Genomic DNA, 53,603 nt, shown 5'->3' with positions numbered 1-53,603 from the left:
TGGAGCGTGCAGCGGGAATCGAACCCGCATCATCAGCTTGGAAGGCTGAGGTAATAGCCATTATACGATGCACGCACATCGTCTTAACGAGTTTGATAATGCCACATCTAACTGAAAACGAAACCTTTTTCTTTCATTTTTATTCTAAGTGCTCGCATAACCACCACTCCGCTAGTTTTTCCATCATGTTCGGCATTTTCAGAGTGAATAAAGTGTGACTAAACTCTCGTTAAACAGAGGGCGAGAAATAGCAGAACATGCTCCGCTATTTTTGAGACAAATTTGGGTTGATTTATAAACCTGATTGGCGTCACTAGCCTGTAATAAAATCCGTGCAAATTAAGGAATTTGAAGTGTTAACATAAACTGCTTTTTATTCGTGTTTTGGCGTTCACTAATAACAATCTGAATGCATAAATTTAACTTATCAGCCGGTCAAAACATTCAGTAAACTAATCCCAAATGAGTAGAGTTATAGGCACTTCTAAGCCTTTGCAGAAAAAAGTAACGAGTTTAGTTGATAATTCACGCAAAAGTCTCGTCATTCCGTCTATCGTTTGGTACATTTGCCGCACATTTTGTCTCCCCTAAAATACCCATGCCTTCTCAGTTCCGAATTAACAAAATTGTTGAAATTGGTGACACTCTTCACCGCAGTGGCTGTGCTCCTTACAAGCTAGAGAAATACACCCAATTCTATGCGAAAAAGCATGGTGTGGACGTGATGATCCAAGCAACGCCAACGGCGATTAACTATCAATTTCCAGACGATAACAACGCCGTTATTCTTAAGCGTCTAAAGCCTGCGTCAATTAACCTGAGTTTGTTGGCCAATACGATCATTCGTATTAATCAGCCAAGCAGTGAACCTGTCCCTGAGCCTGTCGGTTATTCTAAATTTGTGACTGCTCTTGCTAATATGGGTATACCGCCTGCGTATTTAATGCTGGTGGGCAGTACGTTGGAAGCGGTTGGCTTTTCTGCGTTATTGGGTTTGATGGTTTGGGTATGTCAGCAAGTTCTTCATTCACGTCGCGCTATCGCGGTTGAATTCATTTCGGCACTGCTAACGGGTATCTTTGTGGCATTTTTGGCAAGCACAGGGTTGCCGATTCCGGTGTGGGCATTGTGTATCGCCTCGATAGTCTTGTTCGTCCCCGGATTATCCATAGCCAACGCACTAGAATGTTTGGCGTTTAATGATCTCGTCTCTGGTACCAGCTTGCTAGGGCAGAGCGCCTTAACCCTGATTAAGCTGTTTGTTGGGATAATCATGGGGCTCAATATTGGTGAAGCAATATGGGGACAAGCGGTCTCCATCGACTATACCAATGCGGTACCGATGTGGATGCATATATCTGGCTTGGTGCTGATCTCTGTATCTATCGGTGTGATGTTCAACGCACGCCCTAAAGACATCTTGCTTGGCTTACCAGTTGCGGTTCTCGGTATGTGGGGACCGTTCTATCTAGGTTTTGATAGTGGTTGGGTTGTAGGCACTTGGGTAACCACAGTTCTTATCACTTTATACGGTACTTGGATTGCCAAGAAGATGGAGCTCACGGGCTCTATTTATATCGTGCAAGGGATCATCATCTTGGTTCCGGGTAGCCGAGTATTAGTGAGTGCTAGCCAGTCAGTGTTTGAACAATCGATTTTGCCTATTCCAAGTATTGGTTTGTCTGCGTTATTCATGTTCTCGGCAATCGTGGCAGGGCAAATCACCGCTTACTCCATTTACTCCCCAAAAGTTGAACGCTAAGCTGTTCTGCTTCTCAAACCTTTAAACAAACACAGCTTAGCGGCTGTGTTTGTTCGTTTTGGGTGCTTAAGATAATGAACTCTCAAGGAAACTTGTTAGATTTATGCTCGCTAAGCCTAACAAGAGTCATTAAAATGGAACAAATTCTATTTAAATGAAGTATTAACGTATGTCTTTACCTCCTTGCCCGCAATGCCAATCTGAATATGTCTATCAAGACCAAAATCACTTAATCTGCCCTGAGTGTGCCTACGAATGGAACCCAGAAGAAGAGCGTCTAGAAAGAGAAGCCGCGCGCGTTAAGGACGTTAACGGTGCAGTGTTAGATACCGGCGATAAAGTTACTTTCATTAAAGATCTAAAAGTGAAAGGCAGTTCTAGCGTATTGAAAATCGGTACTAAAGCAGTGATTCGTCGCATCAATGAAGGTAAGGACCACCAGTTAGATTGCAAGCTTGATGGTGGTGGTGAAATGCTCGTTACGGCGAAGTACGTTAAGAAGCAATAACCATTATTTCAAATAATTGTCGTAAACCTTCAATAAGTTTAAGTGGCTTCTCGGCCATACTGATTAGCATATTAAACCGCAATAATTTCAGAGAATTAAAATGATCAGAGAATACCGCCCAGCCGATATTGAATCCGTTTTAGACATTTGGTTAACCGCCTCGATCAAGGCGCATGATTTTGTGGCTCCTGAGTTCTGGGAGTCCCAGGTTGGTAATATGCGCGACCTATATATTCCTGCATCACAAACCTATGTGTACCAAGTCAATGGTGAGGTTCGTGGCTTCTATTCACTTTACGAAGAGATACTAGCGGCGATCTTTGTCAGTACAGAACATCAAGGCAGTGGTATTGGTAAGCAACTAATCCAACACGCAAAGCTTGAATGTCCGAACTTGTCTTTAAATGTATATAAAGAAAACCAGGCGACGATTCAGTTCTATTTGTCCCAAGGTTTTTCTATTGTGAGCGAACAATCTGATGAGCATACCGGACACCAAGAATACACCATGCACTTAGTTTAAGCTTGATAGCTAACCCCGGAAGAAAAGTAACTAGGAATCAACATTATATGGACATGGTTAAAGCTGCTCTTTCACATTCAACTGCCTTTCATCACTATGTGAATGCCTGTACTGAAGATGGGTTAGATATTTACACGGGTATTTCTGATGGCAGTGATGCCTATTTGGAAAGACGAATTGCTTATTCAAAAGGTGAGGGATTGCCAGAAGGGTGGACGCCTGCTTCTACTTATTTTTGTTTCGAGTCTGGACGTATTCTTGGAGTGATAAGAGTTCGTCATGGCACCAGTCCGTACATTCACGATGTCATAGGACATATCGGCTACGAGACTTTGCCACAAGCGAGAGGGCGGGGTATCGCAAGTCATATGTTGTCTTGGGTTCAACAGCACGTATTGTCCGAAAGCGCTATTATTACGTGTGAGAGGGGCAATATAGCTTCGCAAAAGGTGATTGAGAAGTGCGGTGGACAATTCCTGAATACCTTTTACTCGGAGCAAGATAAACACGAAGTCTTACGTTACCAACTAGAACGAAAATGAACATTTAAGCGTGGCATTTTTGGGTTTTATCGGGGTTACTATGTCCCGGTTTAAACGAAAATGAGGCCATAACCAATTATTGTTGGAGGTATTTTGAAGTATTCAACAAGACCTGCTCAGTTATCAGATTATGAATTTCTGTTCGAGCTTAAGAAGGCCGCTGAGTTTGAGGCAATCAAGGCCGTATTTGGCTGGGATGAGCAAACTCAACGAGATATACACGCCGAAGAGTGGGCAGAAGAACGGCCTGAAATCATCGAATATCAAGGTAAAGCGATTGGTAGTGTGTTGTTGCAAGACAAAGGCGGACACTTCTATTTTTGCCGCTTCTTCTTACTGCCTGAGTATCATGGCAAGGGCATTGGTAGCCAAGTATTGAAAGATTGTTTAACTAAGGCTGACAGCCTCAATAAACCCGTCGAACTTTGTTACCTACAAGGTAATCGAGTTGGGGAGTTGTACTTGAGATTTGGCTTTGAAATTACCTCGCAGAACGAACAGTTTGTTTATATGTGGCGCAAATAGACATTCCCCCAAAAAGATCACACCATCTCCGTAACTTGATAGGCACCTGACACCCATCTAACGTAAAACCTTGTAAAGCTCCCTATGGAACTAGGTGGGTGGGCCACTCACGCCAATCAGGGTGGTGTAAATGGAAGGTTGAGCAACCAACTTAAAACTCTGGATGCAGGATTAAGCCCAAAGGATCTGTATCAAGGGCGAGATCTCAAACCAACGACTGATATGCGAGGTGTAATTAAAGGTGTCCTTGGTCAACACCTATCTATAAAAACGAAGCAGCTAGACACCATCTTCCCTGATAGTGAAATGGTAAAGCCACTGGATATCATCTAGTAGGGCGCTTCTATCAACAATTAATGTAACTTGGGAGCAGATTTAATGTCGTTTAACCTTGAAATGAGCTGTTCTTCAGTTTGCTTGAGCCAATCATAGCGTTTTGTGTACAAGCGACGTTTGGTCTTTTTCAATGTGTCAGTGTCTTTACGAAGAGGCTTAATGGGCAAGGAAAACCAATGTTTATCGACCAAAGAGGCGCCATTTTCAGTCCACAACGTGTCGTAATCAAATGTTATAGCACTACGTTTAGAACCGATATAGCGCATCGCTTGATAGATATGACCTTTATTCGAAACGGTTAAAATCTCATTAACTTTCATGTAATTAGCAAACATAGTTGCGAGTTCAACCATAAGTGACTTTGGTCTTAGCCCGTGTAACGAACGCGTCAGTTCTTTGATTTTGTCTTGGCTGCTGGTGATTCGCTTGTTTGTACCCTGTAGGCAGCCTATGTGCATGGTGCGACGCCCATTATTATCAGATATATTGAAGGTGACCGAGTAAATAGTCAGCCCGGTATTGGCCTCGACGAGTCGGATCCCCAAGGAACCTTCACGAGATTCCCCCGAGAAAGTCTCAATCCTGAACTCATTTCCATTTCGGTCAGCAAAGGTCAAAAGCTCAAAGTTAGAAAGGTGCAGATGCACTGTATTTGGACCAAATGTTCGTTCTAAGAGTTCGAAGTGAGAATGCAGTAACGAAGCACGTGTTTTAGGTTTGATGCCAATACAGATGAATGGTTTGAGTGGCTTTTCAAAGATTTTAGGATTCTGCTCAAGAAGGTTTGAGAGATTGCTTTTCTCTTTAAGCTGATGCACTTTGCGAATGACCTTAGGATTCATAACGCCCCATAGTGTAAAGCGCAGATTTTTCTTGATTCGGGTTAAACCTTTGGTGTTTGGGTGCACAGCATTGGAAAGCTCAACGATTTGACGAAAATTTTGCACGTTTACCTCAACTTAGAAAACAAAAAAGCATCGTTGAAAATAAAAAACGATGCTCCATAAAATGATAAGTAGGTGTTAGTGAAAAAATCGTGAAACTTGAATAAGTTGGTTTCTATCAACCACGAAAGTTAAACGCGATTAGGGAGAGCTTGCTTGGAGGGAACGTTAAATAAGAGAATTGTTAGTATCCCTATAAAATAATGCCAACCATATCAATATTTTATGAATTCACGTTTTCGGTTTGATTTTTTAATGATAGGGTCGCCGGATAATTATATTGATAAGAATAAAGGCTTTATATGAATAAGTTTCTGATTGTTGCATTCGCTGCAGCTGTAAGTATTTCGGGCTGCAAAAGTATCCCTACTTCGGCTACCGACACCTTGTCAGAACCAAAAGGTAACGGCGCATTAGCTATCGCGACCAACATCTCTAAGTACGATTCAACTTACCCATGCGTAACGTTTTCGTTTGATATACAAGAAAAAGTCGATGGTAAATTAGTTGATTCTGAACCACAAACCTTACGTGTATTTGTGTATGAAGACACGAAGTACGCACTGTTTGATGGTATCAAACCGGGCAACTATGTATTAACTCAGTTTCGATGCAATATGCGTCGTGGCCTTGTTGCTAACGATGGTAGGTCGTACCTCAGTCTTGACCTAGAAACTGAACATACCATCAAGGCGAACACAATAACGATGTCTTCAAATTTTATTCACGCGACTCAAGATGAAGATCGGTCTTTTGCATTAAACGTTGGTATTTGGCAATCGCAAGATGTTGTGCATTTCCAGAATCTACTAACGAACGAAGTGAGTAATAAATGGGAAGTGGGAGGCTTTGAAGGCTAATTAAGTTCATCACTATGGCAGCTTTTATTGCTGCCATAGTTTGACTCATCGGGTTATTTTAATGCTAGCGCTAAGCCAAAAGATACCAATCCAACTCCACACGCTTGATTGAGCCTTTTCTTGGCTTTCAACAAGTGTTTTTGCAAAGTCGTTGAAGTAAACAACATTGCGACAATTCCAAACCACAATCCATGAAGAACTATCATGTACAACCCATAACCGAGAGCGACATGCTGGTTCTCAGCTTCGGGTGAGATGACTTGGCTGAAAATGCTTAAGAAGAACAACATGGTTTTTGGATTCAGCACGTTACACAAAAATCCTTGTGCTAAATAGCGCCAAACACTGGTGCTTCGCCTTGTTCCTTCCAAAGGTGCAAGCTTGTTGTCCGCACTCAAGATACCTTTTAGTCCTAGATAAATAAGGTAGGCTGCACCTGCGTATCTGATTATGTCAAACAGCTGCTCATTCTGTGAGATTAAGTAACTGATCCCAAGCATTGAATAACTGATGTGAACACAAATCGCTAAACTCACACCTATTGCAGTCCAAATTCCTGCTTGTCGTCCTTGATTGATACTGTTTTTCAAAACTAAAACAAAATCCGCGCCTGGGCTTATAACAATTAATAGTCCCAATACTGCTAGGCTTAACCACTCCATAATGACTCCAACTCTTTATATTTGATGAGCTAGCATTGTATGGTTTTTTATTGCTGTCTATAATCGAAATGAATTCCACCTATCTGTGAGAAAAAATCACACATGAGACATTTGAAAGCATTTCATATTTTCCATGTAGCAGCGCATTCGAGCAGTTACAGTGAAGCGGCGAATAAACTCAATATTACCCATGGTGCGGTGAGTAAGCAGATCAAGGTATTGGAAAATCACTTATCCCAAGTTTTGTTCTACAAACAGGGCAGGAATGTGTGTCTCACCAAAGAAGGGGAATTACTCAAAGGTTACACATTGCAAGCGTTCCAAGCCTTGGAGACAGGAGTCCATAAACTTAATCAGCTGAATCATCAAGCGTTGGAAGTTTCATGTGAACCCACATTGACCATGCGTTGGTTAATGCCTCGACTCGGTGATTTCTATAACGAATCCGGAATTGATGTTCGCTTGTCTACGGCGGGTGGGCCTGTGACGTTAGGTGAAACTGGATTAGATATGGCAATTCGCCGAGACGACTTTAACGTAACCGAGTACTACAAACAGATTCCGCTAGTCGAAGAATGGGTTGGCCCTGTATTCTCGCCTGGCTATTGGCAACAAGTTAAAGACAAGTTAGCCGATGTGAAATTACTGCACAGCAGCACACGACCAAACGCTTGGAACCATTGGGTATCCATCACCAAAGGTAGTGAATTTGATAGCCGAATGGTGTCGCAAGCTCGTTCAAACCAGACCTTTGCACACTTCTATTTTTGCTTTCAAGCGGCCGTTGATGGGCTAGGAGCCGCTCTAGGGTCTTATCCACTTGTAGCCGACGATATTGAAAGAGGTAACTTGATCGCGCCGTTTGGCTTTGTGCCTTCAGGTCATCAGTACATACTGCTCACACAAGATAGCAACCATGATGAGCCAGAAAGCCCGTTTGTTGTTTGGCTGAAGAATGAGTTATCGCAGTGTGTTCCAACTTTATAGGAACGACATCCGACCTAGAGGTTTGCTTGTCTTATGTCAGACTCTAGTTCATTATTGTGGGAATCACTCAATAGGCAAAGACAGCACGCCACCATTGAGTTCGATTTGGTTCAGCCATTCTGTTGGAATCGCGCCATCTTCTTCGTAGAAACACGCCGCTAAGACTGCTCCAATCACAATCGCACGACCGCAGCTATCACCGCCACATAAGATATTGTCGCGAATGCCTTGTTTATAACTCTGAGCACCCGCGATGATGCGAATCAGTAGTGGGAACGCAGCACTCAATTCACAATGTAATCCGAACTTCTTCGCGGCATCTGTAATCGAAAGCTCCGGCTCAGCCAGTGCTTCGTCGATTTGATCGTGTATAAATTTGCTACAAGTTTGTCGCACCATTTCTACCGACTGCAGTGGCGAGTTGCCTTGAATTGCCGCTTGAACCAATAAGGTGATGGCTTGTGCCCATTCCACGGCTTTGTCGTTGTTGTTGGTGACTCGCACCGCACTCTCTACCATCGCGGGTAAGGTGTGAGAGGTATAAGTACATGCCACTAATGGAATGATCTTTGAGACTGCGGGAAGTTGTGTATCATCTGCGCCACACGCAGTAATCGAGGCGTTCTCTAGTTCTAATTGATGGATGTTCAACAAGCTCATACGCGTTGCTTTATCAATGTAGCCTCGCCAACTGCCACCAAAATCAAACCAGAAGCGGAAGTGTTTGATGTAACTTGCTTCATCGTAGTGTTGATTGTCGACTAGGCTATCGACCATCGCCAATAACTGAGCACCGTATTGCGATTGGTCGCCAGCGGTTTTTCCTTGGTGGGCAAAGTAGCCTTTGTCTTGATAATCGAACTGGTTTGGTGAACGAAATTCTGGTTCAAAACCAGCCACGTGTAAGATCCTCTCTTGGTCATACAACCAGTGCAGCCCCATGGAAGCGGCGTCTCCAACCAATGCGCCAACGACGGCGTAAAAAGCCCTTTCTTTATGATTGTCCATGTTGAGCGATGTCCTTGAGATGAATCAACGTAGTTCGATACTTTAAGTATAGCGATTGGATAAGTATTTTGCTGTGTTTCGAAGAAGAAATTGGAGGGGATTAATCCTGATTGATCAATGGCTTAAACCAATCAGGTGGAATTGATAAGGGTGATGAATAATCTGGTGAATCAATGTATTCAGTTGGTGGTGTTACTCGTTCTATTATTGATGATTAAGGTAGGCACTAGAACGTTGTTCAATCACTTTGAACAGACGTGAAAGTGCAAAGCACAAAGCAAAATATACGAAGCCTACAATCAACCAGATCTCGAAGATCAAACCGGAAGAGTTCGCCATTTCAGTACCAACAAACGTCATTTCTTGAATCGAAATCAGCGACACAATCGAGGTGTCTTTGACCAGCGAAATTGCCTGACCAGCCAAAGGTGGCGTAATTGCTGTTAATACCTGTGGGCCAACCACAAATCGATACTTAGTCAATGCAGATAAGCCAAGCGAATCGGCCGCTTCCCATTGGCCTTTAGGAATACCTTCTAAACCCGCTCGAATCACTTCCGCAATATAAGCCGAAGAGAGCAAACCAATACAAATAACACCAGACGCTAAGTTTTCCCAAAGGTTAGCAGGGCCAAATAAGAAGGCTTGAAGTTGATTAATCTCACCATTATGTTCACGTAAAAGACTTTCTAAGCCAAGCAGAGGGATCAGCTGGTTAGAAACAAAGAAATAAAAGATAAACACGAACACCAGTGGAGGAATATTTCGAACCAATTGGATGAAAATCAGTGCCGGTGTTTTGAAGAAAGTGATCTTAGAGTGTCTTGCTACCCCTAACAGTGTGCCGAAAGAGAGCGCTAATACCATGCTCCATAAGCTCAAACGCAATGTTGCAACCAAACCTTGAAAGAAATAAGGAATACTGCCTTGAGAAGGTGGAATAAAGATTAACGTGAACGCGTCTTCCCAGCGCCACTGATAGTTAATACCGACAGAAGAACGATAATAAAGCCAACCTGCGAACGCACAAATGATGGCAAACAACACACCATCTAAGAGATTAAGGCGTTGATACCAAGGCTTCATGTGAAGGTTGGGCTTGGGCGTTGATAATGCGCTAGTACTACTCACGTCATTCCTGTTTAAACATTAATTATTATTGGATTGTTGCTTGGATCTAAAACGAATCAAATAAAGCTACTTAAAAAAGGCTACTTAAATCGTCAATGAGAAGGCAGTGCAAACAGTGCACCGCCTTGATTTAGATTCGACAGATTAGCTCATATTAAAAAGTGAGCTCAACTTCAGATTACTGACCTTGAGCAATCTGGTCTTGCCAATCTAAAGTAGAGAACCAGTACTCGTAACGCTCTTTCAACCAACCGTCTTCAGTACGTGCTTTGATCCATTCGTTGAAAAATTCTGCCTTGTCAGTTTCACCTAGGCGAACTGCAAATGCTTCGTTACCTTTGGATAGACGCTCTTCAAATGGAATAAATAGCGTGTCTGCGTTTTTGATCGTTTCGTGTTCTGGTTTCGGGCTAGACGCGATAACCGCGTGTGCGTTGCCGTTCAATACTTCTTGGAATGCTTGAGCATCGTCATCGAACTGCAGAACTTTCGCTTTAGGGAAGGTTTCACGAGCCACTTGAACCGTGAATGCTCCACGACGTGCTGCAATTTTTACGCGGCGAGAATCAAAATCAGAGATTTGAGTAAAACCTTCCGCTAGCTCTTTGTTAGCAGCCAGTTGAACACCAGAGTGCGAGTATGGTTCAGTGAACAGTACGCTTTTAGCACGAGCTTCAGTAATAGACATACCGCCGATGATCACATCAAACTTCTTCGATAATAGAGAAGGGATAATGCCATCCCATGCCGTAGGTACAAATTCGACTTTCCAACCTGAATCTTCGGCAAGGCGTTTCGCCACGTCGATTTCAAAGCCAACGAGATCGCCTTGTTTGTTACGCATCGCCCAAGGAACAAATGTCGACATACCAACGCGCAGTGAGCCACGTTCGTTGATTTTATCGAGGTTAGGCGTTTCAGAAGCAAGTGCAGGCAAACTGACGGCAAGCGCAAGTAGGGCTGTAATCGCGGTTTTAAATAGCTTCATGCTGATAAATCCTTATTGTGTTCGCCAGTTAGCTCCGAGCTTATGCTCAAGCCAAGCAGCAACGGCAGAAAGTGAAAGTGTAAGAGCAAGATAAATGATCGCCACAGAGAACCAGATCTCAAATGGCATCGCGGTTTCAGAAACAATGTTTCTGGCTTCGGTTGTCAGGTCGAAAATAGCCATGACACTCACAATCGAAGAGTTTTTAATTAGAGAGATCACTTCATTGGTCAAAGGTGGCAAAGTACGTTGCACCACCTGAGGAAGAATCACATCCCAGTAAGTATAGGTCTTTGATAAGCCCAGGGATTGAGCTGCTTCAAATTGTCCTCTCGCAATTCCATTTAAACCGGCACGAAATATCTCGGCGGTGTAAGCACCTTGGAACAGTGCCAAGGCTAAAACGGCAGTGCTAAATCGATCCAGCCCTAATACAGGGCCAAATACAAAATAGAGCAAATAAATTTGTACCAATAACGGCGTGTTACGAATCAACTCAACATAGCTGGTGGCTAAGGTGCGTCCAACTACAGAGTTTGAGTTTCTCAATAGTGCTGTCGTTAAACCAATGATCAGCGTAGCAACCAAAGAAATCAAAGAGATATTGATGGTAACCAATAGCCCTTCAACCAGCTCTGCAGGCCACCATTCACCATCTTCATAGAAAGCAATATAGTCTGGCACGCGCTCCCATTGCCAGCTGTATCCCATGGTTTGTGCGCCAGAATCGAGGATCCAGACAACCGCAGCCACGAGCACAATAATTTGTACCAAAGCGGATAGGGCGGGTTTAATAATTCGAATCAACATCAATAAGTCAGGATCTGATTTAGGAACGCTTGAGTACGTTCATGTTGCGGGTTTTCAAAAAGCGCTTGAGGCGTATTGGATTCCACAATTTGTCCTTCATCCATAAAGATAACGCGGTCGGCCACTTGTTTCGCAAAGCCCATTTCATGTGTCACACACACCATGGTGATGCCTTCGCTTGCCAGTTCAACCATCACATCGAGCACTTCGTTGATCATCTCCGGATCAAGCGCTGATGTTGGTTCATCAAACAGCAGTAATTCAGGTTTCATACAAAGAGAGCGAGCAATCGCAACACGTTGTTGTTGGCCCCCAGAAAGCTGAGCGGGGTACTTATTCGCTTGCTCGGCAATGTGCACACATTCGAGATAGTGCATCGCGGTTTTCTCTGCTTCTTCTTTGCTTTTTTTGAGCGTACGAATCGGAGACAAAGTCAGGTTTTCAAGCACAGTAAGATGGGGGAATAAATGGAAGTGCTGAAACACCATTCCGACTTGGCCCGGTGTGTTGAACTTACACGGGAGTGTTTGTTCTAGCACGGAAAGCTCGCCACTTTCGAAGGGTTCTAGCTGATTGATACAGCGGATTAAGGTTGATTTACCCGAACCTGATGGCCCGCAAATCACCACTATTTCTCCCTGTTCAATATTTAAATCGATATCCTTTAGGGCATGAAAATCACCATACCACTTGTTAAGTGACTTAAACTTAACCATTTCCTTGAGATTGTTCAAATCGTTGTTCATACCTAGTAAAGAGACAGGTTTACCTTACCAATATAGAAATCTGAATGCACATAAAATTAAGGACTTATGAGAATTTAATGGCATCTTGTAGGGCAAATTAAAAAGCAGCGCCTGATTTGGACGCTGCTTGAGGTTATACGCAAGGGCAAAGAATTTGGTTCAGTTTCACGGAATAAATTTTTAGATTATGGTGATTTTCTTTAGAACCCTGTTTTCCTTGCTCTAATTTTGATCGCTATTGAATCGCAGACTCTAGAATCTCGCGTGTTTTCTCAGGTGTGATTGCTTGGTTTTCGCCTAGTTGCAGGTAGCCATGTGATTCAAGTTGAGCGACAACATTGTCGATCGCAGTTGCTTTGTTTGTTTCGTAACCGTCGAACATCGTTGGAACGTCTAGGCTGTGATAGAAAGCTTCGATTGCAGCAATAGTGCGCTCTGCCAAGTCAGCACCCGCTTCTAGGCCAAATACGTTACGACCCATTTGCTCTAGCTTGCCACGCTTCGCTTCGATTTGATTACGAAGTAGCGAAGGTTGAACAATCGCAAGAGAACGTGCGTGGTCTACGTGCCATAGTGCTGTGAACTCGTGGCCAATCATATGTGTTGCCCAGTCTTGAGGAACGCCAGTACCAATCAGGCCGTTAAGCGCTTGGTTTGCTGTCCACATTAGGTTTGCACGCCATGCGTCGTTGTCACGCTCGTCGTATTGCTTACCCAGTACAAGTAGGTTTTTAAGTAGTGTTTCTGCGTAACCGTCTTGAACCATCGCGTCTGTTGGCATTGTGATGTATTGCTCACACACGTGAACCCATGCATCAACTAGACCGTTGATCAATTGACGCTCTGGAAGAGACTTCATTACGTCTGGATCCATAACCGCGAACTTAGGTTGTACAGCAGGGTTCATGAACGCCAGTTTCTCTTGAGTCTCTTTACGAGTGATTACAGCACCCATGTTAGATTCAGAACCTGTTGCAGGAAGTGTCAGTACTGCACCAATAGGAGTAGCTTCAGTTACTTGGTGTTTGCCCGCTAGGATATCCCAACCGTCGCCGTCGTATTTAGCCGCTGCAGCAACGTATTTAGAACCGTCGATTACCGAACCACCACCAACAGCGATAATGAATTCTACGTCTTCTTCTTTAACAAGAGCGACTGCTTTATCTAGCGTCTCTTTCGTTGGGTTAGCTTCAACACCAGAAAACTCAATCCAAGCGTGATCTTTAAGAGATTCGACAACTTGGTCGTAAACACCGTTGCTTTTGATTGAACCGCCACCGTAGATGACTAGCACTTTCTTAGAAGTATCAACTGCTTGGCTGATAGCATTGATTTGGCCTTGGCCGAAGTGGATTACAGTAGGGTTAACATAAGTAAATTGCATTGTAGGTTCCTTGTGTAAAGCTAGATTTTTTATTCTGATGTGTTGCTTAATTTCTATATTTGCATATTAGTACAGGAATCTAGGGTGGTGAAGGCCAGTTCCTACAAATTAATTGCCTATTTCTACAAAATTGATATTCTTCCTTTGCTTTAACTTACTTACTCTTAGCACTTAGAATGGAAAGTCGCCACTTATGCAAACACTCGCGCAGTTATTACAGTCTTATGTAGAACACAAAGGTTGGGATGATCTTGAAGGGATCAGAGAAACTGAAATTGGCGGTGTGTGGTTGTATAGAAGCAGTGGCGGCAACCAGCGTCAGCCATTCACTTATCAGTCGGGTATTATCATGCTCGGGCAGGGCAAAAAGAACATCTACATTGGCGACAGACCCGTTACTTACGCTGCAGGTGATTATCTTGTGGTAGGCGTGCCAATGCCATTGGAGTGTGAAGCGTTGCCTGTTAATGGCGAACCATTACTTGGTTTATCTATCAACATTGACTCTCAACGTTTGCACAGCTTGGTAAAAAAGTTAGAAGACCAAGGTTTTCTTGAGAGCTATTGCAATAAGCACAAACAGAATTCTAGCGGCTTAGAATCGACACCGATGGAAGAGCAAATGCTAGAAAGTTTTACTCGATTGGTGAAAATGCTGCATTGCGACATCGAAGCCAACATATTGGGTGATGCCATGGTCAGCGAAATTGTCTACCGCGCCTTAACCGGTTCAGAAGGGCGAGTGCTGTTTGATTTGGCGCATCATGATGGCCATTACGCACGTGTCGCGAAAGCACTATCTAAAGTGCATGAAGAGTACGACCAAACCATTACTGTTCAATCGCTTGCTGACGAAGCAAACATGAGTGTGTCTGCTTTTCATAATGCTTTTCGCAACGTGACGTTTGAGTCACCACTTCAATATTTGAAGAAGGTAAGGCTCAACAAAGCCAAGGAGCTGATCCAGTTAGAAGGCCTGCGTATTAGTGATGCCGCACGCCGAGTTGGCTATTCTAGTCCATCCCAATTCAGTCGCGAATTTAAGCGTCATTTCAACACAACCCCAAGAGCGGTTTAGTTCTTTATATTGTAGGCTGACGAGAGGAAGTAGAAGGCTTCACTGCACTTCGATACGAGTTAATATCATTTCCTGATAGTAAACATTGAAGCCAAAGACCTCACCGCTACAAAGAGTTTGTTTAGTTTAGCCCCATAAGAATCAATCTCTAGAAAGCCACACCAATAGATACGTTAAACGTGTCCTCATCAATGTCATAAGGTAGCTCCTCACCCTCTGACTCGCCGCTGTCCACTTGGTAGTTTCTCCATTCCATTTTGAGCTCTGCAAATTTCCATTTAGTAGATACACCGAGGGCGTTGAAATAGGTTGCGTCAGGGTTGGCCGCGTTATCAACCTCGTCGCTGACCTGAGCGCCACCGATGCCGAAATTATAATAAGGGCGAACTGTGATACGTTTAAGCGGGAAGCTGTAACCAGCGCCTACCTTTAAAAATGCCATGCCGTCACTGATCGCGTCTTGGTCGTAGTCTTCTAGCTTATCATCACGCTTTCTGTGCTGGTATTCACCGCCAATCTCCAATATGTCACCACGAAACATCAGGTCGATGTATTGAGATGAGAGTTTATCTCCCTCCTGATACCCCAAGCCGAACGCAATATCAGCCATAGAGGGAGCAGAAAATCCTGCTAATAGAGCAGCTAACATTCTTTTTTTAATGAACTTTGTCATTGCCGAATCTCCTTAGTTCAGGGCGTTGTATTTCTTATCAATCATGCAGTTTCTCAACACTGTCGCATACATCGCTTTGTTATCTTCTTCAGCCTGAGCCCCTGCTCGTCGGCCGCTAACTCTACCGGAGACTACACCAATCGCCGCGCCAGTCTTGGCAGCGTCAGAGCCTGAGCCACCAGAGATAGCGCCAACAGCAGCGCCAGCGGCCGCCCCTTTAGCTGCGCCTTTTACGCCGCTTCCTTTCTTGGTTTCAGTGGGGGCTGTCAGTGTTGATTCAGCAACACCTTGACACGTTGCGAGCTCTTTCTGAGCAACCTCAAGGGTCACGTTGTCGTAATTGAATGAAATGTGAGTTGTTGGGTCTGTAATGTAGCCACCACCAGCAAGGGCTGAGAGGGAGGTTATAGCTAAGCTCAGGCCTAACAGTTTCGTTCTTTTGTTCACTTTCTAATCCTCAAGTTGATTAAACTAATTAGTTTAATCATTGATATTGAACTTTCTTCTAGGTCGACAAATAGATTTAGACTTAATGAAGCTATAGGTGGTCTTCATGTTGGGGGCATACTATCTTGGCAGGCACATGTTGGATAATGACCTTGAAACATAAGAGTTATTTGTCTTACGCATATCATGGTTCATTTATGGATTGGCCGTTGTGAGTGGTTATGAGAGAGGTTGAATTTAAAAAGAGAGAGTTTGAACGATCACAACCTCCTTGTTAAGTAAGATGAGTAAATGTATCTAATGGTGGGCAATGTTAGTGTTCTGGTATTCGATTGTGGAATATATTATTAACGTATTTATATAATTAAATGGCTCTAAAATAATTACTTATCTGGGCTAATAGTTTATGCATAAATCTAAGAGTGTGTTCTTCACAATTCATCTAGTAAGTGATTTTTCAGGGCTTTAATGTGAACAACCTATCAAATGTTTTCTAAATTTTAAAAGTTATCTATATCTTTATCTGAGTGGGTATTCATGATTGTTGAATATATCAAAAGATAAAGGGGGCTTATTACTCGGTTCGCCATCTTATTTGCGGATAATTAGGCGTTTGATGACTAATTATTCTATAAATCACTGATTTATAGTCAGGTAATAGTCTGATGGATATCACGTTTACCCTAAAACAATTCACTTAACATGGCGCTACTTTAATCATTCTTCCCAATACGATTGTTAAATATAAATACGTATATATTTATTATTAAAAGGATAATTCCGATGAGTAGCGATATCATTAAAATTTCAAGAAATACTGAAAATGCACCAATAAACTCTGTATCTACACAAACGGTCGCTTTTTCTCATTATAATAATTTTTCAGCTCAATTACCTATTGAACCTAAAACAGGTGAAGTCGTGATTGGCGATATTAAAGACCAAGCAGCACAATGCTTAAATAATATTAAAACCATTGTTGAAAGCATCGACCATGTTATGGATGATGTCGTGAAGATTAATGTTTTCGTTAAGAATATTTCTGATATCGATGCTATTGATGAAGTCTACAAAAGCTTCTTCCACAAAACTCTTCCTACGCGTACAGTCGTGGGCGTAACTGCGCTACCGCATAGTGACGCTTTAGTTCAAATGGATGCTCTTATTTCAAACGGTGAAGGCACTAAACCACAAGCACCTTGCGCGCTAGTTAAGGTATCAAGAAATACGGATAATGCGCCTCAAAGTACTGTATCGACTCAGACAGCGGCTTTCTCTCACTACAACAATCTTTCAGCTCAGTTACCGATAGATGTAACCACAGGTGAGTTGGTTGATGGTGGTATCGAGGCGCAAACAGCACAATGTCTATCAAACATTAAAGCTATTCTAGAAAGCATCGGTCATGTAATGAATGATGTGGTTAAAACCACTATTTACCTTAAAAATGTTGAAGATGCAGGCAAGGTAAATGAAGTTTGTGCTAAGTTCTTCCCAAGTTACGTACCAGCGCGAACGGTTGTTAATGCCGCTGAACTGCCAATGGGCGCTTTAATTCAAATCGATACGTCCGTTTCACATGGCGACGGTACACCGCCGCAATTACCAGAAGATACGCGCCTACTGGTTATTGAAGCTAATAATACTGTTGCTGCACCATTCATGCCTTATTCGCACACCGTTGCTTTCTCTCACTATAACCATATTTCAGGTCAACTACCTGTAGATCCGAAAACCAATGCAGTGATTGCTGGTGGTATAAAAGAGCAAACTGAACAGTGTCTTAAGAATATTAAGGCGATCATTGAAAGTGTTGATCATAGCATGGACGATACGGTGAAAATTAATATTCAACTTAAAGATATTTCAGATATTGATGCGGTGAACGAGGTCTACACTACGTTCTTTAATGCTGACTTACCGGCAAGAACGGTGGTGGGGGTTTCAGAGATTCCTATGAATGCACTGATTCAAATTGATGCTGTCGTTTCTAACTGCGAAGGCACACCTCCACAAGACGTTGTTGCTTAATTCACTGAACCCAATTCGATAATCTCGATCTAATGTCGGCTTTAGCTTCTGAACAAGGAGCTAGAGCCGATTCTCTGATTAACGAACCCATCTCAAGACGTAACTCCTTCGTTAAGCCTCACTACATAACTTACTCTAAACAAGCTTCTGCCCGACATATGGTGTTTATTGATGTGAAGTGTTTTAATATGAAAAACAGACGCTTAACGTAAGAAAACCAGTTTATGCAATTTCGAGTTATTTTAATGTTGTGCTTAGCTATGATGGGGTGTTCATCCAATCAAAAGTTAACTCCAGACCCAACAACCATCACGCTATTTTATGGTGATACATCCATCTCCGCGGGTGTTTTAGAAGATAAAACATTTAATTCTGTACTCGCGGATAGGGTTGAAAGTGTTACTTTTTCAGGCTTAATACGAAAGCAATACTCTGGCTACTTGGTCGATCTGCTCGTGATTCGAGAAACGAAAGAGCCACGCTCAACTCGACAATTAAACACTTCACTTCATATGGAAACTGGAGAATTAGTGGATGTGGGTGGCGTGAATAATGATGTATTTAGGGTCATTCTTGAATAATCGTTATAAGACGATAGGTGAGGGAAAGGTTATGCAGCAGAACATTATCACAGAACGATTAATCTTAAGGCCATTTAGGTTGAGTGATAGCGAGCGCGTCGCTGATCTCGCGGGTGAGAAAGTGATAGCGGATATGACAGCTGCTATTCCTCATCCATACAAACCAACGATGGCGGTTGAATGGATTAACTCGCACGAGTCTTTCTTTAATGAAGAAAAGGGTGTGATTTACGCGATAACTATTAAAGCTAACGATGAAATCATTGGTGCGGTCAGCTTCCCTAGTTTAGTCGATGGCGTTGGTACTCTTGGCTATTGGCTTGGTGTTCCGTTTTGGGGGCAGGGCATCGCGTTTGAAGCTTCTTCTGCGCTAGTCGAATACGGTAAAGCTCATTTGGGACTCACTGAGTTGGAAGTGATGCACTTGTCTGAAAATAAACGCTCAGAGTCTGTTATCCGAAAACTCGGTGTTGAGTTCGTTGAGAAACAGGTACGCAAAATTCATGGTGAAGATCGTGAGTTGTGTGTGTACCGATCTCTGCTCTAGTCTTCTTGTCTGTCGTTTACATTCCTACACTTACAAACATTAAAAGGTCGAGCGAAATAAAGTGTTCAATTAATTTGAATTTTTGCTTTACCTCAACCTAGCTTCAAGTCCTAAGCTTCTCTTAATCATAGAAAAGGAGCTTATTATGCAAAATAACTACGTAAAAGAACTCGCCGTCAAAACTTATCAAGAAGAGCTTCAGATAGAGTACGTAAAATCTAAAGCTCGCCCATTTCATGCGCCGAGTTTTATCGGTGGTGTACTGTTGTCCGTCGTGCTGGTTGGAGTGTTTTAGTTATCAGACTCATGGAATCTTTGATCCACTACCAACTCTCTTTCTTACAATTTGCTTGTACTTAATTGCTTACGGCACAATTGTTTAGATTGATATATGGTGTTGATCTTAGAGGAAGCATGGCAAGCCCTAGAGTTTTAAAAGCACAGATTACTGATATTACCTGTGGTGAGAATGTCACTATCATCGAGCCAAGCAACGTTTATGGCTGTGAGCTTAAAGATGATGTATTCATTGGCCCCTTTGTTGAGATTCAAAAGAACTCGGTGATAGGCGCGAGAAGTAAGATTCAATCTCACACTTTTATTTGCGAGTATGTGACTATTGGCAGTGACTGCTTTGTTGGCCACGGAGTCATGTTTGCCAACGACTTATTCAAAGAGGGCAAACCAGATCCCAATCCTGAAAGCTGGGGTCGTACCTGGATAGCTGACAACGTCACGATTGGTTCTAACGCCACGGTTCTGCCTGTGAACATTTGTGAAGGTGCAGTAATCGGCGCGGGCAGTGTGGTCACCAAAGACATCACTGAGAAAGGTATCTATGCAGGTAACCCAGCTAAGAAGTTAAGAGACTTACCTTAGTTTCGAGAAGACAAAGTTATCGTTTATGATTCATGATATATGGCATCAATAGTGATTGTTAGAAAGAGAGTTGTTTATGAACATTGTGACAGTCTATAGCGGTAATCAACAGGTATACGCGAATTTGTATCAGGGGTATGCGGCCGAGTTTTCAAAGATCATTGGAGATAAACCAGACGAGTACGGCTTGTTTGAGATCTATCCGACGCTTGGTGATAGCGTTACGGGTTACTTACTCTACATTGATGGAGTTCCTGCCGCATTGACAGCCATTGAAACCAAAGCGCCAAACGAGTTTGAGATTTGCGACTTCTATGTAGTGCCTTATTTTCGAAAAAATAAAGTAGGAAAACAGTTTATTTCTGAACTGTTTGAACACCTAAAGGGCAGTTGGGAGATCAAGCAAGTACTAGGTGCAGAGCATGCTGTTAAATTCTGGAGAGAGGTGGTCAATGACTACACTTCAGGCAACTACGTTGAAGACCAGTATCAGGACGAAAAATGGGGCTTAGTAACGAGACAGTGCTTTAATCACGATGGTATTGCCAAGTAAAACCTTATACATCAGAAGCTGGCAGCGTCCTTCTAGCCAGCTTCGAGCCTTTTTATTTAAAGGTTTACGTTACGGTTACTTCTGAGGTTTGTTACGTTCGATTACGCTAATAGCGATCGCCAAAAATAGAATATCTTTCACTAGGAAGAAGTTAGTGACTAAGATGCCATCTGATACTTTCCAAGCATTTGGCGTTGTAATCAGGAAGCTGAGTGTCACAACAAAGATAGCCGCTGCTGCAATGCCTGAGTAGAAGGCAACTGTCGGTTTCTTAAATCCAACGATCAGTCCAATCGCTACAATGATCTCCGCGCCACCCACCATGTTAGACACAGCTTGTACCGAGAACAGACTGTAAAGCCAGTTCATTGCAGGATGATTTGCGATTAGCGGTTCTATAAGCATCGCTTCAGTAGGCGTAAACTTGTAAATTCCAATCCAAGCTAACACTAATGTTACGCCAATCACGCCTAGGTTGTATCCAATGTTGCTTTGCTTTAAATCATAGGTTTGAACATGCATAAAAGTACTCCATTTAATAAAATCCCTGAATATGACCGCAAGAGTTCAGATTAAATTTCGCGTTGAGAATAATAATTAATATATTTATCTAGAGATTTAACAGGTGGCGACTAATTGTCTCGATATGAACCGAAAGACTAGTGGTGTTGAGAACTGAAGTAATAGGTAGGCGAGCGTGCTGTTCAAAAGGAGCTACGAGTTTTCCAATTTTTGTTTTCAATATTTGCGATTTGGATTAAATTACGCTGATGTTCCCCCTAATTATAAGAAGAGTATAACCAGTGAAAATTCATAGAATTAACCCGACCAAGCGTTGGTCAGATGTGACTGTTTTCAACGGTATCGCAAGTTTTGTGGAAGTTGCTGAAGCGGATACAACGGCAGGTATCAAAAGTCAGGTTCAGCAAATTTTTGGTCAAGCTGAAGAAATGATGAGCTTAGTAGGCAGTGACAAATCTCGCGTGTTGTCCGTAACGATTTACCTAACGGATTTCGCTAACTTTGATGCACTAAATGAAGTTTGGGAAGCGTGGTTCCCTGAAGGCTGCGCGCCAAGCCGAGCATGCGTGAAAGCAGAACTTGCTAATCCTGAGCTATTGGTTGAAATGTCATTCATGGTTGCTGCGGGTGAACAGTTTCAATAAACCGAACTATCGGTAGAAATAAGCTTCGTCGATACATTTAACGACCAGATAAAACAAAGCCACTCAGGTGAATCACTTGAGTGGCTTTATTGTTTACACGCTACCCGACACTAAATCGGACTAGGTATTAAACGAGACCTTGGTCTCTTGCCATTTGCTTCGCGATCTTCGGTGCGTGCCATAGACACGGCAGCAAGATGAACGAAACCGGAACGGCTGTGATCACAATGAACGACTGTAGAGCGGAGATGCCGCCTGAGCCCATCGAGATAAGTGCAATAGCTACCGCACCCATAATGATACCCCAGAAAGTACGTACCGCTGCGTTCGGCTCTGTCGTGCCTGTCATTACTACACTGATGGTGTAAGTCATCGAGTCACCTGTTGTCACGATGAACGTGGTCGTTAGGATCAGGAACAGAATCGCAATCAAAGTCGGGAACGGCAGTTGAGCGGTAATGGCCAGTAGCACAGCAGGAAGGTTAAAGCCTTCGAACGCGTTAGAAATGACACCAGGGTTCTCTAGTTCAAACGCTAAACCACTGCCACCAACGATGCTGAACCAGAAACACGTTACAAGCGGTGCAACGATGCTGATAGAAACGATCATTTGGCGAATAGTACGGCCGCGTGAGATGCGAGCAATGAAGATAGCCATCATTGGACCATAACCTAAGAACCAACCCCAGAAGAACACAGTCCAGCCACCTAGCCACGCTGTATCTTGGCGGTATAGCGCCATTGGGATGAAGTTATCAACCATTTCACCCATACCTTGCAGGTAGCCATCAACAATGAAGCTCGTTGGGCCAACAAGAAGGATGTAGCCGATTAGACACACAGACAAGATGATGTTGTAACGGCTTACCAGTTGGATACCTTTGTTCACGCCGCTCAAAGCCGAAAGCGTATACATAGCGATAGCAAAGATAATAACAACACTTTGCGTTGCGAATGTATCTGAAATGCCAAACAGTTCGCTCAGCGCGTAGCTGATTTGTAGGCCAAGGAAACCAATCGGGCCGATAGTACCTGCAGCCACTGCCACAATACTACATGCATCGACTACATTGCCAACCCAGCTGTTAATCGCTTTGTCGCCAAGTACTGGGTAAAGCAGAGTGCGGGGCTTAAGAGGAAGGCCTTTGTCGTAATGCAGGTGCATTAACACGATGGAAGATAAACCACCTAAGATTGCCCATGCAAGGAAACCCCAGTGCATGAAAGATTGTGATAGGGCGTTGAATGCCATCGCTTGAGGATCTGCGTTGCCATACAGTGGCGGAGCTGAAACGAAGTGAGCAATAGGCTCTGCAGCTGCCCAGAATACACCGCCACCCGCTAGCAGCGTACATAGGACGATAGACATCCATTTAAAGGTGGTCATTTCTGGTAGGGCAAGTGTTCCTAAGCGAACATGGCCTGTACGACCTAGTGCAAGCACTAAACCGATAATGAAGTTGAGAAGTAGTAGGACTTGCCAGAAAGCACCGAACCACTTAGTTGAATAACTAAAGCCGATGTTAACAAGTTCGGACAACACGGAGGTGTTGGTGAAAGCGAGGATGACAAAGAGGGTTAAAAAACTGCCACTAAGCCAAAAGACTGGGTTTCCGAGTTCCAGTTTTTCACCCAAAGATTGAGCTTTATTGAAATCGATAGAAGTAGATTCTGCGTTGATGTTTTCGTTGGCGACTTGCGTCAAGTTGGACATTATTTCTTCGCTATATTTGGCTCTTTCAAGCCTATGTATTTCTCCCACACTTGCATAGAAATGTGAGGTTCGTCAAAAAAGCCGCCGATACTAACACATTTGTTATCAAAAAGTGGGCGAATTCCCAAATGAATCCCAAATCGCCTTTAAATCACTACTTTTTGGCTAGTTTTGATACGAATTTTTTTCTCGAATCCAAATCACATTTCTGATTTTTGAGACGTTATTTTTTAGCTTTCCGAAATAAATTAATATTAGTTGTTGGTGCAAAATAAGTGTCGACTCATTGCATGCTATAAACAAATTAATGCGAGTCATTTTATAAATACTGAATATTTTAGGTGTTAAATTAGCGCTGTTACCTACAGTTGTTTTGCGAAGAGATTTAAGTGGCGAGGAAAATCCCATTTAAATTAAACATCTTGAAACAACAACTTAAGGGACAGCTAACATGCACCTAAACCAAGGAAGAGTGGCTAAGAAGGTTTTTACACTCAGTACGCTCACCGCGTCATGCTTAATGGCGTTCAACAGCTATGCGGCTGTGGATTGCTCAACGTTAGAAACGTGGGATTCTGCCACTGTATACACCGGAGGTGATCAGGTTTCACATGACGGCAGTGCTTATACGGCAAATTACTGGAATCAAAATAACAACCCAAGCCAATTTGAAGGCGACTACGCACAATGGAAGAAAGTCGATGTGTGTAGCGGCGACGGAGGTGGTGGTACGCCTAATGAAGTACCAACAGCTTCATTAACGGCACCCTCTGCTTCTGACGTGATTACTGAAGGCGACAATATTGTATTGAGTGCAACAGCACTAGACGCTGATGGCAGTGTGGCTTCGGTTGAGTTCTTTGTTGATGGCGTATCTGTTGCGGTAGTCACAGCAGCACCTTTCGAAGCGACTTGGGCTGCAACGTCGGGTAATCATCAGGTTTCTGTTGTTGCAATGGATAATGAAGGCGCAGCAAGTGTTACAAGTGCGGTTTCTGTCTCTGTCGATTCCGTTACACCTGGAAATGAAGCACCGACAGTTTCGGTTGCGCTTTCAGCAGCTTCGGTCGATGTTGGTGATGTGGTAACACTTACCGCAACAGCAACAGACAGCGATGGCACTGTCGATAAGGTTGATTTCTACGTGGCTGGTGCTCTTGTCGGCACAGCTGCAACTAGCCCGTACACGTTAGATTACACAACGACTCAAGCAGGTTCTTTAGCGGTTTACGCGAGAGCAACAGACGACCAAGGTGCGACGGCAGATTCAGCATTGGCTTCTTTAACTGTGAATGGCGCTCCAACAGTGAACACATGTCGCCCTGATGGCTTATACCAAACTCAAGGTGTCGATGTTCCTTACTGTACGATTTACGATGATGAAGGTCGTGAGAAAATGGGCGCGGATCATCCACGTCGTGTCATTGGTTACTTCACAAGTTGGCGTGCTGGGGATGACCCACAAGCTGCTTACTTAGTCAATGATATTCCTTGGGAACAACTGACACATATTAACTACGCGTTCGTGAGCATCGGTTCAGACGGTAAAGTAAACGTTGGTGATGTGAACGATCCGAACAACGCAGCGGTTGGTAAAGAGTGGCCGGGCGTGGAAGTTGACCCTGCATTAGGCTTCAAAGGTCATTTCGGTGCATTAGCGACAGCGAAGAAAAAACATGGAGTGAAAACGCTAATCTCAATCGGTGGTTGGGCGGAAACCGGTGGTCACTTCGCGACCGATGGCAGCCGAGTTGCTGACGGTGGTTTCTACACCATGACGACAAATGCTGATGGTTCTATCAACCATCAAGGTATCGAAACCTTCGCGACTTCAGCGGTTGAAATGCTTCGTAAATACCAGTTCGATGGTCTAGATATCGATTACGAATACCCAACCTCAATGGCAGGCGCTGGTAACCCATACGACAAAGATTTCATGGAACCACGTCGTCAGTACCTATGGGCTTCGTACCAAGTGTTGATGAAAGTGCTACGTGAGAAGCTCGATGCTGCGTCTGCGCAAGATGGCAATCACTACATGTTAACGATCGCAGCGCCTTCTTCTGGCTACCTATTGCGCGGTATGGAAACATTTGATGTAACCAAGTATCTCGATTACGTGAACATCATGTCTTACGATCTTCACGGTGCGTGGAACGATCACGTTGGTCATAACGCTGCCTTGTTTGATACAGGTAAAGATTCTGAGTTAGCACAGTGGAATGTTTACGACACGGCGGCTTACGGCGGTATCGGTTATTTGAACACGGATTGGGCTTACCATTACTTCCGTGGTTCAATGCCAGCAGGTCGTATTAACATCGGTGTGCCTTACTACACGCGTGGTTGGCAAGGTGTAACTGGTGGCGAAAATGGTCTTTGGGGGCGAGCTGCGCTACCAAATCAATCTGAATGTGCGGCGGGTACAGGCGAAGGCGAGAAGAACAACTGTGGTCATGGCGCTATTGGTATCGACAACATGTGGCACGATACCGATCCGAAAGGCAACGAGATGGGTGCGGGTTCAAACCCAATGTGGCACGCGAAGAACCTAGAAAAAGGAATTTGGGGCTCATATGCAGAAGCTTACAAGCTTGATCCTATGAATGATCCTTCAGATGTTCTAACGGGAACTTACACGCGTAACTACGACAGTGTGGCAGTTGCCCCTTGGCTGTGGAATGCAGAGAAGGGCGTATTCCTTTCAACGGAAGATAAACAGTCTATCGACGTGAAAGCTGACTACGTTATCGACAAAGAGATCGGCGGCATCATGTTCTGGGAACTTGCAGGGGATTACAACTGTTATGTACTCGATGCGAATGGCAACCGAACGTCTATCGATACGACTGAACAAGCGTGTAATAGTGGTAACGGTGAGTTCCATATGGGTAACACCATGACTAAAGCTATCTACGATAAGTTTAAGTCTGCGACGCCATACGGAAACAAAGTAGCGACGGGTGCTACTCCAACAGAAGCATTAGATATCGCGGTATCGGTTGGTGGCTTCAAAGTCGGCGACCAAAACTACCCAATCAATCCTAAGATCACGTTCACAAACAACACAGGGCAAGCACTTCCGGGTGGAACCGAGTTCCAATTCGATATTCCAGTATCAGCTCCTGATAACGCGAAAGATCAATCGGGCGGTGGTTTGACTGTGATTGCTTCGGGTCATACTCGTGCGGATAACATCGGCGGATTAGACGGTACTATGCACCGCGTAGCGTTCACGTTACCTGCATGGGAAGATCTTCCTGCTGGTGGTGTGTATGAGCTAGATATGGTGTATTACTTACCAATTTCAGGCCCTGCAAACTATGCGGTGAGTGTGAATGGCGTCGACTATGCCTTTAGCTTTGAGCAACCGGATCTACCATTAGGTGATATCAGTTCTGGTGGTGGTAACCCTGGCGATGGTGGTACAAACCCTGGTACGTGTGATACTGCAGGTTTAACTGTTTACCCAGATCTACCTCAGAAAGATTGGGCAGGTAATCCAAGCCATGCAAACACGGGTGACCAAGTCGTTCACAACGGTAGTATTTACCAAGCTAACTGGTGGACAAGTTCTGAGCCGGGCAGTGACGGTAGCTGGACCAAATTGTGTTCATAGTATTGATTTGTTGATAGAGGTGAGAGCTTTCTATCCCCACCTCCTTAAACAAACCACTTAACGTAGAGTCAAACGCCGAACTCAATCCTGTTCGGCGTTTTTTATTCATGGTCTTACTATGTTTTACGCCCGCTATGTCCGAACGGTGAAAAAGTAGAAGGTAGTGAGCGTGTAGAGGAATAACAGATAGAAAAAAGCCCAAATAGATCACTTTATTTGGGCTTTTTCAGAATTATTTGAAATGCTAATCGCTAATTTAAGCTTTCGCTGCTTTCATCGCTTCCGTTTTTTTTTCCTTTTGCATTTTTGCAAGAAAGTAGATGTTTACACAAGCGATGAAACCGTTGGTCGCGACAACTGGCCATGCGTCAATCATAACGCCGTATGCTGTAAAGAGTGTACAGCCAATAAAGTTAAGGACACGCAGGCGAACGATATCTTTCATTGTTAATGAAATTGCGACCATAATAGACGCAGCGTAACCTAAAATTTCAACCATATTGAATTCCATTGTTTGACCCTCTTAAATTTGCCGATACTTTGTCGGTACCAATTCTTCTCTTCATGAGATGATTGAGGAAGCTCCGTGCCTCGAATGGTCTGGTTTTGTTTAACGGGGTAAACAATACCAACTCTGTTTTTGTGATAAAACCCCCAAAATGGACAGAAGTGAAGGTTAGCGATTACGCAAACGTTTAATGACCTTTCTATTAACATAATTACTATTTATGTTGGAGGTTGAATTGATAGTTATTCTTATATGGGTAAGGGAGTCACGAATGATAAAACGATCCATTTGTGCAACAAAAAGCATAAAAAAAGTAGCACTGTTGGCTTTGATGGCTATTGGGCTGACCGCATGTACTACGCAAGAAATACCACCCACGCATAATTATGGTGTGGTCACTAGCGGTGATTTTGATTTCATGAAACACGGCGTGCTGACGTATTCATGGCATCCTGAGTCAGAACAGGTTTACCTTTCTCAAAAATACGATGAAACCGTGGTTACTGATCTGGTGCGTGACGCGATTCAAGAACAGCTCTCTAGTAAAGGTTATCAGTTAAAACAGGATGGTGTCGGCGATGTTGTTGTAGGCTTTGGATTAGCGGAAGAATCGGAACTGAACGATGAGTCTATCTTCGATGCGATTAAGCTATCTACTGGTGTGCCATTTTACGATGGTGAAGGTAAAGTAGCGGAGAAAGGGTCTTTGTACATTGCCTTTTTCGTTCCTGAATCTGAAGTCGTATTGTGGCAAGCTCTAGCTCAGTCTGGTATCCAGCCTGACTTAGAGCCAAGCGAAAGCAAACAGCGCATTACTGGCTTTATAGATATGCTATTTAGACGTATGCCCGAACGCTAGAATTAAGCGATGTACACATTCATTGAATCAATATTTTCTGTTGAAAAAATGGTCAGATCGCAGATTCTGCTTTTTTATTTGTAACGAACGGTACAAATACGTAAAGCAACGTAAAGTTCGCGCTTCTTTTGCTAGCATTTGTCTATACTGCACAAAACGTTAACTTAGGTTTGATTCAATGAAACTGTTCTCCAAATACTCTCTCCCTCTATTAAGTATATTCATTGTAAGTAACGCAGCGATGGTCAGTAATGCAGCTATCGCAGCACCTTCTATTGTACCAAGCCCGCCTAGCCTAGGCGCAAAAGGCTATGTGTTAATTGATTTTAATTCTGGTGATGTGCTGGTAGAAAAAAACGCACACACTAAGTTAAACCCAGCGAGTCTGACCAAGTTGATGACCAGCTATGTGGCTGGACAAGAGATGAAGCGAGGCAACATCTCTGCTGACGATCAAGTACGAATCAGCGAAAATGCGTGGGCGAAGAACTTCCCTGACTCTTCAAAAATGTTTATCGAAGTAAACACTGATGTAGCCATGATGGACCTTTATCGAGGTTTGATTATTCAATCAGGTAACGATGCAAGCGTTGCGATTGCAGAACACGTTGCAGGTTCACAAGATGCATTCGTCGATCTTATGAACTCTTGGGCTACATCTCTGAAGCTAGAAAATACCCATTTTGCCAATGCACATGGTTTAGACGCTGATGATCTCTATTCGACTCCTTATGATATTGCGCTACTCGGTCGTGCCATTATTCGTGATTTACCGGATGTGTATGGTTTATACAGCGAGCGTTCTTTCAGTTATAACGGCATTACACAACACAACCGTAATGGCTTGTTGCGTGATAGAAGCTTAACGGTTGATGGTATGAAAACGGGCTACACATCTGGCGCAGGCTACAGTTTAGCGAGTTCAGCGACACAAGGTGAGATGAGACTTATCGCGGTTGTGATGGGCGCATCAAGTGTTAAGAGCCGTGAGTCAGACAGCAAGCAGTTGTTGAGCTATGGTTTCCGTTTCTTCGATACACTAAACCCGCACCAAGGCGGCGATCAAGTGGCTGAAGAGAAGGTGTGGTTTGGTGATCAAGACACATTGAAGTTAGGTGTTGCAGAAGACACGTTTATTACGCTGCCTAAGTCAGACAGTAAAAAGCTGACTGCATCTATCGAGCTTAACTCTGAACTGAAAGCCCCAATTGCAGAAGGTCAAACGTTAGGGGTGGTTCATTACACCGTTGATGGTGAAGATGTGCAAACCCAGCCGTTAATTGCGCTGGAAGCGGTTGAACAGGGCGGTTTGTTCAAACGTTTAATGGACTATGTTAAGTTGTTCTTCGCGAGCCTATTCTAAATAGAGCTTGTGGCGATAAGTCGCAATGAAAAGTAGAAATATATGGGCGTTGTGAGTGAATCACAGCGCCCATTGTTATTTTTACATCAATGAAAACACCGCTTCGTACCATCTTTATTAGCCGTAGCGGGCGGTTTCGATTACTATACGCAAAATTTAGCAGTGTAGTCACTTATGACGATAGAGATAAAGAACGTAACCGAGCCCGAAGTAACATGTGCCAATTGTCAGGCATGCTGTTGTCGTTTAGAGGTTATGATCATCACAGATACCGGCGTTCCTGAAGAGCATATTGCGTATGACGAGTGGGGTGGCGAAACCATGTTGAGATTAGACGACGGTTGGTGTTCTGCGGTAGATAGAGAAACACTGATGTGTACTATTTACGAAAACCGACCTTGGATCTGCCGTGAGTTCGAAATGGGCTCTTACGAGTGTGTGGAACAACGCACTGATGTTATGGGTTAGGCCTCTGCAACATTGAAGTTAGTAACGAAAGTACGCTACCGGCCTGTGATAAGCACATAAAAAATTAAACTTCAGGGTTCTATATCTCAAGCAGATTTAGAACCCTGACGCGTTTAATGAGATAAAAAATCTAACGAAACAAGAACTTAAGCGAAGTGAGAGCTTTAGCGAGAAAAAGTTTTAATGGAACAAAAATTTTAGCGCGGTAATAGTTTCATCGCTGTAATAGTTTTAGCACGATAAGAACAGCTTAAAACTCAGAAGGCACTTCGAACTCCATCCATTCACCTGTTGTCGGGTGAATCAACTTTAGGTAGCCAGCGTGCAGGTGTAAGCGCTCGCGTTTGTATCCGTATAAGTCGTCACCACGAATTGGTACGCCAAGTCCTTGTGGGTGAGCGCAGTGTATGCGTAGCTGGTGGGTACGGCCTGTTTTTGGATACAAGTGCACCTTGGTTTTTCCGTTATTGGTGCTGACTGCTTGCCAGTGCGTTTCTGCGTTGCGCCCATGTTCATGACAAACGAGCTGTCTTGGTCTGTCGGTGATGTCGCCACGCAAAGGCAGGCTGATATCGCCAGATTCACCCGTTATTTCACCATCTAACAAAGCGGTGTAGCGCTTCTCGACGGTTCTATCGATGAACTGTTTTTGAATGTGTTTGTTTGACTCGGCCGTGAGCGCCAAGATCAACAAGCCAGATGTCGACATGTCCAATCTATGGATGATCAAAGGACCAGTAGCGTCCGGGTAACGCGCTTTTATGCGAGTATAAACAGAATCTTCGATAAACTTACCTGGAACCGACAAGAACTCCTCTGGTTTATTCACCACCACGATATCTTCGTCTTCATAAACAATATCAAACGACTTACCCACCGCAGGGTTTACGATAAGCGGGTTATCTTCCAACTCAATGTCGCTTAGCTGGTGGTCGAGAATCTCGAAGCTTTTACTCTGGCAAACAGGGTAAAGGTTTCCATGTTGTCGAATGATATCTGTTGGTGGTAATCCCCACCAAAACTCGGCTAAAGCTAACGGTTTAAGACTGTGTTCAAAGGCAAAGTTAAGTAGCTTTGGTAGGCAGCAATCTCCGGAGCCTTCAAGGGCGTCTTTCCCTTCTAACAACTCAAGTAAATGCTTTGGTTCAGCTGCTTGATTGATAAAGCGATAGTGAGAGAGACGTTGAGTTTCCAACTGTTCTGAAACTGCCTGGTGATCTTGCTTACGGTTTTTCAGTTCGTTTTCAATCAAATCAACGTGTGATTGACGTTCTGCGATCTTCTGTTTCCATTCAATACGAAGCGCTTTTAGGTCACGTTTCTCTTGGCTACTTTGATTGCCCAGTTGTTTGAGCAAATTCGCCGCTGACTCTAGATTCCCTAATGCTTTTTCTTGATTGGCTTGTTCTCTGAGTTCGTTACGTTGGGCTTTGTTCGCGGTCATTGCTAACTGAAAGGTATCGATAGCTTGAGCTGATTTGATTTTTAACTCTTCAAGCTCAGCCAATAATGCATCTAGGTTGTGCGACTGTTGTAGCTTCTTTATGTCATTCGCTAGTTGCATTTGGCGAGCAAGGTTGGCACTGTTTTGAGATTGAAACTGTTTTGAATCGAAGGCTGGTGGAACAAAGTGGATGTTGTTTAACTGAGAGACCAAAGCCGGATCTAACTGCAAGCCTGAAAATGCAGAAAGGTAGCCTAATTCTTGTGTAGTTGGGTTCTGAACAAGAAGCACTGCGTAGAGATTACCTTGCGAGGTTTCATTAATACCATATTCGACAAGTGACTGCTGAAGTTGCAGCATAGCTAATTCACACACAGGGTGCGGCGTATAGTAATACGGGAACGTAAAGCGAGTCGGTAGCGCTAAATCTACATTCGTGTTTGCTAGGTGCAGAGGTGTGTATTGAGCGAGGTTTGCTGGCATTAAGATCAAACTCTATGGCTGTTCAGTTAGAGTTCGGTATTGTTGTCGAAATGAAGACAAATGAGAAGCCACAGCAGAAGATAAATCGGCTTTGGCTTCATTTAGTTTCTTGTATTACCCTAGAAAGCACGCGTTTGAGTGAAACTCGATCAGTTCGAGTGTTCTAGCTCTACTTGCTCTGCTTTTTGGTAAGCAGGGTGGCTCGTTAAAAGCTCACCGTATTTAGCAATGTTCGGGTAAAGCGCAGTTGCACCAAAGTTACCAACGATTTCTACGATGAACGACATCATAAAGTCGGCACCTGTTAGTGTGTCTGCAACCAAGTAGGTTTTACCTTCAAGTGCACTATTCACGTAAGTTAAGATCTTTTGGTTCTCGTCGTCTGCATAACCGCCTAGGAAGTTAGTTTCACAGCCGTCTTTCATCACAAAGATCTTAAGCAACATTGGTAAAATACCTGAACTCTCAGCGAAGTGAAGCCATTGCGAATATTCCACGTAGTCTGCTGTGCCGCGTGTAGGTGCGAACTTACCCTGACCGTATTTGTCGATTAGGTATTCCGTGATCGCACCAGATTCAGTGATCACGACGCCATCGTCTTCAATGACAGGAGATTTACCCAATGGGTGAATGGATTTAAGTTCTGGTGGCGCAAGAAAAGTGACACTGTCTCTTTGGTATGGTTTGATTTGGTAATCTACCCCAAGCTCTTCCAACAACCAGATGATACGCTTTGAGCGTGATTTATTCAGGTGATGCAAAGTAATCATGATTCTACCTAGTTAACGGGTTCAATTTATTGAATTTATTTAGCTTCGTTCGTTTTGATAACGAGCTTACCGAAGTTCTGACCTTCTAATAGGCCCATGAATGCTTGCGGCGCATTCTCTAAACCTTCAACCAGGTGCTCACGATAGTGCATCTTGCCTTGAGACAACCATTCCGTCATTTGAACAACAAACTCGTTGTAACGGTGTGCGTAGTCATCAAAGATGATGAAACCTTGCATCTTAATTCGTTTAACCAGCAGCATACCCATCAGGCTAGACATACGATCTGGTCCTTCAGGCAGTGAAGTCGCATTGTATTGAGAGATAAGGCCACACACAGGAATACGAGCACCTGTGTTAAGCAGAGGCATTACTGCATCGAATACCTTGCCACCAACGTTTTCAAAGTAAACGTCGATGCCGTTATCACACGATTTAGCCAGTTGCTCTGCGAAGTCGTCAGCTTTGTGGTCGATACATTCATCAAAGCCAAGTACATCTTTCGCGTACAGACACTTCTCTTGACCGCCTGCAACGCCGATAACACGACAGCCTTTTAGTTTGCCGATTTGTCCAACGGTTGCGCCTACAGCACCTGTTGCTGCCGCAACGACTAGCGTGTCGCCTTCTTTAGGTTGGCCGATATCAAGCAAGCCCATGTAAGCAGTAAAACCAGGCATACCCATGATGCCAAGCGCGTAAGAAGGGTGCGTTGGTTCTTTGCCTAGTTTGATTAGGCCTTCACCGTTAGACACACCAAGATCTTGCCAACCTGTGTAAGCCAGAACCCATTCGCCAATTTCGTAATCAGCGTGGTTTGATTCTTCAACCTGACATACGGTTGCGCCAACCATCACTTCATCAATCGCAACGGGATCTGCGTAAGATTTAGCATCGCTCATACGACCACGCATGTATGGGTCTAGTGAAAGGTAAACTGAGCGAAGTAACATCTCGCCGTCTTTGATACTTGGCACAGCTACTGTCTCTAAACGGAAGTTGTCTTGAGTCGGTGCGCCAACTGGGCGAGATGCCAATACGATGCGGCGATTGTCTTGTTGAGTCATTGGATATCCTTAATTTATGTTTTATATATTTAGAATTAGACCAGTCGTCTAGTCTTGTTGTCTAAAAATCCCGCCGTTATCAAATTGATAAGAGGGCGGGTGATTTCTTTTAAGTTAAAGCCAATCAAACGCGCTGCGCGTTATTGGCTTTCACCTTTTAAAATTCGTTCAGTAAGGCTCAAAGCCGACTGTAAGCTATGGGAGCTCTGGCTCAGTTTGCTTAATAAGCTTGCACCTAACCACATAGAGTATAGGTTCTGGGCTGCTTCTTGGCTGTCTTCAACCTTTATAGAGCCATCTGCAATACCGCCGACAATGCACTGTTCGATGGTATTCGTCACTTTCTCAGCACCTTTTAACAGCGCTTGGCGCATAGGATCAGAGAGATCAGAAACTTCCGCGCTGAGTTTAACGACCAAGCATTTATGAGCATTACAGGTACCGTTTTCGGTCTTCGCCCATAGCGAGAAATAGCTCAAGATTCGCTGATAATGATTACCTTCACCGTGTACTAAAATTGCTTCAATCTTAGTGATGTAGTTTTCAAAATAGTGTTGAATCAACGCCTCGCCAAATTGCTCTTTAGATTTAAAGTAGTGGTAAAACGATCCTTTCGGCACGTCCGCTTCTTTAAGCAATTGCGATAGGCCAACGCCGTTAAAGCCGTTGTTTACTATTAGTTGATAGCCAACATCTAAAACATGTAGGCGTGTGTCATTCGTTTTTTCGTTCATGGTCGGTACTATAAGTTAAATTAGACCAGTCGTCTAGTGGTCGGTTTTCAAGGGTATATTCGGCCGTTGCTAAAGTAGCTAAAGTGGCTTCAAATGTTCAAATATAAAAAAGCCCCAACATAGCGCGTATGTTGGGGCTTAAATCGGTCGCCTTCGATTATTTGATAGAGATGAGCTCTACATCAAAAATCAGAGTCGATGATGGTGGGATAGGGCCTGAACCGCCTTTACCGTAAGCTAGAGTGCTTGGAATGAATAGACGAACTTTTTGGCCTTCAACCATGTAAGTCAAACCTTCTTGCCAGCCTTTGATTACTTGCTTAAGGGCAAATGAGATTGGCTCGCCACGCTCAACAGAGCTGTCGAAAACAGTGCCATCGATCAGCGTACCGTGGTAGTGAACCGTTACTTTGCTGTTCTTAGTTGGGTGTTCTGTGCCTGTACCTTCTTCAAGAACAAGGTATTGAAGACCGCTTTCAGTCGTAATCACGCCTTCTTTAGTGCCGTTTTCAATTAGAAATTGCTGGCCTTGTTCGAAGTTTTCTCCGCCAGACTTATGATTCGTCCAAGTACGGTAAATCATGAAACCCGCCAAAAGAAAGACAATGACCGGGATGACAAATTTAGACATAGTAAAACCTATTTATATTGAGTGCTGAATTTCGTAGTTAATGCAGAATGTGTTAATCCGCTGGCAAAGCAGCGATTATGGTTGAGTCAAAAGGTAGTTGATCGTTTTTGCGATACCAGCAACGTCTTGGTGACCTGCTGTTAGTACTTGGTATTTACCGTTGATGATAAAGGTTGGTACTGAGTTGATCTGACCTTTTACTGAGATCTCTTCTGCTTTTTTAACGTAGTCGAAAAGAGCGACTTGTTGTTCTTTGTTCAGCTGGTATGGGCTAATCAAACCACGAGAAGTAAACGCTGTCTCTAGTGCTTGTTGACGCTGCTCTGGTGTTGCATCTGCACCCATTTGAACGGCACCAAATAGGTCGTCCATAAACGCGTGGTCAGGCGACGCATCAAGCTGCATCACTGCTGTGTAGTAGATCATTGCGCTGATTTGAGCGCTTTCGTTGAACGTCACGTGCATCTTGCCAATAGTTTGGTCTGTTAGAGATTCAATCTCTGGAATAGCACTTTCCATTTGACGGCAGTGACCACAGTTAAGAGAGAAGATTTCAGTGATCGGAGACAAGTTAAATTCTGTTAGAGCAGTTGGAAGCGCTTCGTATTGAACGCCTTTTTGTGGCTCGTCTGTTTCACTACAACCTGCGATAATAAGTACGGCAGCGAGTGCTGTGATGAATTTAGTAAATGGTTTAAACATAATGTTTGCTCTAGCGTTGAGAAGTCGTGAGATTCTAACTATTTAGTACGAATTGGAAAACAATTATAAGGTAAATAAATGCAAACAGTTGGAACTAGCGGGTGACGGCAGGCTAGTTGACGGTTAATTGTGATCAACAGCACTTTTTTTGTCTGGTTTCTTTTGGTATAAAGTTTTCGTCTAAAGTTTTTCCCTCGGTGCCGATATAGACATTAATGAATGGTTTATATGCATGAGTGGTTGGTGAAGTAATGAGATATTTAGCGATAATGTTAAGCATAGCTTTGGCAGGGTGTGAAACGACATTACCAACGGGCATGTTGGGCGATGATATGCTAGAAACTGCACCGCAAACCGATTACGACTTGATGCATCCTGAATGGGGTGTGGTTCAAACGACTCATGTAGTAAGCAATCGTGGATACTCGATTCAGAGCAGCACCCATCAACAAAGCACCATCACTACCAACTACGGACGTGGCGTATCGACTAACGATCCACTGGAAGTCTTTCTAAGACAAAACCGTATCGATTTTGAAGTGTTGCCGGGTAACCATGTGATGGTAAAGCTTGAGCAGCACGTGAACTTTAAAACAGGTTCTGCTTTCCCTGAACCAGCTTATAACCAATGGCTAGATACGTTGGGCAGCTACCTTGCTCAGCGCCAAGATATTGATGTGGTGATTGAAGGTCACACCGATAATACGGGCACAGATCGAATCAACGATCCGCTATCAGAGCAGCGTGCAAAAGAAGTGAAGGCTCGATTAGAGAGTAACTACGTGTCAAGCCGCTCCATTTATACACGAGGCTTTGGCGAGTATGTACCAGCTTGTACGAACGCCTCTGCGCAAGGCAAGGCGTGTAACCGCCGTGTGGAATTGATGCTGATTGTCGCCAAATAGCCTCTGGCGTTTTTGCTCCAAACTAGACGAATTCACAAATAACAGACATAAAAAATCCCTCACATTCGAGGGATTTTTTATGTCTGGCTTTCGCTTAGCTTGTGAGCTTATGCGAATTGTTTTTCCAAGTAAGCAACGATATCTGAAGATTCGTACATCCACTCAGTTTTGCCGTCTTTTTCGATACGTAGACAAGGCACTTTCACACGACCGCCGCCAGCTTCAAGTTCTGCACGGTGTTGCTCGTTGTTTTTTGCATCACGAAGTTCAAATTGAACCGATTGACGTTTCATCGCGCGGCGCACTTTCACACAAAATGGGCACGCTTCGAATTGGTATAACGTGTGCGTTTTTGCTTGCTCATTCACTTTGCTTTGCTCTTCTTGAGAACGCTTCACACCACGTGGGCTGAAAACAAAGTTCAATAACAAGATGACACGACCTAAGAACCAACGGATAAACTTCATAACTCTCTCTACATATTTAAAATTAGCGTTACAATTTGCAGCATTATATACACAAGTTTTGTCAGATGCTCGCAACAAACCGCTAATATCTATTTTGTCCGTTCGATCGTGTGAGACTTAGCCACATTTAGCCCTAAACGCTTAGACAGTCGAGTCAGGTTTGCTCGGTCTGTTTTCAGAACACGGCCTGCTTGTGCCCAGTTAAAATTGGCATCTTCCAATACCTCAGTAATGATACTGCGTTGAAAATCATCCGTTGCACCACGTAACCCTGCAGAGAGGTCGATCGTTGGTGTTGATAATGGCGTGTTCTTCACCTGTGTAGTCGCAATCGGCTGATCTTGGTCGAGTGGACCACAATCTTCTTTAGTGATTGTCACGAGGTTTTTATTGGTGCTACGCGCCAATGCTTTCAATGCTGAACGACTGATCACGTGCTCAAGTTCACGAACGTTACCTGGCCAACCATAACGGTTTAGGAAAGAAAGAACGTCAGAGCGGAACTTAACTTGGTTGATACCAAGCTTACGACGCGCTTGTTCTAAGAAGAAACCAGCTAATAGGCTGATGTCGTCACCACGATCTTTCAGTGCAGGCACCGCGATAGGGTACACACTCAGTCGATGGTATAAATCGGCTCTGAATCGACCGTCTTCAACTTCTTGCTTTAAGTCTCGGTTGGTTGCAGCCAGAACACGAACATCAATGGTTTGAATATTGTCTTGGCCAACAGGTTGGATTTCGTTGTTTTGCAGCGCACGCAGTAACTTACTTTGCGCAGCTAAGGGTAATTCACCAATTTCATCTAAGAACAGTGTGCCACCATCGGCTAGAGCAAACTTACCTAAGCGGTTTTTGTCTGCGCCAGTAAACGCACCACGAACGTGACCAAACAATTCACTTTCTACTAAGTTTTCAGGAATTGCAGCACAGTTTACGTAGACGAGTGGGTTACGTTTACGCTGCGATTGGTGGTGCAGGGTACGAGCAACGAGCTCTTTACCAACACCAGTATCCCCATGAATCAAGATATTAAATTCAGACGGTGCGACAACCGCGATGTCGTTCTTGAGCGCGACCATGGTATCACTGTTACCAATCAACTCGCCGCCGTCACGCTCCCACGCTTCAACGTTTAACTCTTCTAATAGCTGCTTAGACTGTTTGGCTTGATGTTCAAGCTGAGAAAAGGTCAATGCCATCTGCATGCTTGAAGCCGCAATCGCTGCTAGTACTTCAAGGTTACGTGCTGGAATATTAGCGAAGACATCAGGTTTTAGGCTGTCTAGGGTTAGCACTCCTAATAATTTGTCACCAAACAGCAGAGGTAAACCCATGCAGGCGTGCATTGGCAGATCGCCATCATGATCGATCAGCAGACCATCAAAAGGATCAGGGAGTGAACTATCAGAATCGAAACGAACAGGAGAGCGAGATGCACATATCTCCGCAAAACGTGGGTGCTCTGAAATGATGAAACGACGACCGAACGTGTCTCGACTGAGCCCTTGCATTGCGATAGGTACTAGTGTGTCACCTTGAAGGCTTAAAAGCGCGACACAATCACACGTAATGGTTTTACGGATGGCATCGATAAGGCGATTAAAACGATCTTGATCGTTCACACCACTTGCAAGGCCAATGGTCATTTCCATGAGGGTAGATGCGGAGATATCTTGCATAAAAAACTCTAACTCTGTGTGTTTATATACATAATAGAGTCTTATTGACCTAAAAAAAAGGTCTTTTTGACATTTTTATAAGATGGGCTTTGAGATTAAAACCAGTAATGACGGGGATTGATAAACTTGGCATCGATTGTGCAAAAGAGTCATCGAAGCCCGATTATAACTCTGATTAAAAAGAGTATTCTTGATCTCAATCAATCAGGTGGCATTAATCAGGTTTTACGATTTTTTGAAACGAAAACGAGTCAAAATAACTCAGTTTCTAAAAATAACTAAGGCTTCAGAAAATCGATAAGTCATTCTTAATTTTTCAAGTAGTCAAAATGACATATAGGTCATAAGACTCAGTGTTCGGAGTAAATTCATGCTTAACAACGCACATATCGAAATCATCAAATCTACTATCCCGCTACTTGAGAGCGCAGGCCCGGCTTTAACTCAGCACTTTTATCAACGTATGTTCACGCATAACCCTGAGTTGAAAGATATCTTCAATATGACTCACCAAAGAACAGGTCGCCAAGGCGTTGCACTGTTTGAAGCTATCGCGGCTTATGCAAAGAACATTGAAAACCTAGCAGCGTTAACAACAGCCGTTGAACGTATTGCTCAGAAACACACAAGCTTTAACATTCAACCAGAGCACTACCAAATTGTTGGTTTGCACCTGATTGAAACACTGCGTGAATTGGCAACAGAAGCGTTCACTCCAGAAGTGGAAGAGGCGTGGACAGCGGCTTACCTTTTCTTAGCTCAAGTATTCATCGACCGTGAAGCAGAGCTTTACCTACAGCGTAAGCAAGCGGTAGGTGGCTGGGAAGCAGCACGTACGTTCGTGATTGCAGATAAGATTGAAGAATCAGCTCTAGTAACTAGCTTTATTCTTCAGCCAAAAGATGGCGGTGACGTTCTGGATTACACACCAGGTCAATACATCGGTATCGAAGTGAAACCGGAAGGCTCTCAATACAGCGAGATTCGTCAATACTCACTGTCTGATAAGCCAAACGGCAAGCAATACCGCATCTCTGTTAAACGTGAAGGACAAGGTCAAGAGACACAAGGAGTTGTATCTAACCACCTACACGATACGGTTGCTGTTGGTGATGAGGTTAGTCTGTACGCACCAGCGGGTGACTTCATGTATCAAGAACGCAGCAAGCCGGTAACGCTTATCTCTGCAGGTGTGGGAGTTACACCAATGCAGTCTATGCTTGAGTTCCTAAGCACGGAAGATAAAAACGAACCAGTACTTTACCTTCACGCTTGTGAAAACGTAGGTCAACACTCGTTCACAAACCGTGTTAAAGACATTGTTGCCGACAAAGGTTGGGAAGCGAAAACGTGGTACATGAACAAAGATGAGTCTGCATGTGAAAATACGCATCAAGGTCAAATGGATCTAGCGTCTATCGCTGATGCAAAAGGCTTTGAAGAAAGCGACTTCTATATCTGTGGACCTGTAGGTTTCATGAAGAACATCGTGGAGCAACTAGACGCACTTAAAGTTGATCGTTCACGCGTACACTACGAAGTATTTGGCCCTCACGCTAACTTCTAATAGGAATCGTCAGTTCTATTAACACTCGCCTGAACTATTAAAAACCTTGCCTATTCAAAAGGCCTCACAGTGTGAGGCCTTTTTTGTTTGGTGTAGCGCTGAATAGATATGTCTCTAGCAAAGAGGGCGCTCTTGATTAAGAGCGCTTCGTCTTTTTCGACATATAGTGAGTATCAAAAAACTCAGGCCAGTACATTTTCACGTAACCGCCTGCAACCCAAATCACTAGGATGGTTGCGATAGTTAGCTCAAAGAATCCGAACTTGTGCAGCCAATACCATTGTGGGTATTCCTCGCCGAAAAACGTGGTTAATCGATGCATGGCAATAGCGCTGATCACGGATGGGAAGGTGACGGCAGCAATTGAAGGTTGGAACTTCAGACGCATTAGGCGGATATAACACAAGTAGATCAGCAGTGTCATGGTGATAGCAATGCCAGCCAATGCGCCTGTCAGAATCGGGTCTGGGTTGTCGAAGTTAACCAAGTAAGCGGCTAAAGATAAGTTAACCGGAGCCGCCATGATAGCGAGTGTTGGTCTTGCTCTGCGAGGAAGATTACCTTCGAACACCAAGCGGTACAACACTACTGGCAGCATAAGGAAATAGATACCAATACAAGTGGCCGCAAGTGTTTCTGAAAAGACGGTGTGCCCGAACTGTGTACCTGCTAAAGAACTACTGATCAAACCCACCGGATATAGAAACCAACTCGGTACAATGTTCGACATTTTGAAGTTGATGATTTGAAAGCTAAAGAACAATACCATCATGGTAAAGTGCAGCAATAGCGCACAGAACCAAACTGGGTAGGCGATGACTGGCGATATCTCGGCTAAATAGTCGCACAGAATCAGAAGGGCCATACTCATTGGTGCCATTAAGCTACCCACTAGTGGGTGGCGTATGTCATTAAGGAAGGTATTAAAGCTCGTTAGATAACGGAGTAAAACAGGCAGCAATAATAGCGCGCCGAATGAAGCGAGGTAGGGGCGAATGATCTCACCAATGCCCGGGATATATAATGCCCAAGCTTGTCCTAACCCAATAACGCCAAGTGCTAAAGACGCCTGAGATGGCGGCACATTTTTTACTTGGGTCAATCTTCTCCAGTTCAACGACTTACTCCGACTTAGTTAATTACAGAATATTGCATTTTTTGCTTTAGTTAGAGTGTGTAGGTCACCCATCAATAGATTTTGAGGGAACTCAACTAATTTTGAGTGGATGATATCAAGTTTAACGTTTGCTTTTTTGATTTTGATACAGAATCGGGAGATTAAGCACGTTGAATGTGTGCTTTTGTTTCATGAGTCATTTGTAATTAACGCACTTCCTCTTGTTGAGGGAGGTCTTGTTGTCTTAGCTTCTCATTTTTCAGCGTACGGTTGAGTAATTGGCTGTAAATTGGCTGCCCACCAAACATTTGAGCAATGATTACCGCACCTAAGCAGGTGATGATCAACGGCAGTATTAGGTAGTAGTTATTGGTCATTTCAATAACCAATAGAATACCAGTGATAGGTGCTCGCACGGTGGCGGCAAATAACGCGCCCATACCAGCAATCGCAAACATGCCCGGCTCAATATTCAGTTCAGGGAAGAATGCCGCAGCGATAAGCCCGAACGCATAACCAAAGAGTGTTCCTAGAGCAAGCATTGGTGCAAAGATACCACCCGGTGCACCAGAGCCGAAACAAAGTAGCGTGGTGAGCACGCGCCCTAAGAAGATTAACAGCAGCACGTTTGCGCTGTAGTTGCCATTAGTGATGTTCGGGATGATACCAATACCACCCCCAGTCAACTCCGGTATATAGAGCAGCAATAAGCCAAAGCAACCGCCCAGCAGGGAACCTGTCATTAAGTAGCGTTTACGGTCATTCTTGTGTATTGCCACAAACAGGTCTTGCGAAAGTGTAATCAGTTTATTGAAAATCACACCAAACAGGCCGAACAATACGCCTAACAACAAGAATAACCACAGAGCATCCAGTTCAGGCGGTTGGTATTGAGGCATTGTGATAACGGCAGATTGGCCATTGATAGAACGAAACACAATGTTGGCTGAAATCGCTGAGATGATGACGGCTTTGATCGATATGAGTGAGTAGCGAAACTGTGGTCTCATCTCCTCGACTACAAACATGATGCCAGCCAGTGGTGCATTGAATGCGGCGGCTAAACCACCTGCGGCACCGGAAGCTAATAGTGAGTGGCGAGTGTCGTCATCTTTGACTCGAAAGATATCGGTGACCATGCGACCAATACTGCCGCCCATTTGAACGGTTGGTCCTTCTCGACCTAAAACCATCCCAGAACCTAATGCGCCCATACCGCCAAAGAATTTTACTGGCAATACTCTCCACCATCGAACAGGGCGCATACCGTCCATCGCCCCTTCAATTTCAGGGATGCCTGAGCCTGCAGCCTCTGGAGCAAAGCGATGAACGAGGAAGTAACCAATAAAGGCAAATGCAGCACTAATAAGGAAAGCGGCTAGCCAAAGGGGTAAATAGCTGCCGATTTCATCTTTAAGCCAATCGGTACGAGTTTCTGTGATGAAATGAACCGCGACTTCGAAATAGGTACCCACCACGCCAGCAAGTACACCTACAATACAAGAAAGAAAGAGAACGGAAGCTGGGGTTTTATCCCTTGAGAGAAATTGATTCATAGCATCCCTTGGCATTTTGGCTAGTAGGGACTGCTTAATTTTCTCTCTTCTGGTCATTGAGATAAGGCTCCTGAATAGGTTGAGGCGGGCTTGCCGTAAATTATACGCTTCCTCTGCATATCCTATAGCAACAAAGATGGAAAGTTGAATTTCATTTATGGAATGTGCGTGTTACATAAATGGAATCTATGGGCAATAGTGGAATCGCCGTCACAATTTTGATCGTTTCTCTGGTGGCGGCTTGAATATCCCCAAAAATGAACCATAGTTAAATCGTAAAGCAACATAACGAACCGCAAGGAGAAGTGAGGTTTTACACACAATTTGGATGGATTCAGAAACAAAGTTTTAGTTCCTCGTTAAATGTTCAGGTCGATATTTAAGGCTTCCTGATTCGCGAACTCACGATTGAGTAACGAGGGTGAGGCGTACTGAGTAAGTACGCCTTTAGTCTGTCTGGAGCATCCCATTTCCGCATTCTGCCTCTACTGTCTATCTCTTCTGATTATTTTCGCGCTAACCTTTATCAACGAATCTCAGTGTAATACCAATCGTAGTAAATAATTGGTCACCCTAACTGGTTAAAATGCTCGATAACTGCGTTATAATTTTTTATTGTAGAATAACTACTTATCAAAAAATCACACCTTGTTCTCAAGCCTTTTTCCTGCGTTATTTCTGAACACTTACTTACTGTGATTGGTATAAACAATCGATTGGGGTCAACTTTTTAGTGATTGAGTATATACTCCCTTAAAAAGGAGAACTGATATGACTAAAAAAGTTCCTACAAATATTATTACGGGTTTCTTGGGTGTTGGTAAAACGACAGCCATTTTGAACCTGTTAAAAAATAAACCTGAAAATGAAAACTGGGCTGTTCTGGTTAATGAGTTTGGGGAAATTGGTATTGATGGTGCATTGATGACAGATCAAGGCGCTTTGATTAAAGAAGTACCGGGTGGTTGCATGTGTTGTACAGCAGGCGTTCCTATGTCGGTGGGCATTAATGCCTTACTTCGCCAAAAGCCAGATCGTTTATTGATTGAGCCAACAGGGCTTGGTCACCCTAAACAAGTGATTGCAACGTTAACTTCAGAACAATACACACCTTATGTTGATTTAAAAGCGACGCTTGGTTTGGTAGACCCACGAAATCTATCTAATGAAAAGTACACGTCGAATCAGAATTTCAATGATCAACTAAACAGTGCAGATGTGATTCTTGGTACTAAGGTCGACCTTGTTCATGCTGAAGATATCGATGTGTTTAATGATTGGGTGACTGATCAAACGCCAGCAAAAGTCTTCCATAAGCTAATCCATGACGGCGAAGTGCCACTGGAAGTGTTGGACATTGAAAGAGTGTATGGCAGTGCTTCATCTCATATTGAAGCGCACCATCACGATCACGCTGAACAAGAACCTCAATTCCAACTTCCTCCCGGTGAAGCTTTCATCCGTAAAGAGAATAAAGGACAGGGTTATTTTAGTTGTGGATGGTTGTTTGGTGCAGAGCATAAGTTCGACTTTGATGCACTATTCTCAATGTTGTCTGATTTGACGGCTGAACGTGTAAAAGCCGTGGTGAATACAGACCAAGGTTGCTACGCGTTTAACGTGGCGAATCAAGTCGTGTCAGTCAATGAAATCACACTCGATGGCTTTGAATCTCGACTGGAAGTGATCGACTCACAGCTAATGCCATGGGGCGATCTTGAACAGATTCTGCTCAAGCTGTGTGGCATCAAATAGGGTTTAATCTCTGTTTGAACTGAATAATCGGGTGTTTACTTCGTCGATGGCGTGGTAAACACCGGATTAAATGAGAAAGTTTGCGTTATATCACGATAAATGTGAGATAAATCACTCTAATTACTTTATAGTGCTCGGCTGAAATAAGAATGTAGGCTGTCTGCTTAAGGAACCCGTAACAATGTCATTTTCCTCTCAAGGTTTTGCTCCTGAATTAGTCAAAGCGTTGACTGAGTGTGGTTATGAAAAACTCACTCCAATTCAACAAAAAGCGATTCCAATGGCTCGTAAAGGCCATGATATTTTTGCTACTGCTCAAACCGGTACGGGTAAAACAGCGGCATTCTCATTGCCTGTTATTCAGCACCTACTGAACAGCGGTAAAAAAGCATCTCGAGGAACGGCTCGCGGCCTTATTCTTGCTCCAACTCGTGAGCTTGCTGCGCAGATCGCTCAAAACATCAAAGACTACGTTAAATACACTGAACTAAGCGTTTCAGCGGTTTACGGTGGTAACAAGATGTCTTCACAGGTTCGTCAATTAGAGCTGGGTGTGGATATTCTGGTTGCGACTCCGGGCCGTTTAGAAGAGCACTTAGAAGCGGGTAACGTGTCTATTGCTAACCTAGAGTTCCTAGTGTTTGATGAAGCTGACCGTATCCTAGATATGGGTTTCATCAATGCTGTTCGTAAAATCATGCTGGATGTAGAAACATCGCCACAAATCATGATGTTCTCGGCGACAACATCGACTCAGTTGAATCAACTGTCAGTAGATATTTTACGTAAACCAAAACGTATTAGTGTTGAGCGCGAAAACTCAACGGCTGCTACTGTCGGCCACGTGGTTTACCCAGTGGATCAAGAACGTAAAACAGAACTGCTTTCTGAACTGATTGGTCGTAAAAACTGGCGCCAAGTGCTTGTTTTTGTGAACTACAAAGAAACAGCGAACGATGTAGTTAAAGAGCTTAAGCTAGATGGCATTAAAGCAGTATTGTGTCACGGTGATAAAGCGCAAAGTGCTCGTCGTCGTGCTCTAGACGATTTTAAAGAAGGTAAAGCGCGTGTAATGGTAGCAACAGACGTTGCGGCTCGTGGTCTTGATATCGAAGACTTACCACACGTAATCAACTACGACATGCCTTTCCTAGCAGAAGACTATGTTCACCGTATTGGACGTACTGGTCGTGCAGGTAAGCAAGGTCATGCTGTCTCTTTCGTTAACCGCGAAGAAGAGTTAACCGTGGTTCAGGTTGAGAAATTGATTCAACAACGTATTCGTCGTGTTGAACAACCAGGTTACGAACCGAAGAAGCGCGACGCTTACATTGAAAAGCTGAACACCAAGTCGGCTTACAAAAACCGCCAAGGTCGTAAGAACAACGCGAACGAAGAGCCTCAAGATCAAGCAAGCGCAGAACGTCGTTTGACTATGATGAAGCGAATTAAAAACCGTCGTAAGTAAAATTACGGTTGGTAATGAAAAAGAGCCACTGTATTGTGGCTCTTTTTCGTTGTGTCGCTAAACACAAGGTCGCTCCTTACAAAGACAGTTCAACAAGCTAAAACACTCAAATAAAAATAAGTCGATAAGGTAATAATATGGATAGCGCGCTACTTTGGGCTTTTATTCCCACGTTTTTCTTTGTGTCAATCACACCTGGCATGTGTATGACCTTGGCGTTAACGTTGGGCATGAGCATCGGTTACAAGCGTACATTATGGATGATGATCGGTGAACTGGCTGGCGTCGCGGTAGTTTCAGTGGCCGCAGTATTGGGTATAGCTTCGATCATGCTGAATTACCCATGGTTATTTACAGGCTTCAAGTTTGTGGGCGCAGGGTACTTGTTCTATTTAGGCGTTCAGATGTGGCGTTCAAGAGGCAAACTGGCGATCAGTACTGATAATCAAGAAGCTCAAGTGAACAATGATTGGGACTTGGTGGTTCAAGGCTTCGTGACTGCAATTGCGAACCCGAAGGGGTGGGCATTTATGATCTCTCTGCTTCCTCCTTTTATCAACAGCAGTAAAGATTTAGCGCCTCAACTGATGATTTTGGTGTCTATTATCTTGGCTTCTGAATTTGTTTGTATGACTCTGTACGCGACAGGCGGTAAGAGCCTAAAACATATGCTGGGTAAAGCCGACAACGTCAAGTTGATGAACCGTATCGCAGGTACGCTGATGATGGGCGTTGGTGTGTGGTTGTTCGTGAGTTAATTCTGCTTTAACGACAACGGGTAGAGAAATCCCCGATTCAGTCGTTCCTCCTTCTCGAGGATGACGAGAGCTTGGGATGGATAGCTCTTGGGAAGATGATGAGCTTTAAGGCTCGGACTCTTACTTAAGCCGAAGAATGAATAGAATAGAAAAAGAGCGATAGGGCATTTGACCTTATCGCTCTTTTTGGTTTTACATAGCTAGATGTTAGAAATATTTCCGATCTTAGCCAGTTCTACCTATTAAACTGCGATTTCACCACCGTCTTCACGGCGAATGGCAACCGTTGATGCTCTTGGGCGAACATTGCCTTGAGTTTGAGCCGTTGCATCTTCAGACGATGGCCAGTTTGCTGGGTGTTGAATGTTCACAAACAGTGACTTGAAGTCTGGACTGATAGTAAAGCCAGTCACTTCACATCCGTTTGGACCCACAAAGAAGCGCTTAAGTTGTGCTTGGTTGTTTGCATCAATCACCGCACTGTTGCCTTTGTCATCCGTTAATTGAGATGGAACCACAGCAAGCATTTGGTCATTGGTGTAGCCCGTTACTTCGTCTGCGCCGTTATCAGTTTGAATCCATAGGATGCCACGAGCATCAAACGCTAAGCCGTCAGGGCTCGCGAATTGGTTCATGTCTGTTAGACCAGAGCGGTTGATAGACTTGTCTTCCACTGCAGGTGAACCGAATACAAAGATATCCCAATCGAATTCGCCCGCCGTTTTGCCTTCATCCCAACGGATAACATGACCAAACTTGTTGTTTACGCGAGGGTTCGCTGAGTTCGCTTCTTTACGCTTGTTGTTATTTGTTAGCGTTAGGTAAGCGGTACCTGTCATCGGGTCAACAGAGCACCATTCAGGGCGATCCATTGGCGTTGCACCTACAAGGTCGGCTGCGCCTGCGGTATTAACGATAAGTGCCGCTTGAGAATTAAACGTATCACCTAGCTTGCCACCGTTGGTGGTTTTGCTACTTAGTGTTAGTGGTAACCATGTGCCCGAACCGTCGTCGTTGAACTTAGCGACATAAAGCGTGCCTTTGTCCATGTACTTGTCACCAGCACTTAGTCGGTTGCTTGGCTCAGCGTCACGTGGGTCCCATTTCGCTTCAGAAACAAATTTGTACAGGTATTCGAAACGAGAATCGTGGCCAGAGTAGAATACGATCGGCTCGCCTTCAGTTAACTTACCAAATGTACAACCTTCATGACGGAAGCAGCCCAGAGCAGAACGTTTCTTCGCACGTGAGTTTGCTGTGTATGGGTCGATTTCAACAATGTAGCCGTGACCGTGTGCTTCGTTACGGTAATCGTCCATTGGAGAATCAGCGGTTGGTGTTACATCAAAACGCGCAAACTCATCCAAGCGCTCTTGTTTGTCACCAGAAAGCGTATCCCAACCGTAGCGTGTTTTGTCAGTAGCGATGCCGATACGTTCTTGAGCTGGTGTCGTTGTCCCTTTATTGACGAAGTAACCTGGCCAGTTCTCTTCGCAAGTTAGGTAAGTGCCCCAAGGTGTGTAGCCGTTGCCACAGTTATTTAATGTGCCGCGAGCTTGGCTGCCGTCTTGTGAGAATCTGGTTTTGGTAAACTCACTGTGAGCGACAGGGCCAGATAGATCCATTACGGTCGCGCCTGTGTAGCGGCGGTTAAGCGGATCGTTATCGACCATTACCCATTGGTTGTCTTCAAGCTTAACGCGAACAACACTCACGCCGTGTGCATTGATCTCTTTGCGTACTTCATCAATGTTAGGACGAGCGCCTTCATTGTATGTAGGACCATTAGCGTGCAGGGCTTTTTGGTCAATGTATTCGTGGTTGATCACCAACAAACCATCATTGCTGTTGCCATCAAGCGGGAAGAAGTGCATGCCATCGTGGTGCATTCCCAGTGCATTAGCTTGGTCTTGTGCGTTGTTTGTACCGTCTTTTAACCAAGCATTACCTTGCTTGTTAAGTGGCGTGCCCCAAGGAACGAGCACTTGTGCTGTGTAGCCTTTCGGTACGACAACACTGTCAGTCAATGAGCCTTTAACCGATTCAAATGCTAGCGTTGCGGTGTTTTTCTGCGCGCCCGTTGCTTGCATCGTTGCGGCGTTAGCTGTGCTGTGACCCGCTAAACCAAACGCGCCGAACGCTGTCATAGCACTAATGCCTAATCCGCCTTTTAATACGTTTCTTCTTGAAAGGTTTGCATCTAGAACTTCTTCGAAGGGTTTGTTTTTACTCTTATTAAAACGAGTGCTATCAAATGTTTCCTTGCTCATCGCGACTGCTTCCTATTGGCTGATTTTATTATTCGTTATTCATGACTTACCCATCTACTAACTAATTGGTTAATAAGTTGGGTAAATGTGTGACCAATCGTGAAGCAGTTAAGTGACAGATTTTTATAGATTTGATTAAGCTTTTGTTTCTGTAGCACGATTTTTGCCATAACACTTCTTATGCAAGACAAAACACTTGGGGATTGGGTTGGAACTGTGTATAAATGCTTAATCAAATGAAAAGAGAGACAGTTATGAAATTAGATAAAATCGAAAACAAAAATCGTCGCCTACGCAAAAAGCTATACCTAGGTGAATTCGCGATTCTGGGTTTTGAAGTAAGCTGCAAGACTTCGATTGCTGATTTTGACCAATACGATGTGTTCATTGACGAGTTCATCGATTTCATCGACAGCATCGGTCTATGCTTTGGTGGCGGTGGCCTAGAGCTGTTTGAAGGTTTCTTATGTTCTATCGAGCGTTACCGCTCAGTAACTGAAGCAGAACAACTGCAAGTTGCACAGTGGCTTGAAGCGCGTGCTGAAGTAACGAAAGTTGAAGTAAGCGAACTTATTGACGCAAACTACGCGTTCTAAATTGATGTTGTACTGTTAGCTTTTCTTAGAGGCCTATACGGCTTTTCGAACGAGCAACAATACACAAAAACAGAGGCCGAATCGGTATGTCGATTCGGCCTTTTTGCGTTTTATTCCTTTGTTATTCTATTTTTAACGTTTCCCTTTTGCTGTGTGATGCGACTAATTTCACTTAAATATCAGCGCTCTATGGCTACTTATCTGGGCTGTAATAAGTTTGGATAAACTTGTGAGACTTTTATGAGAATTCAATGAAGTTACTGATAGATTTGATCGCCATTCTTAGAGTCAACAACACCACAGTTCGTGGCTGACTAGATAACACGTAATTAAAAGTTATCCATTCGTCGGTCTCGAAAGGACTCAATAAAGGATGGAATCAAAATGAATAAACGTACTCAAATCAGCTTAGTGATTGGCTCAGCGATGTTCGCTTTTGGAGCTGTTCAAGCTCAGGCAGCCCAGCTTGAGGTGACAGTGACTAATGCGACGAAAGGGATCTACTTTACGCCAATCTTGGCAGCGGCTCATGATTCAAGCTTGTTCATGTTTAGAACGGGGGAGGCCGCTTCTGCTGAGTTGGAATCCATGGCGGAAGGCGGAGACATCTCGGGGTTATCTGGTGTCATCGCCAATGCGGGTGGTGTAGTAGTAGAAAACCCCGCTAGTGGCATTCTTGACCCAGGTGTCGCGACCACATTCGATATTGATACTGGCGATCTGGCTTACTTGTCACTCGGCGCGATGTTGTTGCCGACCAACGATGGCTTTGTTGGATTAGACAGCTGGAAGATCCCAACTCAAGCAGGTACCTATAAAGCCACACTGAATGGCTACGATGCAGGTACTGAAGCCAATGATGAGTTGGCTGGTAGCATGCCAAATCCGCCTTTCATTACGTTTGGCGCTGGTGGTACAGGTGTAGAGACTGCCGTGTCTAACGCTAAGGTTCATATTCATCCGGGCAACATTGGTGATAGTAATGCTGCAGGCGGTATTAGTGACCTTGACAGCAGTAGCCATCGCTGGTTAAACCCTGTGGCAACCATCACGATCGTTGTGAAGTAAGGGGGATGTATGAAAGCTAGAATTTTATTTATCGCTGCTTCTGTCGCCGTGTTAGCCGGTTGTCCTGATGATGACGATGATTACTACCGCTACGATGTGAGCGTTACCAACCTCACGCCCAATCAACCTATGTCGCCACTTGCGGTACTGACGCACAACACCAGTTTTGAACTGTTTGAGATCGGCCAAAGTGCTTCTGTTGACCTTGAATATTTAGCTGAAGGCGGTAGTAATGCTGAACTCATCGCGCTCAGCGACAGCGACGCTAATGTTTATCAAGGCATCTCAGGCAATGGGCTGATTCTTTCCGGAGAACAAGACACGGTGTCTATTCGTGTCGATCTAAATCAAGAAGGGTTCATCTCCGTTGCTTCAATGCTAGTCAACACCAATGATGCGTTTGTTGGTGAATCTGGTTTATCGCTGAAATCGTTAGCGGTGGGTGACACGTTCACGATGAATATGAATGTGTGGGATTCAGGAACGGAGCTCAACGACGAGCTTGCAGAAACCATTCCTGGGCCTGCTGGTGGTGGGGAAGGTTTTAACAGTGATAGAAACGACACCGATGTCGTCAGCTTCCACTCTGGTGTCATCAGCCAAGATGATGGTCTAGCTACCTCTGCATTAAGTGGCAATCATCGTTTTCTTAACCCCGGTGCGCGAATCACTATTACTCGCACTGAGTAACTGGTTGAACACACGATGAAAGAATTCCTGCTCTGTTCCGGTCAATTGAAAGGTGGGCAGACTCAGAATAGAGCAGGGATAATGAACAGTGCTGCGGTAAATTTGATGGCAAGCATATTGTTGGTTGAAGACGATGACGACTTGGCCGAGCTAGTGCAGATGCACCTCAAGTTCCAAGGGCATGACGTTGTAAGAACCAACTCAATTGAAAAGGCTCGAGCGTTATATCAGAGAAGCCAGTTTGATTTGATCGTGCTTGATCGAGGCTTACCTGACGGCGATGGTCTCGATTTCTGTCGATTGTTACGCCAGCAAGAAGACTGGACGCCTGTGCTAATGCTTACAGCAAGAGACACTGAGCTAGATAAGGTGTCTGGCTTAGAAGTTGGGGTTGATGATTACATTACTAAGCCTTTCAGTGTGCTCGAGTTTCAAGCTCGCGTGAGGTCCGTACTGCGTCGCTTAAGTCACTCAGAATCAATAGTGAAAGATTCGCAATCAACCGAACCCGTAATGAGTTTTGGCGGGCTTACCATCCAACCTGAGCGTCATCAGGTTTCTTTGAATAATCAAGATGTCCCACTGACAGCAACCGAGTTTACGTTACTGCACTTTTTAGCCACCCGACCGGGACGTGTCTATAGCAAAGACGAACTGCTCAATCACGTTTGGAATACCGATCATTCTGGTTATCACCACACGGTGTGTAGCACGGTTAATCGCTTGAGAACAAAGTTGGCCATGCCGAATAGCGACGATGATTTCATTAAAACCGTTTGGGGTGTGGGTTATAAGTTCGAATCGAAAGTTTAGGCCTATGTGTCGCGTCCTAAGCTTAAGAGCCATCTGGGAGAGAACATGAGTTTCAAATCGCGTTTAGTGCTATTTACCAGTTTGTGGTTTCTGCTCGTGAGTGTGGTGATTGCCTATACCTATCATTGGCAAAAAGAGACCATAGAACAAAGAACTAAACAAAGCTTACACAAAGAGCTCGCGGTTCACATGCGCGATGATAACCCTCTGATGATTGGGACTGACTACAACCCCAAAGCCCTTAAATCCATATTTCATACCTTGATGTTGATTGGTCCCGATTTCGACATTTATTTTCTCGACAGCCAAGGAAATATCACGACGCACGCTGCGCCAGAAGGCACTGTGTTGGCAAGCCAGATAGACTTAGCACCCATTAGACAATTTTTAAATGACGAGCCTTATCCGATTCTTGGCGAAGACCCGATCAATCCTGATTCTCGTAAGGTATTTTCCGTTGCTGCGATTGAAGAGTTGGGTTCAACAGTTGGGTATCTGTATGTGTTGATTGGCAGTAATCGCCATACCGTGATCGCTAATTCGCAAGTCGACACACCTTATATGGCGCTAGCAGGACTTATGCTGATCTCTATCTTAGGTTTTGCGATTGGGGCTTACCTGCTCGTGAAACGCAGCCTCTTAAACCCTATCGAAGAAGTTACAAACAAACTGCAGCAGCAAGCAGAACAAGATTTCCGTCTTGACCCCAACTTCATTCATCAAGTACCGGAGTTGGTGCCGATTGCACGCTCTTATCAGTTGATGGCGAAACACATTCAACAGCAATTCTTACAGCTTGAATATCAGTCATCACATCGCAGACAAAGCTTATTGCAGCTCAGTCATGATTTGAAAACG

General features: G+C 44.0%; 53 protein-coding genes, 1 tRNA gene and 1 pseudogene (1 of these 55 only partly in view). 30 read left to right on the top strand and 25 right to left on the bottom strand.

All coding sequences use genetic code 11. The features are described 5' to 3' along the window. Positions 1 to 75 (bottom strand) — tRNA-Gly (locus tag QQ041_RS08680). Positions 76 to 598: 523 nt separating this feature from the next. Between QQ041_RS08680 and QQ041_RS08675 the strand changes: the two genes are divergently transcribed. From QQ041_RS08675 to QQ041_RS08650, 6 genes and pseudogenes are all read left to right on the top strand, one after another. Further along, positions 599 to 1,762, top strand: coding sequence for a threonine/serine exporter family protein (locus tag QQ041_RS08675; RefSeq protein ID WP_004731486.1), 1,164 nt, complete (start codon positions 599 to 601; stop codon positions 1,760 to 1,762). 169 nt (positions 1,763 to 1,931) lie between these two features. After that, a complete protein-coding gene (locus QQ041_RS08670; RefSeq protein ID WP_146490772.1) occupies positions 1,932 to 2,270 on the top strand; it encodes a zinc ribbon domain-containing protein YjdM in 339 nt (112 codons plus the stop codon). Between the two features lie 100 nt (positions 2,271 to 2,370). Continuing rightward, the gene (locus QQ041_RS08665) at positions 2,371 to 2,793 is read left to right on the top strand and encodes an N-acetyltransferase (protein ID WP_146490771.1); all 423 of its coding nucleotides are present in this window, start codon (positions 2,371 to 2,373) and stop codon (positions 2,791 to 2,793) included. A 47-nt stretch (positions 2,794 to 2,840) separates the two neighbouring features. Next, positions 2,841 to 3,335 carry a GNAT family N-acetyltransferase gene (locus tag QQ041_RS08660; RefSeq protein WP_285953602.1) on the top strand — a complete coding sequence of 165 codons (495 nt, stop codon included), beginning with the start codon at positions 2,841 to 2,843 and terminating at the stop codon, positions 3,333 to 3,335. Between the two features lie 93 nt (positions 3,336 to 3,428). Next, positions 3,429 to 3,860, top strand: coding sequence for a GNAT family N-acetyltransferase (locus tag QQ041_RS08655; RefSeq protein ID WP_146490769.1), 432 nt, complete (start codon positions 3,429 to 3,431; stop codon positions 3,858 to 3,860). Between the two features lie 84 nt (positions 3,861 to 3,944). Beyond that, positions 3,945 to 4,193 (top strand): annotated as a pseudogene (locus QQ041_RS08650) (Tat pathway signal protein); the annotation flags it as partial. Positions 4,194 to 4,213: 20 nt separating this feature from the next. Here the strand turns inward: QQ041_RS08650 and QQ041_RS08645 are convergent. After that, the gene (locus QQ041_RS08645) at positions 4,214 to 5,143 is read right to left on the bottom strand and encodes a VirK/YbjX family protein (protein WP_146490768.1); all 930 of its coding nucleotides are present in this window, start codon (positions 5,141 to 5,143) and stop codon (positions 4,214 to 4,216) included. Between the two features lie 299 nt (positions 5,144 to 5,442). Here QQ041_RS08645 and QQ041_RS08640 point away from each other — a divergent pair, with 299 nt between their 5' ends. Further along, on the top strand, positions 5,443 to 6,000 hold the full coding sequence (locus tag QQ041_RS08640; protein WP_146490767.1) for a hypothetical protein: 558 nt from the start codon (positions 5,443 to 5,445) through the stop codon (positions 5,998 to 6,000). A 53-nt stretch (positions 6,001 to 6,053) separates the two neighbouring features. On the opposite strand, the gene QQ041_RS08635 is transcribed toward QQ041_RS08640, so the two are convergent. Beyond that, positions 6,054 to 6,662, bottom strand: coding sequence for a LysE family translocator (locus QQ041_RS08635; RefSeq protein WP_285953601.1), 609 nt, complete (start codon positions 6,660 to 6,662; stop codon positions 6,054 to 6,056). A gap of 102 nt (positions 6,663 to 6,764) precedes the next feature. Between QQ041_RS08635 and QQ041_RS08630 the strand changes: the two genes are divergently transcribed. Then, positions 6,765 to 7,649, top strand: a complete 885-nt coding sequence (locus QQ041_RS08630; RefSeq protein ID WP_146490765.1) for a LysR family transcriptional regulator — start codon at positions 6,765 to 6,767, stop codon at positions 7,647 to 7,649. Between the two features lie 63 nt (positions 7,650 to 7,712). Here QQ041_RS08630 and QQ041_RS08625 read toward each other — a convergent pair whose 3' ends face one another. The 6 genes from QQ041_RS08625 to QQ041_RS08600 form a co-directional block, all read right to left on the bottom strand. Next, a complete protein-coding gene (locus QQ041_RS08625; protein ID WP_285953600.1) occupies positions 7,713 to 8,657 on the bottom strand; it encodes an ADP-ribosylglycohydrolase family protein in 945 nt (314 codons plus the stop codon). A 204-nt stretch (positions 8,658 to 8,861) separates the two neighbouring features. Then, on the bottom strand, positions 8,862 to 9,788 hold the full coding sequence (locus QQ041_RS08620) for an amino acid ABC transporter permease (RefSeq protein WP_285953599.1): 927 nt from the start codon (positions 9,786 to 9,788) through the stop codon (positions 8,862 to 8,864). A gap of 178 nt (positions 9,789 to 9,966) precedes the next feature. Next, positions 9,967 to 10,776 carry a transporter substrate-binding domain-containing protein gene (locus tag QQ041_RS08615; RefSeq protein WP_012600468.1) on the bottom strand — a complete coding sequence of 270 codons (810 nt, stop codon included), beginning with the start codon at positions 10,774 to 10,776 and terminating at the stop codon, positions 9,967 to 9,969. Between the two features lie 12 nt (positions 10,777 to 10,788). Next, positions 10,789 to 11,586 (bottom strand): amino acid ABC transporter permease, encoded by a 798-nt coding sequence (locus tag QQ041_RS08610; protein ID WP_029223351.1) that lies wholly within the window; start codon positions 11,584 to 11,586, stop codon positions 10,789 to 10,791. Beyond that, on the bottom strand, positions 11,586 to 12,332 hold the full coding sequence (locus QQ041_RS08605) for an amino acid ABC transporter ATP-binding protein (RefSeq protein WP_285953598.1): 747 nt from the start codon (positions 12,330 to 12,332) through the stop codon (positions 11,586 to 11,588). Before QQ041_RS08605 ends, QQ041_RS08610 begins: the two co-directional genes overlap by 1 nt. A gap of 235 nt (positions 12,333 to 12,567) precedes the next feature. Next, positions 12,568 to 13,716, bottom strand: coding sequence for an iron-containing alcohol dehydrogenase (locus tag QQ041_RS08600; protein WP_285953597.1), 1,149 nt, complete (start codon positions 13,714 to 13,716; stop codon positions 12,568 to 12,570). Between the two features lie 193 nt (positions 13,717 to 13,909). Between QQ041_RS08600 and QQ041_RS08595 the strand changes: the two genes are divergently transcribed. Next, positions 13,910 to 14,794 carry an AraC family transcriptional regulator gene (locus QQ041_RS08595; protein WP_146490759.1) on the top strand — a complete coding sequence of 295 codons (885 nt, stop codon included), beginning with the start codon at positions 13,910 to 13,912 and terminating at the stop codon, positions 14,792 to 14,794. A 148-nt stretch (positions 14,795 to 14,942) separates the two neighbouring features. On the opposite strand, the gene QQ041_RS08590 is transcribed toward QQ041_RS08595, so the two are convergent. Then, positions 14,943 to 15,467: a hypothetical protein gene (locus QQ041_RS08590; protein WP_285953596.1), complete on the bottom strand. Its 525-nt coding sequence runs from the start codon at positions 15,465 to 15,467 to the stop codon at positions 14,943 to 14,945. A 12-nt stretch (positions 15,468 to 15,479) separates the two neighbouring features. Continuing rightward, positions 15,480 to 15,914, bottom strand: coding sequence for a glycine zipper family protein (locus QQ041_RS08585; protein WP_060981192.1), 435 nt, complete (start codon positions 15,912 to 15,914; stop codon positions 15,480 to 15,482). Positions 15,915 to 16,697: 783 nt separating this feature from the next. Between QQ041_RS08585 and QQ041_RS08580 the strand changes: the two genes are divergently transcribed. From QQ041_RS08580 to QQ041_RS08555, 6 genes are all read left to right on the top strand, one after another. Further along, positions 16,698 to 17,945, top strand: coding sequence for a RidA family protein (locus QQ041_RS08580; RefSeq protein ID WP_285953595.1), 1,248 nt, complete (start codon positions 16,698 to 16,700; stop codon positions 17,943 to 17,945). 224 nt (positions 17,946 to 18,169) lie between these two features. Then, on the top strand, positions 18,170 to 18,526 hold the full coding sequence (locus tag QQ041_RS08575) for a hypothetical protein (protein WP_285953594.1): 357 nt from the start codon (positions 18,170 to 18,172) through the stop codon (positions 18,524 to 18,526). 31 nt (positions 18,527 to 18,557) lie between these two features. Further along, positions 18,558 to 19,073, top strand: coding sequence for a GNAT family N-acetyltransferase (locus QQ041_RS08570; protein ID WP_285953593.1), 516 nt, complete (start codon positions 18,558 to 18,560; stop codon positions 19,071 to 19,073). A gap of 145 nt (positions 19,074 to 19,218) precedes the next feature. Beyond that, positions 19,219 to 19,368: a hypothetical protein gene (locus QQ041_RS08565; RefSeq protein ID WP_285953592.1), complete on the top strand. Its 150-nt coding sequence runs from the start codon at positions 19,219 to 19,221 to the stop codon at positions 19,366 to 19,368. A gap of 119 nt (positions 19,369 to 19,487) precedes the next feature. Further along, the gene (locus QQ041_RS08560) at positions 19,488 to 19,952 is read left to right on the top strand and encodes an acyltransferase (protein WP_285953591.1); all 465 of its coding nucleotides are present in this window, start codon (positions 19,488 to 19,490) and stop codon (positions 19,950 to 19,952) included. Between the two features lie 76 nt (positions 19,953 to 20,028). Beyond that, positions 20,029 to 20,505 (top strand): GNAT family N-acetyltransferase, encoded by a 477-nt coding sequence (locus tag QQ041_RS08555; RefSeq protein ID WP_285953590.1) that lies wholly within the window; start codon positions 20,029 to 20,031, stop codon positions 20,503 to 20,505. Between the two features lie 75 nt (positions 20,506 to 20,580). Here QQ041_RS08555 and QQ041_RS08550 read toward each other — a convergent pair whose 3' ends face one another. Next, on the bottom strand, positions 20,581 to 21,027 hold the full coding sequence (locus QQ041_RS08550; protein ID WP_285953589.1) for a DUF417 family protein: 447 nt from the start codon (positions 21,025 to 21,027) through the stop codon (positions 20,581 to 20,583). Between the two features lie 281 nt (positions 21,028 to 21,308). Here QQ041_RS08550 and QQ041_RS08545 point away from each other — a divergent pair, with 281 nt between their 5' ends. Then, on the top strand, positions 21,309 to 21,671 hold the full coding sequence (locus QQ041_RS08545) for a RidA family protein (RefSeq protein WP_285953588.1): 363 nt from the start codon (positions 21,309 to 21,311) through the stop codon (positions 21,669 to 21,671). Positions 21,672 to 21,798: 127 nt separating this feature from the next. Here QQ041_RS08545 and QQ041_RS08540 read toward each other — a convergent pair whose 3' ends face one another. Beyond that, on the bottom strand, positions 21,799 to 23,385 hold the full coding sequence (locus QQ041_RS08540) for a BCCT family transporter (protein ID WP_285953587.1): 1,587 nt from the start codon (positions 23,383 to 23,385) through the stop codon (positions 21,799 to 21,801). A 451-nt stretch (positions 23,386 to 23,836) separates the two neighbouring features. Between QQ041_RS08540 and QQ041_RS08535 the strand changes: the two genes are divergently transcribed. Then, positions 23,837 to 27,004, top strand: a complete 3,168-nt coding sequence (locus QQ041_RS08535) for a glycosyl hydrolase family 18 protein (RefSeq protein ID WP_285953586.1) — start codon at positions 23,837 to 23,839, stop codon at positions 27,002 to 27,004. 256 nt (positions 27,005 to 27,260) lie between these two features. On the opposite strand, the gene QQ041_RS08530 is transcribed toward QQ041_RS08535, so the two are convergent. Continuing rightward, positions 27,261 to 27,515 carry a YgjV family protein gene (locus QQ041_RS08530; RefSeq protein ID WP_010430226.1) on the bottom strand — a complete coding sequence of 85 codons (255 nt, stop codon included), beginning with the start codon at positions 27,513 to 27,515 and terminating at the stop codon, positions 27,261 to 27,263. 268 nt (positions 27,516 to 27,783) lie between these two features. Here QQ041_RS08530 and QQ041_RS08525 point away from each other — a divergent pair, with 268 nt between their 5' ends. The 3 genes from QQ041_RS08525 (at position 27,784) to QQ041_RS08515 (ending at position 30,202) form a co-directional block, all read left to right on the top strand. Next, entirely contained in the window at positions 27,784 to 28,371 is a 588-nt protein-coding gene (locus QQ041_RS08525) for a DUF4136 domain-containing protein (protein ID WP_146490748.1), read from the top strand. Positions 28,372 to 28,549: 178 nt separating this feature from the next. Further along, complete coding sequence (locus tag QQ041_RS08520) at positions 28,550 to 29,734, top strand: D-alanyl-D-alanine carboxypeptidase family protein (protein ID WP_060981202.1); 1,185 nt, start codon at positions 28,550 to 28,552, stop codon at positions 29,732 to 29,734. 174 nt (positions 29,735 to 29,908) lie between these two features. Further along, positions 29,909 to 30,202 carry a YkgJ family cysteine cluster protein gene (locus tag QQ041_RS08515; RefSeq protein ID WP_017076090.1) on the top strand — a complete coding sequence of 98 codons (294 nt, stop codon included), beginning with the start codon at positions 29,909 to 29,911 and terminating at the stop codon, positions 30,200 to 30,202. 250 nt (positions 30,203 to 30,452) lie between these two features. Here QQ041_RS08515 and QQ041_RS08510 read toward each other — a convergent pair whose 3' ends face one another. The 6 genes from QQ041_RS08510 to QQ041_RS08485 form a co-directional block, all read right to left on the bottom strand. Continuing rightward, positions 30,453 to 32,129 carry an RluA family pseudouridine synthase gene (locus QQ041_RS08510; RefSeq protein WP_285953585.1) on the bottom strand — a complete coding sequence of 559 codons (1,677 nt, stop codon included), beginning with the start codon at positions 32,127 to 32,129 and terminating at the stop codon, positions 30,453 to 30,455. A 149-nt stretch (positions 32,130 to 32,278) separates the two neighbouring features. Next, the gene (locus QQ041_RS08505) at positions 32,279 to 32,899 is read right to left on the bottom strand and encodes a glutathione S-transferase family protein (protein ID WP_285953584.1); all 621 of its coding nucleotides are present in this window, start codon (positions 32,897 to 32,899) and stop codon (positions 32,279 to 32,281) included. A 35-nt stretch (positions 32,900 to 32,934) separates the two neighbouring features. Beyond that, positions 32,935 to 33,966, bottom strand: coding sequence for an NADP-dependent oxidoreductase (locus tag QQ041_RS08500; RefSeq protein WP_285953583.1), 1,032 nt, complete (start codon positions 33,964 to 33,966; stop codon positions 32,935 to 32,937). A 140-nt stretch (positions 33,967 to 34,106) separates the two neighbouring features. Further along, complete coding sequence (locus tag QQ041_RS08495) at positions 34,107 to 34,700, bottom strand: TetR/AcrR family transcriptional regulator (RefSeq protein ID WP_061016789.1); 594 nt, start codon at positions 34,698 to 34,700, stop codon at positions 34,107 to 34,109. Positions 34,701 to 34,857: 157 nt separating this feature from the next. Next, complete coding sequence (locus QQ041_RS08490; RefSeq protein WP_017062642.1) at positions 34,858 to 35,331, bottom strand: FKBP-type peptidyl-prolyl cis-trans isomerase; 474 nt, start codon at positions 35,329 to 35,331, stop codon at positions 34,858 to 34,860. Between the two features lie 75 nt (positions 35,332 to 35,406). Continuing rightward, positions 35,407 to 36,033 (bottom strand): thioredoxin domain-containing protein, encoded by a 627-nt coding sequence (locus QQ041_RS08485; protein WP_285953582.1) that lies wholly within the window; start codon positions 36,031 to 36,033, stop codon positions 35,407 to 35,409. A 269-nt stretch (positions 36,034 to 36,302) separates the two neighbouring features. Here QQ041_RS08485 and QQ041_RS08480 point away from each other — a divergent pair, with 269 nt between their 5' ends. Continuing rightward, a complete protein-coding gene (locus tag QQ041_RS08480) occupies positions 36,303 to 36,938 on the top strand; it encodes an OmpA family protein (protein ID WP_146490739.1) in 636 nt (211 codons plus the stop codon). Positions 36,939 to 37,045: 107 nt separating this feature from the next. On the opposite strand, the gene QQ041_RS08475 is transcribed toward QQ041_RS08480, so the two are convergent. Continuing rightward, positions 37,046 to 37,405, bottom strand: coding sequence for a glutaredoxin (locus tag QQ041_RS08475; RefSeq protein ID WP_086714140.1), 360 nt, complete (start codon positions 37,403 to 37,405; stop codon positions 37,046 to 37,048). An 89-nt stretch (positions 37,406 to 37,494) separates the two neighbouring features. Next, on the bottom strand, positions 37,495 to 39,087 hold the full coding sequence (norR, locus tag QQ041_RS08470; protein WP_146490738.1) for a nitric oxide reductase transcriptional regulator NorR: 1,593 nt from the start codon (positions 39,085 to 39,087) through the stop codon (positions 37,495 to 37,497). 370 nt (positions 39,088 to 39,457) lie between these two features. Here norR and hmpA point away from each other — a divergent pair, with 370 nt between their 5' ends. Next, a complete protein-coding gene (gene hmpA / locus QQ041_RS08465) occupies positions 39,458 to 40,654 on the top strand; it encodes an NO-inducible flavohemoprotein (protein WP_285953581.1) in 1,197 nt (398 codons plus the stop codon). A gap of 136 nt (positions 40,655 to 40,790) precedes the next feature. On the opposite strand, the gene QQ041_RS08460 is transcribed toward hmpA, so the two are convergent. Further along, positions 40,791 to 41,738 carry a TDT family transporter gene (locus tag QQ041_RS08460; protein WP_146490878.1) on the bottom strand — a complete coding sequence of 316 codons (948 nt, stop codon included), beginning with the start codon at positions 41,736 to 41,738 and terminating at the stop codon, positions 40,791 to 40,793. 239 nt (positions 41,739 to 41,977) lie between these two features. Next, the gene (gene clcA / locus QQ041_RS08455) at positions 41,978 to 43,384 is read right to left on the bottom strand and encodes a H(+)/Cl(-) exchange transporter ClcA (RefSeq protein ID WP_146490736.1); all 1,407 of its coding nucleotides are present in this window, start codon (positions 43,382 to 43,384) and stop codon (positions 41,978 to 41,980) included. Between the two features lie 714 nt (positions 43,385 to 44,098). Here clcA and QQ041_RS08450 point away from each other — a divergent pair. The 3 genes from QQ041_RS08450 to QQ041_RS08440 all read left to right on the top strand — a co-directional run bounded on the left by QQ041_RS08450 (position 44,099) and on the right by QQ041_RS08440 (position 47,308). Beyond that, on the top strand, positions 44,099 to 45,082 hold the full coding sequence (locus tag QQ041_RS08450; protein ID WP_285953580.1) for a GTP-binding protein: 984 nt from the start codon (positions 44,099 to 44,101) through the stop codon (positions 45,080 to 45,082). Positions 45,083 to 45,263: 181 nt separating this feature from the next. Further along, positions 45,264 to 46,550 carry a DEAD/DEAH box helicase gene (locus QQ041_RS08445; protein ID WP_017631840.1) on the top strand — a complete coding sequence of 429 codons (1,287 nt, stop codon included), beginning with the start codon at positions 45,264 to 45,266 and terminating at the stop codon, positions 46,548 to 46,550. Between the two features lie 137 nt (positions 46,551 to 46,687). Continuing rightward, positions 46,688 to 47,308, top strand: a complete 621-nt coding sequence (locus QQ041_RS08440; protein WP_146490734.1) for a LysE family translocator — start codon at positions 46,688 to 46,690, stop codon at positions 47,306 to 47,308. Between the two features lie 242 nt (positions 47,309 to 47,550). Here QQ041_RS08440 and QQ041_RS08435 read toward each other — a convergent pair whose 3' ends face one another. After that, a complete protein-coding gene (locus QQ041_RS08435; RefSeq protein ID WP_285953579.1) occupies positions 47,551 to 49,578 on the bottom strand; it encodes a PhoX family phosphatase in 2,028 nt (675 codons plus the stop codon). A 254-nt stretch (positions 49,579 to 49,832) separates the two neighbouring features. On the opposite strand from QQ041_RS08435, the gene QQ041_RS08430 reads away from it, so the two are divergent. The 5 genes from QQ041_RS08430 to QQ041_RS08410 form a co-directional block, all read left to right on the top strand. Next, complete coding sequence (locus tag QQ041_RS08430) at positions 49,833 to 50,174, top strand: YggL family protein (protein WP_008219317.1); 342 nt, start codon at positions 49,833 to 49,835, stop codon at positions 50,172 to 50,174. A 384-nt stretch (positions 50,175 to 50,558) separates the two neighbouring features. Further along, complete coding sequence (locus tag QQ041_RS08425; protein WP_285953578.1) at positions 50,559 to 51,242, top strand: spondin domain-containing protein; 684 nt, start codon at positions 50,559 to 50,561, stop codon at positions 51,240 to 51,242. 9 nt (positions 51,243 to 51,251) lie between these two features. Then, a complete protein-coding gene (locus QQ041_RS08420; RefSeq protein WP_285953577.1) occupies positions 51,252 to 51,932 on the top strand; it encodes a spondin domain-containing protein in 681 nt (226 codons plus the stop codon). Between the two features lie 81 nt (positions 51,933 to 52,013). Further along, positions 52,014 to 52,745, top strand: coding sequence for a response regulator transcription factor (locus tag QQ041_RS08415; protein WP_285953730.1), 732 nt, complete (start codon positions 52,014 to 52,016; stop codon positions 52,743 to 52,745). 45 nt (positions 52,746 to 52,790) lie between these two features. Further along, positions 52,791 to 53,603 carry the 5' portion of a HAMP domain-containing sensor histidine kinase gene (locus tag QQ041_RS08410; protein ID WP_146490730.1) on the top strand. Its footprint extends 561 nt past the window's final position, so only the first 813 of its 1,374 coding nucleotides appear in the window; it begins with the start codon at positions 52,791 to 52,793; its stop codon lies beyond the right edge, outside the window.

The organism is Vibrio sp. TMPB1044 (genome assembly GCF_030442075.1).
GTDB classification, from domain to species: Bacteria; Pseudomonadota; Gammaproteobacteria; order Enterobacterales; family Vibrionaceae; genus Vibrio; species Vibrio satsumensis.
The sequence above is the reverse complement of the archived record's forward strand: the minus strand, read 5'-3'. Positions and strand labels throughout refer to the sequence as shown.

Bases quoted from the DNA above. Each gene is read 5' to 3' on its own strand.
- QQ041_RS08670 (WP_146490772.1), top strand. From the start codon at position 1,932: ATGTCTTTACCTCCTTGCCCGCAATGCCAATCTGAATATGTCTATCAA.
- QQ041_RS08590 (WP_285953596.1), bottom strand. From the start codon at position 15,467: ATGACAAAGTTCATTAAAAAAAGAATGTTAGCTGCTCTATTAGCAGGA.
- QQ041_RS08510 (WP_285953585.1), bottom strand. From the start codon at position 32,129: ATGCCAGCAAACCTCGCTCAATACACACCTCTGCACCTAGCAAACACG.
- QQ041_RS08575 (WP_285953594.1), top strand. From the start codon at position 18,170: ATGCAATTTCGAGTTATTTTAATGTTGTGCTTAGCTATGATGGGGTGT.
- QQ041_RS08415 (WP_285953730.1), top strand. From the start codon at position 52,014: ATGAACAGTGCTGCGGTAAATTTGATGGCAAGCATATTGTTGGTTGAA.
- QQ041_RS08540 (WP_285953587.1), bottom strand. From the start codon at position 23,385: ATGTCCAACTTGACGCAAGTCGCCAACGAAAACATCAACGCAGAATCT.
- QQ041_RS08495 (WP_061016789.1), bottom strand. From the start codon at position 34,700: ATGAACGAAAAAACGAATGACACACGCCTACATGTTTTAGATGTTGGC.
- QQ041_RS08660 (WP_285953602.1), top strand. From the start codon at position 2,841: ATGGACATGGTTAAAGCTGCTCTTTCACATTCAACTGCCTTTCATCAC.
- hmpA (WP_285953581.1), top strand. From the start codon at position 39,458: ATGCTTAACAACGCACATATCGAAATCATCAAATCTACTATCCCGCTA.
- QQ041_RS08600 (WP_285953597.1), bottom strand. From the start codon at position 13,716: ATGCAATTTACTTATGTTAACCCTACTGTAATCCACTTCGGCCAAGGC.
- QQ041_RS08570 (WP_285953593.1), top strand. From the start codon at position 18,558: ATGCAGCAGAACATTATCACAGAACGATTAATCTTAAGGCCATTTAGG.
- QQ041_RS08420 (WP_285953577.1), top strand. From the start codon at position 51,252: ATGAAAGCTAGAATTTTATTTATCGCTGCTTCTGTCGCCGTGTTAGCC.
- QQ041_RS08580 (WP_285953595.1), top strand. From the start codon at position 16,698: ATGAGTAGCGATATCATTAAAATTTCAAGAAATACTGAAAATGCACCA.
- QQ041_RS08630 (WP_146490765.1), top strand. From the start codon at position 6,765: ATGAGACATTTGAAAGCATTTCATATTTTCCATGTAGCAGCGCATTCG.
- QQ041_RS08435 (WP_285953579.1), bottom strand. From the start codon at position 49,578: ATGAGCAAGGAAACATTTGATAGCACTCGTTTTAATAAGAGTAAAAAC.
- QQ041_RS08675 (WP_004731486.1), top strand. From the start codon at position 599: ATGCCTTCTCAGTTCCGAATTAACAAAATTGTTGAAATTGGTGACACT.
- QQ041_RS08430 (WP_008219317.1), top strand. From the start codon at position 49,833: ATGAAATTAGATAAAATCGAAAACAAAAATCGTCGCCTACGCAAAAAG.
- QQ041_RS08425 (WP_285953578.1), top strand. From the start codon at position 50,559: ATGAATAAACGTACTCAAATCAGCTTAGTGATTGGCTCAGCGATGTTC.
- QQ041_RS08480 (WP_146490739.1), top strand. From the start codon at position 36,303: ATGTTAAGCATAGCTTTGGCAGGGTGTGAAACGACATTACCAACGGGC.
- QQ041_RS08490 (WP_017062642.1), bottom strand. From the start codon at position 35,331: ATGTCTAAATTTGTCATCCCGGTCATTGTCTTTCTTTTGGCGGGTTTC.
- QQ041_RS08475 (WP_086714140.1), bottom strand. From the start codon at position 37,405: ATGAAGTTTATCCGTTGGTTCTTAGGTCGTGTCATCTTGTTATTGAAC.
- QQ041_RS08520 (WP_060981202.1), top strand. From the start codon at position 28,550: ATGAAACTGTTCTCCAAATACTCTCTCCCTCTATTAAGTATATTCATT.
- QQ041_RS08615 (WP_012600468.1), bottom strand. From the start codon at position 10,776: ATGAAGCTATTTAAAACCGCGATTACAGCCCTACTTGCGCTTGCCGTC.
- QQ041_RS08665 (WP_146490771.1), top strand. From the start codon at position 2,371: ATGATCAGAGAATACCGCCCAGCCGATATTGAATCCGTTTTAGACATT.
- QQ041_RS08500 (WP_285953583.1), bottom strand. From the start codon at position 33,966: ATGACTCAACAAGACAATCGCCGCATCGTATTGGCATCTCGCCCAGTT.
- QQ041_RS08595 (WP_146490759.1), top strand. From the start codon at position 13,910: ATGCAAACACTCGCGCAGTTATTACAGTCTTATGTAGAACACAAAGGT.
- clcA (WP_146490736.1), bottom strand. From the start codon at position 43,384: ATGACCAGAAGAGAGAAAATTAAGCAGTCCCTACTAGCCAAAATGCCA.
- QQ041_RS08535 (WP_285953586.1), top strand. From the start codon at position 23,837: ATGCACCTAAACCAAGGAAGAGTGGCTAAGAAGGTTTTTACACTCAGT.
- QQ041_RS08530 (WP_010430226.1), bottom strand. From the start codon at position 27,515: ATGGAATTCAATATGGTTGAAATTTTAGGTTACGCTGCGTCTATTATG.
- QQ041_RS08635 (WP_285953601.1), bottom strand. From the start codon at position 6,662: ATGGAGTGGTTAAGCCTAGCAGTATTGGGACTATTAATTGTTATAAGC.
- QQ041_RS08515 (WP_017076090.1), top strand. From the start codon at position 29,909: ATGACGATAGAGATAAAGAACGTAACCGAGCCCGAAGTAACATGTGCC.
- QQ041_RS08625 (WP_285953600.1), bottom strand. From the start codon at position 8,657: ATGGACAATCATAAAGAAAGGGCTTTTTACGCCGTCGTTGGCGCATTG.
- QQ041_RS08610 (WP_029223351.1), bottom strand. From the start codon at position 11,586: ATGTTGATTCGAATTATTAAACCCGCCCTATCCGCTTTGGTACAAATT.
- QQ041_RS08505 (WP_285953584.1), bottom strand. From the start codon at position 32,899: ATGATTACTTTGCATCACCTGAATAAATCACGCTCAAAGCGTATCATC.
- QQ041_RS08525 (WP_146490748.1), top strand. From the start codon at position 27,784: ATGATAAAACGATCCATTTGTGCAACAAAAAGCATAAAAAAAGTAGCA.
- QQ041_RS08550 (WP_285953589.1), bottom strand. From the start codon at position 21,027: ATGCATGTTCAAACCTATGATTTAAAGCAAAGCAACATTGGATACAAC.
- norR (WP_146490738.1), bottom strand. From the start codon at position 39,087: ATGCAAGATATCTCCGCATCTACCCTCATGGAAATGACCATTGGCCTT.
- QQ041_RS08485 (WP_285953582.1), bottom strand. From the start codon at position 36,033: ATGTTTAAACCATTTACTAAATTCATCACAGCACTCGCTGCCGTACTT.
- QQ041_RS08560 (WP_285953591.1), top strand. From the start codon at position 19,488: ATGGCAAGCCCTAGAGTTTTAAAAGCACAGATTACTGATATTACCTGT.
- QQ041_RS08605 (WP_285953598.1), bottom strand. From the start codon at position 12,332: ATGAACAACGATTTGAACAATCTCAAGGAAATGGTTAAGTTTAAGTCA.
- QQ041_RS08555 (WP_285953590.1), top strand. From the start codon at position 20,029: ATGAACATTGTGACAGTCTATAGCGGTAATCAACAGGTATACGCGAAT.
- QQ041_RS08450 (WP_285953580.1), top strand. From the start codon at position 44,099: ATGACTAAAAAAGTTCCTACAAATATTATTACGGGTTTCTTGGGTGTT.
- QQ041_RS08445 (WP_017631840.1), top strand. From the start codon at position 45,264: ATGTCATTTTCCTCTCAAGGTTTTGCTCCTGAATTAGTCAAAGCGTTG.
- QQ041_RS08440 (WP_146490734.1), top strand. From the start codon at position 46,688: ATGGATAGCGCGCTACTTTGGGCTTTTATTCCCACGTTTTTCTTTGTG.
- QQ041_RS08640 (WP_146490767.1), top strand. From the start codon at position 5,443: ATGAATAAGTTTCTGATTGTTGCATTCGCTGCAGCTGTAAGTATTTCG.
- QQ041_RS08565 (WP_285953592.1), top strand. From the start codon at position 19,219: ATGCAAAATAACTACGTAAAAGAACTCGCCGTCAAAACTTATCAAGAA.